This window comes from Lysinibacillus contaminans, from assembly GCF_001278945.1.
GTDB classification, from domain to species: domain Bacteria; phylum Bacillota; class Bacilli; order Bacillales_A; family Planococcaceae; genus Lysinibacillus; species Lysinibacillus contaminans.
Window position 1 is genome coordinate 57672 of sequence record NZ_LGRV01000009.1, and the last position, 41102, is coordinate 98773.

21 protein-coding genes and 1 pseudogene (1 of these 22 only partly in view) are annotated in these 41102 nt (G+C 38.6%); 14 read left to right on the forward strand and 8 right to left on the reverse strand.

Translation table 11 applies throughout. From position 1 onward, the window contains the following. From AEA09_RS19260 to AEA09_RS19270, 3 genes are all read left to right on the forward strand, one after another. A protein-coding gene (locus AEA09_RS19260) for an acetamidase/formamidase family protein (protein ID WP_053585586.1) crosses the window boundary here: on the forward strand, nt 1–804 show its 3' portion. Its footprint begins 558 nt before the window's first position; 804 of the gene's 1362 nt are visible here — the last part of the coding sequence; the start codon falls outside the window, past its left edge; it ends in the stop codon at nt 802–804. A 215-nt stretch (nt 805–1019) separates the two neighbouring features. Further along, the gene (locus AEA09_RS19265) at nt 1020–1574 is read left to right on the forward strand and encodes an HPP family protein (RefSeq protein WP_053585587.1); all 555 of its coding nucleotides are present in this window, start codon (nt 1020–1022) and stop codon (nt 1572–1574) included. Nucleotides 1575–1955: 381 nt separating this feature from the next. Continuing rightward, nucleotides 1956–3431, forward strand: coding sequence for a hypothetical protein (locus AEA09_RS19270; RefSeq protein ID WP_053585588.1), 1476 nt, complete (start codon nt 1956–1958; stop codon nt 3429–3431). 97 nt (nt 3432–3528) lie between these two features. Here the strand turns inward: AEA09_RS19270 and AEA09_RS19275 are convergent, their stop codons facing one another. Then, the gene (locus tag AEA09_RS19275) at nt 3529–4713 is read right to left on the reverse strand and encodes a CaiB/BaiF CoA transferase family protein (protein WP_053585589.1); all 1185 of its coding nucleotides are present in this window, start codon (nt 4711–4713) and stop codon (nt 3529–3531) included. A 411-nt stretch (nt 4714–5124) separates the two neighbouring features. Between AEA09_RS19275 and AEA09_RS19280 the strand changes: the two genes are divergently transcribed. The 3 genes from AEA09_RS19280 to AEA09_RS19290 all read left to right on the forward strand — a co-directional run bounded on the left by AEA09_RS19280 (nt 5125) and on the right by AEA09_RS19290 (nt 12540). Then, entirely contained in the window at nt 5125–6705 is a 1581-nt protein-coding gene (locus AEA09_RS19280; protein ID WP_053585590.1) for a sensor domain-containing diguanylate cyclase, read from the forward strand. A 504-nt stretch (nt 6706–7209) separates the two neighbouring features. Beyond that, nucleotides 7210–11565 (forward strand): S-layer homology domain-containing protein, encoded by a 4356-nt coding sequence (locus AEA09_RS19285; protein ID WP_053585591.1) that lies wholly within the window; start codon nt 7210–7212, stop codon nt 11563–11565. Nucleotides 11566–12267: 702 nt separating this feature from the next. Beyond that, nucleotides 12268–12540: a hypothetical protein gene (locus tag AEA09_RS19290; RefSeq protein ID WP_053585592.1), complete on the forward strand. Its 273-nt coding sequence runs from the start codon at nt 12268–12270 to the stop codon at nt 12538–12540. 161 nt (nt 12541–12701) lie between these two features. On the opposite strand, the gene AEA09_RS19295 is transcribed toward AEA09_RS19290, so the two are convergent. Both AEA09_RS19295 and AEA09_RS19300 read right to left on the reverse strand, forming a co-directional pair. Next, a complete protein-coding gene (locus tag AEA09_RS19295; RefSeq protein WP_053585593.1) occupies nt 12702–14414 on the reverse strand; it encodes an FIVAR domain-containing protein in 1713 nt (570 codons plus the stop codon). Nucleotides 14415–14517: 103 nt separating this feature from the next. Continuing rightward, nucleotides 14518–19803, reverse strand: coding sequence for an S-layer homology domain-containing protein (locus AEA09_RS19300; protein WP_053585594.1), 5286 nt, complete (start codon nt 19801–19803; stop codon nt 14518–14520). A 345-nt stretch (nt 19804–20148) separates the two neighbouring features. On the opposite strand from AEA09_RS19300, the gene AEA09_RS19305 reads away from it, so the two are divergent. Both AEA09_RS19305 and AEA09_RS19310 read left to right on the forward strand, forming a co-directional pair. Next, a complete protein-coding gene (locus tag AEA09_RS19305) occupies nt 20149–21078 on the forward strand; it encodes an AEC family transporter (protein ID WP_053585595.1) in 930 nt (309 codons plus the stop codon). A gap of 296 nt (nt 21079–21374) precedes the next feature. Beyond that, complete coding sequence (locus AEA09_RS19310; RefSeq protein WP_053585596.1) at nt 21375–23477, forward strand: methyl-accepting chemotaxis protein; 2103 nt, start codon at nt 21375–21377, stop codon at nt 23475–23477. Between the two features lie 266 nt (nt 23478–23743). On the opposite strand, the gene AEA09_RS19315 is transcribed toward AEA09_RS19310, so the two are convergent. The 3 genes from AEA09_RS19315 to AEA09_RS19325 form a co-directional block, all read right to left on the reverse strand. Next, nucleotides 23744–24622, reverse strand: coding sequence for an EAL domain-containing protein (locus tag AEA09_RS19315; protein WP_342667641.1), 879 nt, complete (start codon nt 24620–24622; stop codon nt 23744–23746). Between the two features lie 329 nt (nt 24623–24951). Continuing rightward, a complete protein-coding gene (locus AEA09_RS19320) occupies nt 24952–26235 on the reverse strand; it encodes a sensor domain-containing diguanylate cyclase (protein WP_053585598.1) in 1284 nt (427 codons plus the stop codon). Between the two features lie 80 nt (nt 26236–26315). Beyond that, a complete protein-coding gene (locus AEA09_RS19325; RefSeq protein WP_053585599.1) occupies nt 26316–27221 on the reverse strand; it encodes a MerR family transcriptional regulator in 906 nt (301 codons plus the stop codon). Nucleotides 27222–27434: 213 nt separating this feature from the next. Between AEA09_RS19325 and AEA09_RS19330 the strand changes: the two genes are divergently transcribed. Together AEA09_RS19330 and AEA09_RS19335 are read left to right on the forward strand one after the other, a co-directional pair. Next, complete coding sequence (locus AEA09_RS19330) at nt 27435–28742, forward strand: globin-coupled sensor protein (RefSeq protein WP_053585600.1); 1308 nt, start codon at nt 27435–27437, stop codon at nt 28740–28742. A gap of 319 nt (nt 28743–29061) precedes the next feature. Then, a complete protein-coding gene (locus AEA09_RS19335) occupies nt 29062–29775 on the forward strand; it encodes a TspO/MBR family protein (RefSeq protein ID WP_053585601.1) in 714 nt (237 codons plus the stop codon). A gap of 236 nt (nt 29776–30011) precedes the next feature. Here AEA09_RS19335 and AEA09_RS19340 read toward each other — a convergent pair whose 3' ends face one another. Beyond that, a complete protein-coding gene (locus AEA09_RS19340; protein WP_053585602.1) occupies nt 30012–31697 on the reverse strand; it encodes a methyl-accepting chemotaxis protein in 1686 nt (561 codons plus the stop codon). A 391-nt stretch (nt 31698–32088) separates the two neighbouring features. After that, complete coding sequence (locus AEA09_RS19345; RefSeq protein ID WP_053585603.1) at nt 32089–33594, reverse strand: catalase; 1506 nt, start codon at nt 33592–33594, stop codon at nt 32089–32091. Between the two features lie 610 nt (nt 33595–34204). On the opposite strand from AEA09_RS19345, the gene hutH reads away from it, so the two are divergent. The 4 genes and pseudogenes from hutH (at nt 34205) to AEA09_RS19365 (ending at nt 40741) form a co-directional block, all read left to right on the forward strand. Continuing rightward, on the forward strand, nt 34205–35719 hold the full coding sequence (gene hutH, locus AEA09_RS19350) for a histidine ammonia-lyase (RefSeq protein WP_053585604.1): 1515 nt from the start codon (nt 34205–34207) through the stop codon (nt 35717–35719). A 12-nt stretch (nt 35720–35731) separates the two neighbouring features. Further along, nucleotides 35732–37408, forward strand: a complete 1677-nt coding sequence (hutU, locus tag AEA09_RS19355; RefSeq protein ID WP_053585605.1) for a urocanate hydratase — start codon at nt 35732–35734, stop codon at nt 37406–37408. After that, nucleotides 37405–38673 (forward strand): annotated as a pseudogene (gene hutI / locus AEA09_RS19360) (imidazolonepropionase). The gene hutU and the pseudogene hutI overlap by 4 nt, the downstream one beginning before the upstream one ends. Nucleotides 38674–38887: 214 nt before the next feature. Beyond that, the gene (locus AEA09_RS19365) at nt 38888–40741 is read left to right on the forward strand and encodes an SLC13 family permease (protein ID WP_082332737.1); all 1854 of its coding nucleotides are present in this window, start codon (nt 38888–38890) and stop codon (nt 40739–40741) included. The last annotated feature ends 361 nt before the right edge of the window (nt 40742–41102 follow it).

A 41102-nucleotide genomic window follows, 5' to 3' on the forward strand; every position in this document is an offset into this window, starting at 1 on the left:
CGCCGCATTGCCCTCGATGCAAAAAATTATATGCGTACGCCTGAAAACTCCGTGCAAAATCCAGTGGTGGCATTGGCGCCGAGTGATTTAGTTGGTGTGATGGCGAGAATGCGTCCATTCTTAGGGCAGCTGGGTACAACCCCTTCGAAGGCCATGCCAGACTCGCATAATGCCGGTGATTTTGGTTCATTTTTAGTGGGCGCACCGCATGAATATGCATTTACTCAAGCTGAGCTAGATATGCATCGTACAGACGGCCATATGGATATAAGTCGTGTACGCGAAGGTGCGACGATTATTTGTCCAGTGAAGGTGCCAGGAGGCGGTTTGTATATTGGTGATATGCACGCGATGCAAGGCGACGGCGAAATAGCAGGTCATACGACGGATGTAGCGGGCATTGTACAGCTACAAGTGAGTGTCTTGAAGAAAGTTGCTTTAGAAGGGCCAATACTCCTTCCAAATGAAGAGGATTTACCTTATACGGCAAAGCCATTTACCAAAGAAGAAAAACGCCGTGCACGTGAATTAGCAGAAGAATATGGTGTGAAGCAGATTGAGGATGTATTCCCCGTGTCTGTCGTTGGGTCGGGTACGACTTTAAATGAGGCAACGGATAATGCACTTGGACGTGCTGCTCGATTATTTGAAATGACCGTACCAGAAGTCATGAACCGAGCAACAATTACGGGCTCGATTGAAATTGGACGTCATCCGGGTGTTGTGACAGCAACTTTCCAAGTTCCGAAAACAATCCTGAAAAAAGCGCGCATTTATAAGCCAGTGAAAAAACAATATGATTAAGTATCCTAGCCTATTCACATTTGTGGATAGGCTATTTATATGGGATCCGCGTATATTTTCATAGTTTGTGCAGATAAGCATAGATCCTATTTTTGTCAGAAATGTGACAATTTAAAATTGTAATCTACTTAATCATTGGTATAATAAGAAAATGGAAATAACAGTATGGGAAATGTGTAAATAATGCAGAATTTTGAATGTCGGGGGTGGCAATAATGAGAGAAGTTGCACACTTACAGGAAAAAGTGGGGAAGAAAAACCTACTAATCAGTTACATAGCAAAAATGCGTGGAGGTGAACGAGCGCCTTCAAGAACAAATCTCGCAGATGCAGCAACGGGAGCTTTCGGTGGATTAGTTTGTATTTTTTTATTGTTAGGTTTGACAAATTACACAGGCACACCGTGGTTAATGGCGTCATTTGGCGGTAGTTGTGTATTAGTATTTATTGTGTGGAACGCACCACTTTCACAGCCTCGAAATATTATTGGGGGGCATTTTATTTCCGCTTTTATCGGTTTATCAATGTACTCTATGTTTGGGACAAGCACGTTGTCGATCAGTTTAGCAGTATGTTTGACCATTTTTTTTATGGGATTTTTAGGTGTAATTCATCCACCTGCCGGAGCAAATCCAATTATCATTATTCTAGGGGGCTACAGCTGGAGCTATTTAGTGACACCTGTGTTAATTGGCGCCGTATTGATTGTTGTTATGGGGCTACTCATTAATAATTTGCGTGGGACAAGAAAATATCCAGTGTATTGGTGAAGCTACCATTATTTTTAGCCAAATTTTTTTGTAACTTTTTTTTAGTTGGTACGTCTACTTTTTGAGAAGTGGTAATAACTATGATTTATGGTGTGTGAGAAAACGCTAAAATTTGCTAGCGAAGATCCTTAGCCATACTGTATTTGCAGTGTACCTGGGCTACCAACCAAGGGAATAGCTGCTTGCAATATGTGCTTGTTAACCAAAAAATAGTATAATGTAAAAGCCATCTAAGAAAGTGAGTAGACATCATTTTCTTAGATGGCTTTTATGTATGTCTAAATATAAGCATCCCTATACATATCCATTATTTTCTCGCATATGTTGGATAGAATTTGTTATATTGAAGAAAGAGTGTTATTTAAAGGGGGCACTGGTTGTATGTTGCTGCATTGTGATGAGCAATTATTAACTGCGTATCGTCATAATGGTGAAAAGGGTGCTGAAGCGTTACTGTCGAAATGGGCGGAATATTCAGCTAATCCACAGAATAATCCACAATTTTTTGGACAAACTTTATCACCTGATTTGTTTTTAGTTAGTGAGGAAGTGGCAATGAATGTCGCGTTTTCGACTGCCCGTAAATATTGGGGGCGTGTACCTATGGAAGCCCAAGCCCTTTTTAAGAGGCAGGGCTTAGATTCAACGTTTATGAATGAACGGCTCAATTCGTTTTTCTATTCTCAGAAAGGGAAGGAGACGTTTTTTGAGCAGCTCTACGCACAACATACAATGAATGTTGAGCAACTAATATGGATCGTCTTTGGTAAACGTCGGGATGTTCATATACAAACAACAGAATTACAAACAATATTTTTATATAAAATTGAAAATGAATATATTGTGCATATGATCTATGAAGAGGATGCACAATTTTGGCATTGGCTTTTTATGAAAAAAGTGTACTCACTACTTATCCACAAACCATTGGAACAACTAACATTTATCCACGAAATGATGCGTCATTTTGAATATTCGGCACAGAAAAGTTATACACATGTGCATAACTTTTCGTATAATTATAAAAAAAATCTGGATAAGTGTATAACTCATGTGGATAATCAAAATCCTTCGTGTTTAGCAAAGAAGCAATTGCAGCTGTATCAAATTGTTGCGCATTACATGTGGACAGAGAATGATTTCCGGAAGGTAAGAGAACTAATTGCTTCTTTTGAAATAGAGTGGCGTTACTCGATGTATGCGTTGACGGAAAAAGAAAAAGTGTTGATTGCTTATATTTTATTGAATGTCGCACATCAGGAACAACATGAAGAAGATGTTATTCGATATGGCGAATATTTATTAGATGATGAACGGTTGAATAATTATGCAATTGAAATTATGCTGGAATATGAAGAATTATTACCGAATATAAAACCAACACCACAAGCAATCGTGAAAAACTACGCAAATAATTATTTGGAAAATTTATATGCGATACTATTGCAAAATTACGTTCAGACGGGAAGTTATGTTAAGGGTTTACGTTTTATAAAAGAGCATGCACTTGTCTCCAGTAAAAAAATTCATGAAGCATTAGTGCATAAAAAATATAACCAAGAGCAGTTTATTGCGATTGAATCTGCCATTCAAAAGGATATCGCCCTGCAGGTGAATAATTCATTACAACAAATTGGTGCATCACTAGAAGAATGGCGTCGGAACTATCGTGATCCGGAGGCACCTTATTATTTTACAGCGCAAAGTAGTTCGTTGAATATGATGAATATCATGAAAGTATTATTTGTTACGGAGCAGTATGAACTATTCGAAAAATTAATGGAAATGTATAAAAAATATTTGCTCGTCGACGAACATTTTGAAGAAATGCGCCTATTTATCAGTGCTTATGTCTGAACATTGTGACGGAATCAGTGTTTGGTAAAAATCCGCATCAGTAAAAAAGAACAAAAACGGGCTGGCTCAAATTTATATTGAGCCAGCCCGTTTCGTATTACTCCAGTACGCCTTTTTCTTGTAATGTAGCGATTTGTTCGACACTATAGCCAATGGAAGCTAGTACTTCCTCGTTATGTTCGCCGAGTTTAGCACCGACATGCTTATAGACTGGTTGAGCACCATCGAATTTGAAGGCAGAGGCAATTTGCTTTTGCATTGTCCCATCACTTTTTGGTATATCAACGATCATTTCCCTCGCTACAAGCTGAGGATGTTCACATGCCTCTGGGAATGTCAGTACTGGCTCGACACAACCTTCGAAGTCGTCATTAAAAATTTCGAGCCACTCCGCATACGTTTTCGATAAAAATGCATCATGTACTGCCTCTTTAAAGCGTGTTTGTGTATAGAATGAATCATTAAATGTATTGTCGATCAGCTCAGGAATATCAAGCGCTTCGCACAGTAGTCTACGGAATTGTGGCTCTAAGCTCCCTACTGAGAAGAAGCGACCGTCCTTCGTTTTATAGAAATCATAGTAACTACCGCCGTTTAAAATTTCTTGCTCGGGTTGTGGAATACGGCCACCCCCTATATAAGCAGAACCGTACATCGCATTGAGTGAGAAAATAGCGTCTGTCATACTAATGTCCACATATTGACCCTCACCTGTTTTTTCACGGTGCAGTGCTGCTGCAAGAACCCCGATTGCAGCATGCATTGTACCACCTGCAATATCGGCAAGCTGAATTCCCATTGAAACAGGCTTTTTATCCTTGTGACGTGAATAGTCGAGCACGCCAGCAAGTGACAAATAGTTGTTATCATGGCCCGGGCGATTGCTAAAAGGCCCTGTTTGCCCGTAACCCGTAATGGCACAATAAATCAGCTTCGGGTTCACTTCTTTTAACGACTCATAACCAATACCAAGGCGCTGCATCACCCCAGGTCGAAAACCTTCTACAATAATGTCAAACTCTCCCACGAGTGACTTAACAATTTCTACAGCTTCTGGCGATTTTAAGTTCAGTGTTAATGACTTTTTCGAACGATTTAGATGCTGGTGAATATACGCCTCACGATCTTCATCATAGGGCGGCATAATGCGTGTTAAATCCACGCGCTTGGAGGATTCTACATGAATAACCTCCGCCCCTAAATCAGCAAAAATCATAGTTGCCATTGGTCCTGGTAATAATGCAGAAAAATCGAGAATTTTTAACCCCTTTAAAATACCCAAATCTCCTCAACCCCTTTTGTTTAAGCATTCTCGCTACCCCTTTGAGTGTGTATTGGAATGCTTTTTTTATATTTCCAACCGTAAAAACACATTTAACAAGAAAACTGTATTAATACAGAATTTATAAAATTTAACAGTAGTATAACAGAATAACCTTCTAGTTGACTACGTATTTTTCATTATAATGTAAATTATCAGAAAATTATATGTCGGAATAACAATAAAAAAATAAAAAATTCCGAATATAGATATCTTGTCAAATTTCAGACAACAAACACCTGTTATTAGAAAATTTTAACAATATGTATTTAAAAATTCACTCTCAAAATATTTAATAAAATGCCAAAATTTAGTTTTGTCATGCTATGATAGTTTATATGAGTAAATATACTTAGGAGAATGAAATAGAGAATGACAAAATATCAATATTTTAAGCTGAAGCATTTGATTATAGGGGTAGCACTGGCGGCGTTTTTAATTACGCTTGTTAGCAGTTTATGGAGCGGTTATCGCGTAAATGTGAATACGATAAAAGAAAATACACTTGAAACCAATCGTGTCTATTCACAAAAACTTGCAGAGACTGCTAATGCATATTTAGAAGAGTCGTTTCAAATATTAGGATATAGTGCGAAGACGATAGCTGAAAAAATGGATGATGAGCAGGTATTATTTTCGGAAACAGAACGTATAAAATTGCAAAATGATATGTTTAATTCAGTGATTGTAACGAATGCAGATGGGCTTGTGCTATCGGTATCGCCACCTTCAGTTGAGGTGAAGGGCGAGGTGTTAACGTCTGATGGAGCGACTGAGGCGTTAGCACAAAAAGTGCCACTAGTATCTAAGCCATATGAAGGTATTACAGGCCGTTTACTTATTTTTATCTCACACCCAATTTTTAATGATGCGGGACAGTATGTAGGTCTGGTTGCTGGTACTATTTATTTAAAAGAAGAAAATGTGTTTTACAAATTACTTGGCAAGCATTATTACGATGATGGATCATATGTCTTTGTAGTCGACGAGGACGGGCGCATTATTTACCATGAAAACCCTACGCGCATAAATGATGATGCGATAAAAAATAAGGCAGTGCAAGCGGTGATTGCTGGTAATAGTGGTTCACAGCAGGTCGTGAATACGAGAGGTGTGGAGATGCTCGCGGGCTACAGTGCGATTCCGCTAGCAAAGTGGGGTGTGGTGTCACAAAGACCGCTTGAAGTAGCGATGAGTCCGTCGATGGATCATGTAAAAAACATGGCATATGTTGCGATGCCATTACTCGTGTTTTGTTTAGTGTTGGTTTTTTGGGCAGCTTCAAGAATAGCTAGACCACTGCAACAACTCGCTACTTTCACAGAAGAAAGTTTAGATACAAAAAATGTAAAAAGCTTAGAGTCTGTTTCAGGTTGGTACTATGAGGCATCTAGTCTGAAAGGTGCGCTTGTGCGTAGCTTATCATTTTTGCAAGGGCAAGTGTCGTTCTTTATGGATCAGTCTACAATAGATCCATTAACAGGTGTTACCAATCGTCGAACGATGGATGCACTATTAGCAGAATGGACAGATAACAATCTACCACATGCGATTATTTTACTCGATTTAGATCACTTCAAAAGCGTGAATGATACGTATGGACATGCAGTTGGCGATAAAGTCTTGAAGTTTTTAGCAGAAAAAATGGAAGCTGTCGCACGTGATAAAGATGTATGTTGCAGGTACGGTGGTGAGGAATTTATCGTGCTATTGCCCCAGACTACAGTAATAGAAGCAGAGCATATAGCAGAGCAATTGCGTGAAATATTAGCAAATACAGTGAGTCCATGTGGTCGAGCGGTGACATTATCTGCTGGGGTTGCAGAGTATCCGAAAATGGCCGAAACGACGGAGGCATTGATTGAAGCGGCAGACAAAGCCTTGTATCATGCGAAACAAACAGGGCGAAATCGTGTCATAGTTGCAGGACAAGAAAAACTGCAAGAAATTTAATGCCATTAGGATGTCCAAATTTTTTCAAACTATGTGATTATAAGTAAGCTCTACTATCTAATATTTGGGGGACTTGAATAAAGTGATAGTATGATGGGTAAGCTGTTATTAAGTTATCTACTATGTGAAATAAAAGTGATACTTAAAAGACACGTAAATTCGGGACACATCTATCCATCGACATGACAAGATATAAGGTTATCCCCCCTTTCCCTTATGACAGCATAAGTTCGATGCAGATGTATGCCTATATATTGTTGAAGCCAAGAGAGCACCGATGCTCCTTGGCTTTAAATTTTTTTGGAGTAGGATATATGATTGGTTAGATAAACAGTTTGGTACGCAAGGGTAGGTAGCGTCTAAACTGTTTTTTTATTACCCTTACATTGTATTATTTTAGGGTTATCTATGAAGGTAAGCTACTAACCTGTCGATATAGAAGGTATGATGAAAATAGAAAAATAGTATTTACTTGCATCAATTCGATAGGAAAGGAAGAGTGAGATGGATAAAACTAAAATCCAAAAGGTAAACAAGGCACTAATAGCAACTGTGTTTGCTACAAGTGGCATTGCGGTTGTTGTGCCTCCACCACAAAAAGCTTTAGCGGCTACTTCACCGTTTCTAGATATTACGCCATATTCGAGCCATTATGACAACATTCTAAACTTATACAAACAAGGTGCAATAGGTGGGTATCCTGATAAGACTTTTCGACCAAATCAAAATGTAACACGTGGTCAAGCAGCTAAAATGCTAGCAACGGTACTTAACCTTAGCTTGAAAAACCTTGATAATCCATATTTCACAGACGTACCGGCAAGTAATGAATACTATAAATACATTGCTGCCTTAGAAAATGCAGGTATTATGTCGGGCTATTCAAATGGTACATTCATGCCTAACGAAATTATTACGCGTGGGCAATTATCGAAAATGTTAGTGCTTGGTTTTAAATTCGAAGTATCTTCAAGCTACAATCACAACTTCAAAGATGTGAATAGCCAAACGAGTAATGCAGCGTTTATCCAAACATTAGTAGATTTGAAAATTACAGAAGGAACCACGCCTGTCACATTTTCTCCTTATAATGCGGTAACGCGTGGACAAATTGCCTCTTTCATTGTTCGGGCGCAAGATAAGAAAGAAAATGTAACGTCTTACAAAATTACAAGCATTGAAGACGATGTTGTTTACATAAATGCTGTGCCTTATACAGTGCCATCTAGTCTGGCAAATATTTTTAATGAGGATAACGAAGAGGTACTAAAAGGTGCTGTCATTGAAGGGACATTCACAGGTGGAAATTTAAGTTATGTCTCGAAGTTGACGTTGAATGCGAGCGGTACATATACAAATTACCTTGAGTTAAACGGAAGCAATAGTTCCTTCGGTGCCTCCATTGTGGTAAATGGTAATTATATTCGCTTTGCGGATGTGAATTTAACAGGCACTGTCTTTATTAACGAAACAGTGCGCCCGCCGCTAAATCTAAACCAAAATGTATCAGCTGGCAATAGTCTTCGGTCTATAGGACGTATTGCGAGTATCAACTCGGCGTTTATCAATTGGTCAAACCCTGATCAGCCAGCAGATAAACCATCTAAAGAAGACTCTTCAAATGGGCTGCAAAACTGGACAAATGAAAACAAGAACCCAGGTTCTACAGATGTACCGAAAAAAGATGACCCATTCGTGAACTGGTCGAAGGATCGTCTTGTGATGAAAAATGTGGAGAAGTATGTGGAGTTTTACAATAGCTCTACGCCACACTTAATCGTGTCACAAAATGCGACGAGAATCGAAACAAATAGGACATTACCTCGTGTAGATATCCGTGGCGACGTTCGTGAGTTTGAGATTATAGGTAATATCACGATATTAAATTTAAATACAGAAACGAAGCTAACTATATATGGGGAAAGCAATATTTACCGGATTAACAAATATAGCTATACAGACTTAGAGCTATATTTCGATGGTCGTGTAGGTATACTTTACATTGATAATTCATATGGTTGGGTTGATATTGGCGACTATACGTATATTGATAGAGTTATCCTACCAAAAGATGAAGGACCAAATAATATTTTCGATGATTTCCTAGAGGATAAAGATAACATTGGTGGCATTACGGATCCGGATGGCAAGCCAATCGATCCAGATGATCTTGAAAACCAAAAGCCTGCGGATAAAACGAAGCCGCTAGTGAGTATTACAAATCTTGAACTACTAAGTGGCAGTGATATTAGTTTCGATTTCACGTCTACTGAAGTCGGTACGTACTACTATATTATTCGTGAAAAAGATGCAGATCCACCGACAAAATCTGAGATGGTGAATCGCGTATCTTCAGACAATGTTGCAAGTGGTACAGGTTCAGCAGTAGTTGGGAAAAATACAGTTAAAGTCTCAAACTTAGGTGAAAAAAAAGAATACGTTCTTTATGTGATGGTCGTAGATGGTGCGAAAAACGTTTCGGACCTTGCGAACAAATCGTTCCAAATGAAGGATGGTTCACCACCAGCTGTGAAATCATTAACGGTTCTACCTTTACATGGTGGTAAGCGTGCCGAAATGAAATTCGTTGCGAGTGAGCCAGGCGAATACTATTATGTTGTACGCCCAAAAACATCTGCTCCTGATCCAACAACGAAAGATATTATAGCGAATCCTACAGACAAAGGCGAGGCAAAATCAGGTGAATTAGCAATAACAGAAATGTTAAAAGATTTAACAGCTGATACAACATACCAAGTCTATGTTGTGATGAAAGATAAATCGGGTAACTTGTCTATCGATCCACCGATATCAAAAGAATTTACGACAACTGCACCAGACAATGAGCATCCGTATGTAGCAGATGTGAAACTGTCGCCTGCAGGTAAGGAAAACCAATTTTATCTTAACGTTAGTGAAGCTTTAGATCCTGAAACCGCTAGAAATGTGCAAAATTACGATTTATCAGGAACAGTTATTGTCAACACATCTGGCCAACAACGCATTAAGCCATCAGCTGTTGAATATAAAGAGGGCGATAAAAAAGTATTATTAACAATCCCATCTGAAACAGGTTTCGTTTTAGGGGATACATTGCGTGCAACAGTACTTCCTGGTGTCAAAGACTTAGCGGACAATGAGTTCGTAAGTACAGCAACAGTGACAGGGGGATCGCCTGTTCAAAACTATGCGGAGTATACGCATACAAAGCACGATATGCCAGTCATTACAATTGAAAATGTTATCGGCAAGCCGGATGCATCAGATGGCTTTAACAGTGTAGAAGTAGAGTTCAAGCCAAATAAGGCGGGTACTTACTACTACATGGTACTCCCAGATACAGTTGTTGATGATGGTGTGACAAAAACATTCCAAGAATATATAAAAGATAAAGGCATTACAGAGCGCGATTTCGTCAATGAATTTGCAACGGATTCATCGTTACATTCAGGTTACTTCAAAATAGGTGGTAAGGAAATTTACATCGAAAGTGGCTTTGGCCCAGCAGATTTAGAAGATAAAACGAAGAAATTCCCGATAAAGATTCCAAAAGACAAGTTAAATCCATTTTTGAGCTATTCTGTTTACATGGTATTAAAGGACCGTGGTGGAGAAATTTCGAAAATCGTCTCAAAAGAAATTGTTGGCGACATGAAAGCGCCGTTAATTCGTGATTTAGTGCTAAAGCCGATGAAAAACGACGATACAAAAGCGGAAATCAGCTTCCACACGGATGAAACGACGAAACTACATTATTGGTTTGTGCCGAAAACAATTAAAGATGCAAGCGGTAAAGACATTCCAAATCCAGATGCTAATAGATTGATTGATACACCAGCACAGCGTAAGGAATTAGAGGCAAAACTAAAAACGAGTCCTTCTGTCACGAAAAGTGGCAAAGGTGAATTTGCATTAGCGGAAGCTAAAGGAGCTACATTAACACCGCATACAGACTACGTTGTCTATTTAGGAGCAGAGGATACCTACGGCAATATTAGTGTATACAAGGCCAATACAGCAGGGGATAATCACGATGAAACACCAGCTGGTTGGATGAAGCAGGACTTTTACTCAGATGGTACAGCACCACGTGTTGAAGATCCGATTTTCAAACGGATTGATGGTAAAACATTTGAGGTTACATTCTCAGAGGCTGTTGGGGATCCATCTTCACCAGGTAGTATCATTACTAATGGTAAGTTCTTTGACCTTACTAATCTAGATGGTACAACAGCAACATTACCAAGCTACACATGGGCATGGGACTCAGCTGCTGCGACAACCGATACATGGAAGCCACGTAAAATGATTATTACGTTTGCTACAGAAGTGAATAAAAACTTCGCTTTAACTGTAAATGCTAAAGTCACTGATAAAGGTAGCGCAACAATTGCTGGAACAGGCATTTCGTTTGCTGATGGTAAACCAACAGCAACTTATATTTATAGACCTTTAACAACAGCAATTGAAAGTGCTCAACTGAAAGATCCGATTGAAATTAACTCTATGGGTAACCGTAGTAAAAACATCAGAGTTACATTTGACTTTGTATTTAGTGATCCGTCAATTGTGTCCGGAGAAATGGTGGACTACTACTATAAAACATATACTAAGTCGTATGATTTACAGACGCCAAACCCAGTTGATAATGTAACGATTGAAGAGATTGTTGTTCCAGATGTTGGGTATGCATTAACTTCATTAAATCACGGTAATGGAAAAGCGAAATTTAGTGATGGGCGTATCGTTGCTGATATTACTCACAATACAGCCCCATTTATCGTTGGAGACCATATTATTATAGTTATTGTTGATAAATATGGTAATAAGTATAAAGTTCGAGGGAAAGTTAGTCAGTAAATTAAACTTTATTTCTCGGCAAGTTAAGAGGGTAGGGCTACCTTAAAGGTAGCCCTACTTTTTCGTGTACCTGCATGGACATAATTTTGGAGCGAAATCAATGATGAGAATTTAGGCTAGCTATGTTCATCAAGTATACCTAAATAGAAAAGCAGCTAGTAGTAAGAGGCTTTTATTTAGAACTATGATTGAATGAAAGATTATGGGTTTTAAAATAAGTAATTATAAAGTGATGTAATGATAACTTATCTACGTGAAAAAACACATTGGTAAAAACTCTATGAATACTTGCACTTATTTTGGTAGTTCGAATAGTAAGTTGGTTGCAGTAGATTTCACAGAATCAAAACTCATGGATTTTACGGTAAAGTAGCAAATACTTTAGAAGTCTGAGGTTGCGAGTAATCAGGAAATTCACGAAATGGGAATGCATTATATAAGAGAATATTAATCTAATAATCCTGCTATTTGTTATGATAGAAATCCTGAATTTATTCATTTAGGGTAAAGAGCTGATAAAAGCCAGAGACTCATTTTAGTATATCTTTGGCTTTAAAATTTTTTCTGGTACAGGTAGCGCTTAATCATATACTAAAGAGTTTTTGTATGTATTTCCAAAACACCTGCTATTTCATCAAGTCCATAACGGTGCTGAACGACACCTACGATAAAGCCCTCTTCTTGATTTAAGGATGATCGTTGATGCAACAACTTAGCGAGTTTTACATATACAAGCTAAACTACAATTTAGCCATTGGGATAGAGGGAAAGCGCCAGTCGATTCACCCAGAAGAAGAAAGAAGTTGTTTTGCGTTAATGAAGCTTTATGATGTCTTGAATAATGCGGTAGCTATCGAGGAACAGTATTTGCTATTAAAGAACATGCTGCAAGAACAATTTGAGGTAGGGCCAAGTGTAGAAATAGAAGATTGGTATAAAGAATGGGACATGTCACAACTCGAGGTTTTGGGCTGAGATGTGTCTTTATGTGAGATTGGAATGAGGCTGTCCAGAGGTATTTTAGTAAAAAAACGAATAAAAAGTAAAAGGCAGAAACATTGATTTAATAATGTTTCTGCCTTTTCAATTTCATGCGATTCTACTTCAAAAGGGACTTATGAGACAGCCTCTTTTCATTAGTATGGTCGAGAGCCATAGTTTTGGGAGAGTTCATAAGTGTAAATGGCGTTTTGTAAATTACTTGCCGCTGTATTGATTTGCTCTTGGGAAGCGTATTGATCGTTCATAATAGCTCTAGCTGATGTCTCAGCTGATATGAAGTTAGAATATGCATAAGTTGTAGTCCATTTTTCATTATAATAAACGTCCTGACCATTTTCAGAGTAGGAAATAGCAACATATTTTATGGAAGATAGCAATGATGATAGCCGTGATTTATCGCCATAGTATCCAGTATTACCATCATTTCCATATTTATAATTGTTCTTATAAGTCGTGATGGCATTATTTAAATTGTTGATGGCATTAGTAATCTCATACTGTGAAGCGTTGTAATTATTCACGATATTTCGAGCAGATGCAACAGCATTCACTAGCGCATCTTTTTCTACTTGAGTTGTCCAAGCGTTACTGTAATTTTGATTATTGCCATACCAATAAACATCTACATACTGAACGGAATTGATGAGATTAGTCAGTGTATTTTTATCGCCAACATAAGAATTTTGAGCGGCTTTGTAGATATTAATGGCGTTATTTAACTGTGTGATGGCATTTTGCACTTGCTCTTTTGTTGCTCTCGTATCGTTTGCTACGGCTTGAGCGCTGCTAACAGCAGTGTCGAATGCTGTTCTCACAGCTTGTGTCGTCCATTTTTCAGAAGTAAAGGTATTGTATCCATTATAATATCCATTATTGTATCCGTTATAATATCCATTATTGTATTCATTATTGTTTACAGGAACGTACTGGATAGAGGCAATTAATGCAGTTAATGCAGTTTTATCTACCACAGCATAGGTAACTTTTGCATTTTTATCGTCTACTTGCACCTTGCTGATATGATGGGATGAATCTAAAGCGACATTATTGCCACCTTTGACTGTAGCTTGCTCAATTTTACCGTTTCCTTGAAGACTAAAATCATTTTTAACATCAATAACAAGTTTCCCAACATCTGCATCAACTTCTAGTAAAGGAACATCATCAGTTACCTGAATATTAGAAATAAGTTTATCTGAACCTAACATTATCTTATTGCGTTGTACGTTAATATCTGGCGTAAGCATATCTTTAAGTGTAACATTTAGCCAACTTATTTTCTTCAGTCGTAAAGGTTGGAATGTGATCGTATCACCAACTGTGACGCTTTCGATTGTGATCGCTTTCTTTACTCGAGCAGTCACAATTAGTTCTTTTGAAATAGTTAGATTCTGTACTTTATTATAATCGCCAGTAACTGTGAGATTGCCGGAAATCTTAGCATTACCACCATCGAATACCACTGGTTTTTTGCTAGTACCCATTTTACTTAATGTCAGCGCTATGATATCTGTAACTTTCCCATTAACTACATTAACTGTAGCTTTTGCATTGGTAAGTGCCTGACGATTTGCAGTTTTAAAGATAGGCTTTAGAGATTCGCTAATTGTTAATTGCCCTTTTGAAGTTTGGACTGTATTACTTGAAAAACTTGTAATTGTTAGTGACACTTCTCCAGAAGGGATTACTTCTGCGGATGACGCGACTTTTTCAGTTGTTTGTACCGTATTGTAATTTGAATGATTTACAGTTAAATCATTCAAAGCTGCACTTGCAGTTGTTCCTGGTAACACCATGGATGCTGTTATAGCTGTTGCCATTAACGTAGTTAGCGCTTTATTTTTCAATATGACCACCCCTAATTAATGTATTTAATAACTAATATAACATATATTCCTATAATTTAGTAGTTTTTTAAAGGGCTCTACATCAGCAGAGCCCTTTAATTACTTACAACAAATCTGCAGATTGCAGGGCTTTGTATAAAATTTTCGCCAATTGTGAGCGAATTAATTTGCCTAGTGGATCAAATGAGCCGTCAGCTTTTCCTGACACAATGTCAAGACTTTTCATAAGTGCAACTGCATTAATGGCACTGTCTGCGATTAGATGAGCATCTGTAAACTGTGGAGATTCCCATACATTCGTATCAACGTTAACGTAATCTAGCATACGTTCTACCATCATCGCAGCTTGTTGGCGCGTTAAGGTACTATTCGGATTGAAGGTCGTCGAATTAACCCCTTGGATGATACCAGCTTCATATAGTGCCTGAACTTCACTTTCATATGATTTTCCTCTAATATCGTTAAAGTTTGTGTCTGTTGACGGTTGAATATCTAAAGCGCGAGCCATCATCACGGCAAATTCTGCGCGTGTGATGCTTTGATTTGGATTGAATTTACCATTACCATCGTTTTGGATAATGTTACGAGCAGCAAGCTCCTCGATGTATTCCCTATGACTATCATTTTGAATATCTGTAAATGTTGTATTTGAACGTGTAATGATAAATGTATCGGATCCATTCGTTTTAATCGTGTATTGATCGCCGTCTACTGTGTATGTTGCTGGTACACGGTTGCCGAATTGGTCAACACGTAGAATAACTGAATTTTTCGGTACAGACTCTATGATGATGTCTACCTCTGTCGCAAAAGTAACAGGTTTTTTGTCCATTGTAGCTTTAAACGAAACTCGACTCGACGTTGCTTGGATTTCAATTGCCATTGTGCCTGTTTTATCGCCGACAACTGTCACTGTTGGTGGGATAATGGCTGTTACATTGGCTCTAGTTGTCAATACGAATCGTTCTGAGTTACCAACTTCATTAGATACATAGATTTGTGCGGTGTATGTATCACCTTTTGATTTAGTCATAGCGGTTCTTTCTCCTGGGATAGCCGCAAAGTTTGGTAAAGGACTTTTTTCCTCAGTGTTTGTATCTTTGTCCTCGGTATCTACGCCATCTGGAATGCCACTTGTATTGTAGCTTAACTTGCCCGTTTCGAAGTCTATAAGCGTTTGCAAATTTGTCACTAGCGGTCTTTGTAGTGCCGTTAAGTTGTTGTAAACACGGCGTGCTCGCTCTATTTCCTTGAGAATAGAATCACTTGATAGTGAGTTGATGGCGTTTACTACTTTACGTGCAGCAGTCTTGTCCTTTTCTACAAGCGCTTCCGCCTTTTCAAGAGCTTCCTCTAAATAAGCAGCTAAATAGACCCCGTGATTTTTAATGAGCGCATTATAAGCAGCCCTAGCATTCGCTACATCAGCGTGGAACGTTGATTTCGAAGGATTTAGTGCCAAAATCATATTCGTCACGTTCCGTACTGCATCAATACCTGATTGAGCGGCGTTTAAAAGTTTCACTGCATACTCAGGCACAAAGGCTTTTTGTGCGGCATTGAAGGCGTTGTACTGACTTTGCAATGCTGCTAATGCTGCTTGATAGCCTGGACTTGTGTTACTGAGCGCATTAATTTGATCTTCTAATTTCTTCGCTTGCGCTGCGTATGTGTCATAGGTTGCTAGGTGTTCCTTTAATACGTTGTAGTTATTGACAAGTGCTTGTTGTTCTTCTGGTAATTCGGTATATGCGTTTTTTGCTGCTTCGACATCTGTTTTGAATGAGGCACTTGTGTTGTTGATGGCCGCGATTTGAGCAATCATTTTTTGTGCGATATCGCTTGTGCCTGCAAGGTCAGCTACTTTTTTCTCGGCTGCTTCAAGGTCTTTTATATTGGTTACATATGGTTTTTGCTTAGCATTTAGTTTCTCAAAAGCCTCACGTGCTTTTTTTACATCGAGGGCAAATGTTTTCTTTTTTTCATCGAGTTTGGCAATCATGTCGATCACAGCTTCAGCCTCTTCTTTGCCGTTCGCCTTATCAATTAACGATTCTAGCGTCGAATAATTCGTCACGAGCTCCTTCTGGAATGGAGAAAGTGCCCCATATTTTTCTTGCGCGGCTAAAAGAGCTTCTTCTGTAGAGTCTTTCGATAGCGCATTAATATCTGCGTCCATACCTTTTGCAGCCTCGACGTTTTCTTGCGCCGCATCGAGCTTGTCTTTATTTGAAATAAGCAGTTTTTGATCTTCTTTCAATACCGTATAAAGGGCCTGTGCAGTATTATAATTTGCAATGTAGTTTTTCACATCTTCTTCAGAGATGGCTTCAATGGCATTGTACACTTTCGTGAGGTTTTCTGAAGCTTTTTCTAGATCAGTCAGTTTTGTTTTGGCTTCGAGACTAACAAGTTCTTCTTGCGGGTCTGTTAACGCATCGAACCTCTTTCTCGCATCTGTTAATTTAGCAAGGAAATCTTGATCTGTTTGTTTTAATGCCAGAATGAGTGCCGTTACTTCCTTTGCAGCTTCTTGGTCTGTTCGAGTTTCTTGTGCTACTAATTTTGCTAAGGCACCATCAGTCACAAATTTTTTACCGATGTCCGTTAATGCGGTATAGGAAGCACGAGCCGCTGTGACGTCTTCTGGTGTCGATGCACCACTTAGAGCGTTAAGCTGATCATTTGCTTTGTTCCCATCCGTAATGTTTCTCTGTGCAGTATTATAGAGCTCCATAGTTGGAATTGAAATGTGCTTTTCAGCATGGTTTTCCATTATTAAATCTTCAGGAATAAGGTCTGAACCAACAATAGTCTTGCCTTTCAACGCACTAATTTTGTCAGTTACTGACCTCACATCGTTTGTATAAGCCACTGTAAATGTATCTGCCGATGTCGTTGTTGATGGGACAGATGTTGGAATCTTTGTAATAGCTGTAATTATTGTTTTAATGTCTGCAGCCTGATCCACTGCAACAGTTAAACGTGGTTCCACAGCTTCAAGGCTTGCCTTGTCCTCGGGTGACAAAGATGGAAATGCGGCAATAAAAGCCTCATACGCTAATTTGGCGTTGTTAACTTCCGACATGAAGTTGGGATTCTCCGCCTTTAATGTATTAATTAGATTAACAACTGCTTCAACTGTATTTGTTTTTGCAAAATTATCAGCCATCGCAGTGTGTAATGCAAGCAGTGGATTTGGAGTAAGGTCTACAAACATTTTTCTTTTTGCTGGATTAAATGCTAAGTATCGCTTGTAAAGTGCTTCTAGCTGCGCATCTGTTGGATTACTTAAGATTGCTGTTTCAATGTCTGTTTTAAGCTTATTAACTTCAGTTGTATAAGTTGTATGTGTTTCTCTCGCTTTTTCGAAAATGCTTCTATTCCTGATTAATGCTTTTTTACTATCGGAAAAGGGCTTTATGAGTGTATCTAATTGCGTAAATGTTTCTCCAAAATTAGCTGCTTGATCGTTTAGTAAGTTAAGTTGATAAATAATATCTGAGACAGAGTCTTCAGCAACTTTTAATGCATTGACTTCTTTACCTAATTTTCCTCTTACACTGCTATCAGCAATATCAATTACAGCTTGCTGTGCAGGGGTAAGTCCATCGAATGCTTTTTTTGCTGCTTTAATGTCGGCAAAGTAGGTTGCTTTCGTCGAGTTTAATTCACCAATCATTGTCGAAACATCAATAGCTTTTTTAGCAATTGGCCCTAGTTTATCAAACTCTGTTAGAAGCGTAGGAGAGTTGTAAACGATTGCTCGTTCTTCAGGTGTTTTCAATGTCTGGAAATCAATTAGTAAATTTGTAACTGTATTGATAAAGTTAATGTCTGTTTCATCTAACTGCGCAATTCGCAAGGCAATATTTCTAGGATCGTTAGAGTTTGCTTGGATATTTTTAATCTCTTTTTCAAGAAAAGAATAATTGGTAGTGTTTACAATAGCTTTTTGCGAAACTGATAATTCATCATAAGCTATTTTTGCATTGACGATATCTTGCAAAAGCGGTGATGGAGAAGTAACGAATTTGGTGATTAATGAAATTACAGTATCAACTGCACTATTATTGTTTTTTAGCAGGACATCTCCTGGCATATCATCTGCCTTTTTGAATGTCAGTTTTGTACCAGAAATTTGCAAATCGGTAACATAGGCTTTGACGACAGGTGTAAAATCTGTGCCATCTGTTTTAACTTTATAAAGATAGCCTTTTCCATCAGTCAGGTTACTAAAATATAACCAGCCATTATCTTTATCCAACACTAGGTTCTTTGCTAGAATGCTGACAGACGTAGTATCGGGTGATGTGAAAATCACTTCTTTTAAGTATTCCGAATCATTGGCATGACCGACTTTTGGTAATGGCTTTAAGTCTAAGCTTGCTAGTTCTCCTTTGCTTTTTACATAATAAAGCATACTTTCGTCGGTAATCGGGTTAATGACATTTTGTAAATCTTTAAAGCTAGCATCTGCGTCTGAAGCGATGCTAGGCAGTCTGTATGTCGTTGTATGAGGAAATCTATCGCTGCCTCGTAGGAAATATTGATAGCTAATCGCCTTATCATCAGTGATGCTTGCATTGCGAATCGCTGGCTCATCCCATGCTGTGTCAAGATGATAGAAATTTCCGTTATATTTCACAACGTTCCAAGCGTGCGGTGTACCAGCTGCTGTTCCCGTTACGTAATGGGTATCCTCAAAGCCGGCTGCCTTCAATAAATAGTACGTTACGAGTGCATATGCCTGACTGACACCTTTTTTCTCTGTTAATAATGTGTAAGCGGCGTGTGGGCTACCTTGTGAATCCTTCGTAAAGGTTGCGTTTTGTACTACATAATCATGAATGGTTTTGATTTTTTCGAATTCGGACATTCCGGCTGTAATAGTATTCTTTATAATGTCTGCTATTTTCCCTTTGACTTGTTCTTCCTGTGCTTTTGTTGTGTTGTATTTAATGTCAAAGGCAATCGTTACATTATTGACATAGCCTGAATATGTGTAGTCACGAGAAATTGTAGCAGCGGTGTAAAATTGATTTTCTTGGGCTGCATCGAAATCTGTATAAATTTGAGTTAGGGCTGCTTGTAATCCTGCTGTAGGGCCTGTGTATTTCACAGTAAAGGTTGTTTCATAGTTTTTAAATTTTGTACTAATAATTTCGGCTAGTGTCGCTGAATCAGTAGTTGTTATTGATGTTGGTACACTAAATGTACTCAGGTTACTTTGTGATTTGGCGTCGAATATATGCTGTGGATTGACCCATGAGCCTGATGTTGGTGAAACCATTTCTTGTGCGGCTTGTACATCTATACTTGGAGCTATAGTAATCACAGCTGGTATAGCCGCTACTGAGAGTAGGGCAATTTTTTGTTTATGCTTCATATGGATATATCTCCTTTTCTGATAAATACGGTAGTGTATATCCTTATTTTATCATTTATAGGAATGTGATGGATTTTATATTTGTCGAAATTTTCACTAATAATCCGAAAGTAGGGGAAGGTTGTGGAGTTTTTGTGTTTTGCGGAACATAACATAGAAGGAAACTCCTATATACATAAGTGTTATTTATGAGACCAATTTCGCAATATTTGAAAGTTAGAGCTTAAATACATATAAAATTCATAGTAAATAATAATTTCCAGACTATTCAAAGATATATTGACCTGCTATGTAAACAGTTTTACTATTATTACTATAGTAGTTATATAGAAGGGGGCAGTAATTATGGTGTATCTCGGCATGATTTTCTTTCAAATTGTTGTCCCAATTTTAGCCTTGCTCGTGCTAGGTGCTATATTACAGAGGAAGTTTCATTTTAATTTAAAGGCGCTGTCGCAACTTATTACGTATTGCTTTATGCCTGCGGCGGTTTTTGTGAATTTATACGAAACGAGTGTTGAGTTGTCAGTGCTAGGGCAGGTGGCAATGTTCATTACGCTCTTTATCGGCAGTCAGATGATACTTAGTCACTTCTTAGCGAAGGTGCTAGGTCTCGAAAAACCGCAAACCGCGATCTTTAAAAATAGTGTAGTGCTCATTAACTCTGGCAACTACGGTATTCCTGTGGCGCAGATGATTTTCGCGGCTCAACCGATTGGTGTAGCAATTCAAGTAATTCTCGTAATCTTCCAAAACATGACGACGTATACATATGGGCTTTACAACCTAATTTCCTCAACAAAATCAGGTAAAGCTATTATGAAAGATTTCCTCAAAATGCCGATTATTCATGCGCTTATTATTGGTATAGCAATGAATTTCTTCAATATAGGCATTCCGCAATTTATCCGTATTCCAATTGATCACGTAGCAAATGGCTTTATCGCTGTTGCACTTATTACGCTTGGGGCACAACTTTCCCAACTTGAAATAAAATCGATGTTCAATAAAACAGTAGTTGTGAGTTGTTTTACAAGACTGATTATTGGTCCTGCTGTGGCGCTACTTATTATTTTTGCGCTAGGATTAGACGGCGTTGTGGCGCAGTCTCTTTTAATCGCCAGCTCGTTTCCAACATCACGGAATAGCTCGAGTCTTGCCTTAGAATATGATGTGGAGTCCGATACTGCTGCGCAAGCTGTACTTTTCTCTACAATCGTGAGTTGTATCACTGTGACAGTTGTTATTTATATGGCTGATATGCTATTTGCTTAAATATTATGAATATCTTATAAGATATTCGTAATTATGTAAAATCCGAAAGAATTTAAACAAGCTGGTAGTCAGATTTATTAATAAAAAATGAGGCAGTGTCTATGGGGAATTCTTATCATAGACACTGCCTCGTAATTTTTACTATCCTAGACAATTGCTCGTATTTGTGGAAAACGGTCTTACACTCTTGATTTCCCTATAAATTCTTCAAGAATATACAATTTATATAACACTTTCATTGTGATATAAACATTCATACATTATTATTAAATTAATAAAAAATGGAGGTATTTGTAATGAAAAGATCCAAAAGTGTTGCTTTCAAGCTATCTTCTTTAATTATAGGGTTGTTTTTAGTGTTATTTATTGCCTATACAGTTGTAACAAGTTTCATTCTATATAATGAGAGCGAAGAGGATTCAGAAAATGCTACACTTCAAAATGCTCAATTGTCTGCAGCGGAGATGAGCGAACGCTTTAAGAAAGCAAATAATACAGTGCAGATTACTAAGGATATAGTTGAAACGATGCAAAATAATGGAGACCTTTCTGCTCAATTAGTTCTGAATATACTTGAAAAGAATTTAGAGCAAAACGATGATTTGCTTGGAGTTGCAGCGATTTTAGAAAAAGATTCGGCAAAACTTGATCCAACGATTGATGCTAATCTAATAGACACTGATAAACGTTTTATCCCTTATGTGTTCAAAAATGGGGATCAAATAACAACTACTGCTTTAAAGGGATATGAAGACACAGGTAATGCAGACTGGTACTTGGTGCCGAAAAAAGAAGGTAGAGCCGTATTAACTGAACCTTATGAGTATGAAGTTAATGGTCAAAAGATTTCAATGGCAACAATATCAGCACCGCTAGTTAATTCCTCAGGAGAATTCTTTGGTGTGTTAACGGCCACTTTGACCATTGATTTTTTAGAGGGTCTAGTTGATTCTATTAAGCCTGATGGAGGATATGCCGGAATCATTACTGACAAGGGCATGTTGACAGTTAATAGTATTAATGAAAAGTTAAATGGGACAAATATGCAAGATGCTATCGACTGGGCAACTGTTAAAAATTCAATGGAAAATGGTGAGCCAGATAGTGTTTATGTAGATTCGAAACAACTAGGAGAAAAATCATTTAATGCTTTTGCCCCTATGATACTAGATGGAATAGACGATACATGGTCTGTGCAATTAGTATTACCAAAATCTAAAATTCTAGAAACTTATAATAAGGTTCTTATATTAACTATTGTATCAGCAATTGTCATGGTAATTTTGATGGCTGTCGCGAGTACATGGTTTATATTTAGACAATTAAAGCCATTGAAGTTTTTACGAGAATCTATTGAAACAGCAGCGGATGGGGATTTAACTAAAAAAGTAGATGAGAAGTACATTAAATCTGATGAAATTGGTGCTGTTGCAGTAGCGTATAATAATATGCTAGATAAAACGAATAATGCCATACATACTGTGTTTAATTCGGCTACACTGCTCAATCAATCATCAAATCATGTCCATGATGCATTTAATGAAATTGTATCTTCTAGTCAGGAAGTTTCGGCAGCGATTAATGAGATTGCTCAAGGTGCTTCTAAGCAATCAGAAGATACAGAAGAAACCAATGATCGAATGGTTGACCTATCGGATCAAATCGATGCTATTACACTGCTTTCGACTAAAATGGATGAGTTGTCAAATAAAACGAGGGCTACTACAGAAAAAGGTATGATAGAAGTCGAAAGTTTGCGTGAACGTAATGCAGAAACCAATGAAATGAATGCGAGAATACAAAAGCAAATTGAATCATTAGCTTCTAACATTGCAAATATCAATCAAATCATTACATCCATTCAAGGTATTACAGAACAAACTAATTTGCTTGCACTTAATGCAAGTATTGAAGCTGCTCGCGCGGGAGAGCATGGTAAAGGCTTTGCAGTCGTAGCGGAGGAAGTTAGAAAACTTGCGGAGCAGTCAAGAAAAGAAACCGAGGTCATTAAGACAACCGTGGATAGTATTTTAGAGGACTCTAAACAAACGGTATTAGTAATTGCCTCGAATGTAAGTTTGATCCAAGCACAAAATGACTCGGTAAAAAGCACGGAATCCTCCTTTAAGGAAAATAGTGTGCTTTCTAGTTCTATAGCTGCGGCGATTAATGAGTTGCTCTCTAAACTTACTGATATGTTAGAACATAAAAACCAAGCAACAATGGCAATCCAAAATATCTCAGCTATTTCAGAAGAAACGGCTGCCTCTGCGGAGGAGGTAAGTGCTTCCGCAGTCGATCAACAGGCAGCGTTAGAGAAAGTAGTAGAGTCTATCAATAATATGAATGAGATCTCACAAGAGTTACAAGAGGTTGTCAATCGTTTTAAACTTACTTAATCGATTTCAATGCTTTCGATAATCATATAGCGCCCTATAATAAAGGATGCCCCCTAAAGTCAGTTAACCCTGACTTTAGGGGGCAGTTATTTTTATTTCGATGTTTTTTAACTACCTCTTTTTTATCATATATACGCTTTTTAGCAGTCCATCCATTCAACTACTTAACGAGAAAAAGATGAACATTATTCAATGAATTAACACCAACAATAAATACATGCATGCATGTATAATAAAACAGGTGATATTTTTGTTTATTCTTTTACCTACTTTATTTTTCTTTTAGGAACAATACTAGGCTTTCCAAAGAGGTACCCTTGGAAAAGTTGATAGCCACTTTGCTTTAACCATTCAAAATCTTCTCTACTTTCAATGCCTTCTGCTAGTGGGATAGCGTTAATCTCAAAGGCTTTTTCTAAAAATAACTGGGCAACTTTTTGTTTTTCGTAATCGGTACTCACACCTTGCACGTACTTGATGTCCAATTTCATGTATTGAGGCTGTAAATCCGCAAGCATTTCCAATGTGCTATAACCTGCACCCACATCATCTAAAGCGTACTGGAAACCTTTTTCTTTATAATAATTTAAAATTGTTTTTAAATGCTCTATGTCATCTACCTGGTCTGATTCAACCACTTCAAATACGAACTGACTAGGGTCGATTCGCAATTGGTTGGCCAGTTTCACAGTTGACTGTAAGCAAAACTCAGGCGAATAGATAGAAGTAGGGATAAAATTGATAAACGTCTTTTTCTTTAAAATCGCTGAATAGCTAACCGCGGCCATTCGACATAAACGATCCAATGCATATAAACGACCACGACTTCTCGCGGCAGTAAAAATTTCATTTGGAAATATGAGGGAACCGTCCTCTCTTGTGAATCTAGATAATACCTCATATGCGTAAATTTCCTCGTTTGCATTTACAATAGGTTGCGAGTAGCTCACAACAGCTTTCCTACGGATGACCTCATCAATCCACTGCATGTCTAAAATACTTTCGATTTCTATGATGGGCTTCCAGTCTTTGTCCTCAAAGCGAAAATAGATATTCTCTAAGTCCATATAGTGTCTGCTAAAATCAAGAAATTCCCTTACACCAGATTCATGAATGATTAAATGGTCGCCCTCGACCTTTATCATTAAATTTCTTCTCTGAAAATGGTTGACTACAGTAGGTACCATTGATAAATTTTGTGATCCCTTTAACTGGATATCAAACTGCAATTCCAAAACCAAACAGCTTTTACAAGGCATTTTTATTCCCCCCACGATTTTTGTATTCACGATTCATTATGATAGGAAACTATCACTTTTCATAGATGTCTAGTCATTCGCGCTACACGCTTAAGGACACACACAATCCCCCGAGTGATTGTGTAAATGCATACTTTCACTTTAGGATACTGAGTACAGTCGCGTGCATATATTTTTTTGCGCGGAAGCTACAAAAGTATGTAAATCTGTTGCTCTTATTGAGATATTACGTTATTTCTACCACTTTCTTTCGCCTTGTATAATGCTTGATCGGCTTGGTTTATTAATGTTTGAGCGTCAACCGCGGAGGATTTGTTTTTCCCGATGGATGATACCCCTATACTGATTGTGATAATTGGACTTGCAGGAGAAGAAGCATGAAGAATTTTTAGCTGTTCGACTTTTTTACGAAGTCGGTTTGCTAAAGTAATGGCTTTACTTTTATTTGTTTTTGGTAATAGGATGCAAAATTCCTCGCCACCTACTCTACAAACAAAATCACTTTCACGCACATGCTCCTTTAAGGTATTTGCAACTAAAATTAGGCATTTATCTCCCTGTGGGTGTCCGTATGTATCGTTATATTGTTTGAAATAGTCAATATCAATCATTAAGAGAGAAAATCCGTATTTTAACTTTTGATTCTCTTTAAATTGTTCACGCAATAATTTATTGAAGAGTCTACGATTATATACACCTGTCAACTCATCTGTATAAATAGCCTGTTGTAATAATTGTTTTTCTGCTTGAAGTTTCATAAGCTTTAATTGCTGCGCAGTCACATCGCGAGAAATACAAATGATTTCCTCGTAATTTCCATCTGAAGCGAATAAACGTTGGAATTTTGTTTCGAACCAAATATACTTTTTGTTTTTGCAACGGATTCGATAAGTGATTGTTTGAATTTCATGTTGTTTTATAGACAAATCATCAAAATGTTTGATTTTCTTTCTATCTTCAGGATGAAAGAAGTGACAAGCAGACTTCCCGATTAGCTCAGATGGGTGATAGCCTAATAGTAATTGACAAATGGGGGAAGCATATGTATAAACACCACTGACTGTATGGGTTGAAATAAAGTCCGTTGAATTTTCAGTAATCAGCCTATAATGCTCTTCCTTTTGGGCTAGACTTAGTTCGGCGATTTTACGGTCCGTAATATTGACATGAGAAATAACGGCACCGAAGTGACCACTGTCGTCTATTAAAATAGGTGTAGCACGTAATAAAAACCATCTTAATTGTTGATGGTCATGGCAGGGATATTCAAAAGTATATCGTGTTTCTTTCCCTTGTAAAACAAGCGCAATGCCGTCTTTTACTTCTTTTTGGCAAACATTAAGGTAATTAGTTCCTATACAACTGTTGGATAAATCGCCGTTATTATCTTTGGAAAAGTTTATCCACGATTTATTCACGGAAATGATGATTCCTTCGTTGTTTATAACTGCTATATGGTCTGTAAGGGAATCCAAAATAACCTGACTAAAATTCCTCATAGTAGCCTCCCTCTTAATCGTATTTTTTGGGTCTATCTAAAGGTCTAGTACGGATCACGAGCTTGCTTTTGGAGGGGAAATTATATACTACTCATTATTTCTTCTATAGTACTTGCAACTGCTATTGAATGTAATGGATGATTTTTCAGATATTCAACAGAGCCTGCCCCACCTATAAAAAAGCGGATCGATGGATATTTAGAAGCAAACACATCTAATTGCTGAAGAACGGTAGGGTGTAACTCAAAAGGTGTTGTAGTCATGGCAGACAGTAAAACCACTTTCGGCTGAAATTGTGTGACGAGAGATTCTATTGCACCGATAGCGGGGGAGCTACCGACAAGGAAAGATCTCCATCCAACCATCATTGCTTGCAACAGTAAAATATGAAGCGGGACTTCGTGATATTCACCTGGTAAGCATGCCCCCATTATAAGTGGTGCGTCTTCTTTATAATGGTAATTACGTCTTAATTGTACCAAATAATCCCTTACAACCATTGTAGAAACAGCCTCTTGATATTCAGTCCATTCTTTTTTCTCCCAGCGGTTACCAACTTCTTTCAAAAAGGGGATCACCACATGTGATAGAAATTTTGATAAGCCTAATGAGTGATTGGCTTGCTGAAGGAGTCGATTAAGTTCTGTTTCGTCGCAATGTACCCCCTTTTCTAATAAGAGCAAGCAGAAATCATTCATCTCCTCGTTCATAGGTGTAATGCTAGGGATGATTGATCCTTTACTTGTATTCTGTTCATGAGCTATTATGGCAGCTTGTTTAATAGAATAGCCTTGCTCTGAAAGGCCACGTACTTTTAAAAGTAGTTGTAAATCTTTATCACTATAAACCCGGTGTCCATTTTCTAATCGTTCTGGTTGAACTAGTTGATACCGTTCTTCCCATTTTCGAATCACTTGCTTGGATAAGCCTGTGATTTCAGAAACCTGCGTTATATTATAATGCCAGTTAGAAGGAGTTAAACTCATTATTTTCCTGCCTTTCTATAGCTGTTTAAAAATAGTAATAGTTAGTATTGTACACCAATCGCCCAACTTAGACCTAAGTCCTTATCTATTTATCATATAATAGCTATTAAACTTGTACAACTATTGTATAACTTAAAATAGTTAATAATTGACATAGGAGGAAATTGCGTGTTATACAATGGTTAGACATAAAACAGAATTGAGGGGATTAGAATGGTGAAATTATGGAAACGTAAATTACCGCACGCTAAAGTTGATACGCTCGAACAATTACCTAATTTTAAGCCTGTCATAGAACTTACGAGTATGCCTGAACTGGAGAAGCAAATGAAGTTAATTGGCATTCAAGAGGATGACTTACGCAGACTTAAGTCTTTTCAACCATTTGTTGTTGCCGGTATTCAGGAAGTCGCAGAAGTATTTTACCGAAATGTACTTGAGATCCCTTCATTACGGAAGATCATAGAGGAACGTACCCAAATTGACCGACTAAAGAAAACACTCGGTTCATATATCATTGCTATGTTTGATGGTATTTTTAATGAAGAAACGATTGAACGTAAAAGAAAACTGGCACGCATGCACTTTAAAATTGGTTTAGAGCCAAAATGGTATATGGGGACATTCCAGCAATTGCAGGAAGTCATCATTGCACTGATTGTGAAGGATATTACGGATTCTGTATTGCGTGAACAAATCATGCTAACCGTTTCTAAATTAATTAATCTCGAAATGCAAATTGTATTAGAAGAGTATGAGAAAGAAAATATTAAACTAAGAAATGTGCAATATGACATTGTGAAAAATGAACTGAAAAATAAAATGTCTTCGATTAGTCAGGATCTAGCTGATTTAACAGAAGAAACAAGTACATCGATAGAAAGAGTAATTGCTCATACAAGTGGAATTAGTAGCACCATTAAATCCAATGTAGAAATTGTACATCATATCCATACAGATGCCTTAGTTGGAAAAGCAGATATGGAGAAATTAGAGGAAGAGATGCTACAAATTACGACGAGTACGGAAGAAATGGATCAGTTAATTGGACATCTTAAAGTTTCCTCTGAACAAATCATTGATATTGTTTCGTTAGTGAAAAATATTGCTGATCAGACGAATTTACTGGCATTAAATGCCTCTATTGAAGCTGCAAGAGCAGGAGAACATGGAAAAGGCTTTGCAGTAGTAGCGCAAGAAGTACGAAAACTTGCCGAACAATCCAAGCATTCAGTAGAAAACATTACAAATCTAATTAAAACCTCAACCTCTTTAACCATAGAGGCAGTCCACATGATTGATGATGTACAATTACGAGTTGAATCAGGTGTAAAGGTGTCGGTGGGTGTGCAAAAAAAATTCCAACAGATATTGCAGGCAATTGAACAAAATGAGCAACAAATCACTAAAGTATCTACAGATATTTCCGATTTAAACGACGTGATTAGCTCCATTGGGCACGAAACAAAAACGGTGGCTAGCACTGCAGATCAACTTTATCAAACGGCGACGCATTTATAGGCTTGTAACAACAAGTTAGTGTGGTCTTAGGGGCAAATTAATTTTGTAGAGCAACGCATATACAATTGAATTTGTAAATTAAAAAACGAGATAGTACGGTACTAATCACCTCCAGCTAATAATGATCCTTAAGCTTAGATCTTAAATCACAAATTTACTCATAGAGTTAAAAAACTTGTTGCGGGAAATTGCCGAATACAAGTTTTTTTTCATTTTAATTAAGCACAACATTTCATCGGACGATGGACTAGCATAGTTGTTATAAGTTGGTGTGCTTCATGGATATATTGAAGTAAATGATTTTCTGAGGGGGATGTTCATGAAGTGGGTGGCGCTTATAAGTTATTTGGTCATGGTTATGATCAATGTGTTAGCCAGCACAGTAGGTATTAATGGGCAAAAAACCGGTGAAATTTCTAATCAGCTAGACGTGTTATTTGTGCCAGCTGGGTATGTTTTCTCTATTTGGGGTCTCATTTACGTATTGTTGGCTATCTGGCTTATCCAACAGTTCCGTTCCTTGGCATCGAATGAGGGGTCTACTAGACTGGGTCTTTTCATAGCAACTTCACTTTTCAATATAGCGTGGTTATTAAGCTGGCATTATGAATTTTTCACATCATCCATTGTCATCATGATCGGCCTGTTGATTAGTTTAATTTTTCTTTATTTGAGTTATCCAAAAGGCGATTATCGTTTTTCTGGGAGACTACCATTTTCAATTTATTTAGGGTGGATTAGTGTGGCACTGATGGCAAATATCAGTTTTGTCCTTAAATATTATGAGTGGGATGGTTTCGGTATTTCAGAACAAGTATGGGCTCAGCTATTACTTATTCTAGCGACATTATTGGCAACTTTTATCCGTGTTCACAATCGGGATATATTATTTTCACTCGTTGTTATTTGGGCTTTTATCGGTATTGCTGTACAAAATGGCAAAGATGCAGGGAGTTTATTCTATATGCCATTCATATATAGTATCTTCCTCATCATTTGGGTCTTTATTGGAAGGGAAAAAACGCATAACTAAAACTAATTTTTCTAGCAAGTTGAGAAGAGCAAACACTCGTTTCAATATTTAAAAGTTCAACACGATGCAAATTAACATTAAATATTGAAGATTACTGAAGATCCATATTAAATTATCTAGAGGGTAAGAAGTTTACGTACATCAGCTATCATAAAACCTCATCACCTGTTAAAAAGGTGATGAGGTTTCATTGTTAATTGATAAGAATGATAAATTTTTAATCAATGTCCGTTTTTTTAGATTTTAAACTTATTGACTTCCAATTGTACTTTTAACGTACCATCGTTTAGTAATTTTGCAACGGCATTAATCTCTTGTACAATTGCAGATTGCTCTTCAGTAGCAGCTGCAATTTCTTCAGACTCAGAGAATGCTTGACTTGCGAGGTGTGCTATTTTATTTATTGAAGCGGCTACTTCTTCAGTAGAGGCCGAAATTTCCTCGGTTGAAGCTGATACCTCTTGAATCTGGTTAGACATTTCTTGAATAGCTAGCGTTATATTGTTGAAAGAAACTTGTGCATTTTGAATATAGTCCACGCCAACCCGGACATTTTGTGCTGTTGTCAGAACGGCTTGTTCAACTTCTTTCGTATCCTTTTGAATAAGAGAAGTTAGGTCTACAATTTGGTTGGCAGATGCTTTGGATTCCTCAGCTAATTTGCGTACTTCATCAGCGACAACCGCAAAACCTTTGCCGTGTTCACCAGCGCGAGCAGCTTCAATTGCTGCATTTAATGCTAGTAAATTGGTTTGCTCTGTAATATTTGTAATCACTTTAACAATACTTTCAATTTCTAGGGATTGTTTGCTTAACTGTTGAATGAGGTCACTTGTTTCAGCAGAAGATTGTTGAATAACAGTCATTTGCTGTTTGGCAGTTTGTAATGTGTTTTCTCCAATAGATGCTATGTCTTGAGTATCTGTTGCTATAGTACTTAATTCTTGTGTGGCTTCGGCTATTTTTAGTACAACTTGCGCAGTTTCGTCCATGGCTACAGCACTTTCTTGTCCGACAGCTGCAGATTGGCTGGCACCTTCAGCTAAGCCTTCCGTACGCTTCGCAACTTCTACTGAGGCTGTTGCGACTTCTTCTGTTCCCACAGTTAGTTGCTGAGCAGCTGCAGTTGTTTGCTCAACGTTTACTGTGACGCTTTGAATAAGGTCATGTAGATTGGCCTTCATTGCATTAAAGGCAGTCGCCAATTCCTGAATTTCGTCCTTTAACTTCACTTCAACATCCGACTGTGTTAAATCACCTTCAGCGATGTTAGTTGCAGCTGTTACTAAACGCTTTATAGGTTTAGTTATGGTACGTGTGATGAAAACGGCAATGAGTATCGCGAAAATTATTGAGAAAAAGGCAATGGCAATAATGAGTTTTGAGCTAAGGTCGGCTGTCTTTTGTACTCCCGTATTAACACGGTCAACCTCAGACATTTGGTAATCCACAATTGTTTGGGAAGCTTCCTGAATGCCTTCGTTTGCAGGGCGAGCCTTTGTCGCTAATAATTCGATTGCCTTTTGTGTATCGCCACCATCAAACGTCATTAAAATTTCCTGCTCTGCGTCTTCAAATGTTTGCTGATGTTTGAGCAAAAGCTGGAGTTGTTCTTTCATAGCAGGCGCGGAAATGATTTTTTCAAGTTTTTCTACTAGCCTATGAATGGTATTTTGTTGTTCATTTAATTTATCTAAAGTGGCGTTATTGGGTTCAAGTAAGTAGGAACGAATGTAAAGACCTTGTAGTGAAGAAGCATTGATAACTCTATCAACGATAAATGCTTTCTGTACACGATCTTCAATTAAAAATGTGTTTTCCTCGCTCAGCTTGTTAATTTGTGAATAAGAGATGATGGAAGTAATGAGTAAAAATAAAATAATGATACTAAATGCACTGCCTAACCTTTTACCAATGGACATAAATCGTACCTCCAGAAAATTCAGATATTAAAGGGTGAATAAGTATGTATCAATAGTTAATTTACACATCTATCTATATAAAGAGAGATATGTTCGACGTATAATAGCATATTTAACACTACCTTTATAGTGTTAAAGGAGAATTGATGAAATTTACTAATAACTATATGGAGTTTTTGTAAATTCGATTAATATGTTTACCGTGAAAAACAGGTCTTGGAAATAATTATTACTCTCTGCTGAATGGGGGGTATGGGTTGAGCTATCATGTTTGGTATACAGCATCTTGTACGCTGGAGTCATTAATAGGGCATGTAAACATAAAAATACCCATGTGAAATGGTAATTTCACATGGGTAAACTATTGGATTTGGATATCAATAGAAATAAATTAAACGTTTGTTGTTTGTTTAGTGTACGGGTTTGAAAGGTCCATGCCTTCTAAAGAAAGACCCATAGCTTTTGCTACACCTTCACCGTAAGCTGGATCAGCTAAGTAGCAGTGTAAGATATGACGACGTTTGATGAACTCTTCAACTGGTGCCATATCAGCAGCTGTGTTTTCGAATAGACGTTGTTGCTCTTCGGCGCTCATTAAGCGGAATAGCTTACCTGGTTGCTCGAAGTAGTTGTCGTCATCTTCACGGAAGTCGTGGATGCCAGCATTGCCGTCGATGCGTAATTCAGGCTCTTTATAGTCTAAGTTGTGTTCCCACTCACCGTAGCTGTTTGGCTCATAGCTCATTGTTGAGCCTAAGTTGCCATCAAAACGCATTGCACCATCGCGGTGGAATGAACGGAATGGGCATTTTGGTGCGTTTACAGGAAGCATGTAGTGGTTAACGCCTAAACGGTAACGTTGTGCATCAGCATAAGCGAAGAGACGCGCTTGTAACATTCTATCTGGAGAGAAGCTAATACCAGGCACAGTATTAGATGGTGCGAACGCTGCTTGTTCTACTTGTGCAAAGTAGTTGTCCGGGTTTTTGTTTAACTCAAATTCACCAACTGGAATAAGTGGGAAGTCTTTTTTGTACCAAACTTTTGTTAAATCGAATGGGTTGTATGGTAATTCACGAGCTTGTTCCTCAGTCATTACTTGGATGTACATTTTCCATTTCGGGAAATCGCCTTTTTCGATTGATTCGTAAAGGTCACGTTGTGAAGATTCACGGTCGTTAGCAATAATTTTGCCAGCTTCCTCATTTGTTAAGTTTTTAATGCCTTGTTCAGTGCGGAAGTGGAATTTCACCCATACACGCTCGTTTTCAGCATTAATGAAGCTGTATGTGTGAGAACCGAAACCGTGCATATGGCGGTAACCGTCTGGAATACCACGGTCAGACATAACAATTGTTACTTGGTGTAACGCTTCAGGAAGTAAAGTCCAAAAATCCCAATTGCTATTTGGGTTATGCATGTTTGTGCGTGGGTCACGCTTAACAACATGGTTTAAATCTGTAAAGTGTAATGGATCACGGAAGAAGAATACAGGTGTGTTGTTACCAACTAAATCCCAGTTACCTTCCTCAGTGTAGAATTTAAGAGAGAAGCCACGGATATCGCGTTCGGCATCTGCTGCACCACGTTCACCTGCTACAGTAGAGAAACGTGCGAACATTTCTGTTTTCTTACCAACTTCAGAGAAGATTTTTGCTTTTGTATATTTAGTAATATCGTGCGTTACAGTGAAAGTACCAAATGCGCCTGAACCTTTTGCGTGCATACGACGCTCAGGAATTACTTCACGGTTGAAGTTTGCTAATTTTTCAAGCATCCATACGTCTTGAAGTAAAAGTGGGCCACGTGGACCTGCAGACATTGAGTCATGGTTACTAACTACTGGTGCGCCACCTGCTGTTGTAAAGCGACGGCTACGATCATTTGTGTTTGTCATAATGGTTTTCCCCCTAAAAATTTTTCGAGTCAAACTCTTCGTTTATAACTATAACAAATCTAAAATAGAATTGCTAGTACATTGTAATTATTATCGTTAAAGAATTTATATCCATAAACAATTGCTATTGGAAGATGTGTAGTAACAGCAGTTTCTATACGGATTTCTAATAAATACAATTATAGTATCCAAGTGATATATAAACGAATTTTGTTTTTAAACACTGGTATAAAGCAGTTTCTTTTGGATCGTTTTTTTATTTCAAGAGAGTTTTCAATCGTGTGAATTGCATTTAAGTCAAGTGTTAAGTCTTGCTTTTAAAAGAGGGGATTTTCATTTTCACTATGTGCGTGTTGAAAATGGTGGGTTTTAATTGAAAATAGTAAGAGGGTTCAATTATCATCCTCTAACTCAACAGGCATGTTTGTTTTTATCTCCCCGTCACTATATAAGATTCTTCAAACTAACCCTAAATTCCTTTTAATTTATGAAAATCAAATGTCGAAAATAAGTTTTAGCATAGCCCTCCAAATGAATCATATTATTTTAGTAATAACAAATTCAAATTAAAAAGTGAATAGCCAATGACAGAAGAATAGGGTGATGCAGGTTGACGAGTATCATTGAACTAGACGGTCACACATTAACAAGACAGCAGGTAGCGCGAATTGTGAAGAAAGAAGCCTTGGTTGTGCTGTCTCATGATAGTGAAGAGCGAGTAAAGCAAAGCAGAGTGTGGATTGAAAAACGTTTAGCTGAAGGGCAAGCAATTTATGGTGTTAATACGGGATTTGGCAAGCTGAGTCATATACGTATTGAAGAAGCGGATAATGAGTTGCTTCAATTAAATTTACTTCGCTCAGATGCAGCGGGAGTGGGAGAACCATTTCCAATAGAAATTGTGCGCGCGATGATGATTTTACGTGCCAATGCGTTAGCGCGTGGATTTTCGGGGATTCGTCAGGATACGTTGCAGCTCTTACTGGATTGCATTAATAAGGGGGTACACCCTATAGTGCCGTCACAGGGATCGGTCGGAGCAAGTGGTGATTTAGCGCCGCTATCACATTTGGCATTGGTGCTTGTAGGGGAAGGGAAGGCTGAGTTTGAAGGGGTTGTTTTGCCTGGAGCAGTAGCATTACAGAGAGCGGGACTAGCACCTGTTCGACTACAGGCAAAAGAAGGTCTAGCGCTTGTAAACGGAACGCAAGCGATGACGGGCATTGGTGTTGTGACGTTAAACGAAGTAGAGCGAATCGGGTTAGCGGCGGATATGGCAGCAAGTCTCTCGTTAGAAGCATTAAAAGGCATTATTTCAGCATTTGACCCGGCGCTTTTAGCTGTTAGACCTCACCCCGAAATAGAATTTGTCGGCGGACGCATTCGTAAGTGGTTGGCTGGAAGTAAACGTGTGACGAAGCAGGGGGAGGTACGTATGCAGGATGCCTATTCTCTTCGATGTATTCCACAAGTGCACGGTGCATCCTGGCAGTCTTTTTTCTATGCAGAGGGGCGCGTACAAATTGAGATGAATGCTACAACAGACAATCCTATTGTGCTTGAAAGTGGCGAAGTGTTATCTGGAGGGCATTTTCATGGTCAGCCGATTGCGTTTGCGATGGATTTTTTAAAGCTTGGTGTATGTGAATGGGCTAATATTTCAGAGCGTCGTACAGAGCGAATGGTTAATCCGCAGCTCAACGATGGTTTACCCCCGTTTTTAGCCATGAACCCTGGGATAGAGTGTGGGCTGATGATTGCACAGTATACAGCAGCTTCTCTTGTGTCGGAAAATAAAGTACTAGCACATCCCGCAAGTGTGGATTCTATTCCGACGTCAGGAAATCAGGAAGACCATGTCAGTATGGGGACGATAGCGGCTCGTCAGGTGCATCAAATTGTACGCAATACAGCTCGTGTTATTGCGATTGAACTGATTTGTGCATCACAGGCTATCTATTTAGAGAAGGTGGAGGAACAGCTTGCGCCAACGACGAGTGCCTATTTAAAGAAGGTGCGCCAATTTTGTCCCCCGCTGACAACAGATCAGCCGATAGGAGATGAAATTGAAGCGTTAGCAGTTTATCTTTTAGCATCCGATGAGCTAGTCGAATTAGCAAATTAAAGGGGATGGCACATGGAGACAAAACGAACAATTCGTGCACCAAGAGGCACAACGCTTTCTTGTAAGGGATGGACACAGGAAGCGGCGATGCGTATGTTGATGAACAATTTAGATCCAGAGGTTGCAGAAAACCCTGATGAGTTAATCGTCTATGGTGGTATCGGTAAGGCAGCCCGGAATTGGGAAAGTTATGAGCAAATTATTGCTTCATTGAAAGGCTTAGGAGATGACGAAACACTACTCATACAGTCAGGAAAACCAGTTGCGGTATTTCGTACGCATGAAAACGCACCCCGCATTTTAATTGCGAATTCTAATCTAGTACCTGCTTGGTCTAACTGGGAGCATTTTTATGAGTTAGAGGATCGTAATTTAATGATGTACGGTCAAATGACGGCAGGTAGTTGGATTTACATTGGAGCACAGGGGATTTTACAGGGGACGTATTTAACATTTATAGAGGCGGGGAAAAAAGTATTTGGTACAGCAGATTTGCGTGGTAAGTTCATTTTGACTGGTGGTATGGGCGGGATGAGCGGTGCACAACCTCTAGCTGGAAAGATGGCGGGTGCTGTTATTTTAGTCGTTGAGGTAGATCGCACGCGTATCGAGCGTAAAATAAATGAAGGTTACTGTGATTATATTGTTGAAACAGTAGATGAAGCAATTCAGTTAGTAAATGAGCTAAAGGAAAAGAAAGAGCCATCATCCATTGGTGTCGTTGGCAATTGTGTAGATGTCCATCAGGAACTACTTCAACGTGGCATTATTCCTGATTTTGTGACGGATCAAACGTCAGCGCACGATCCTATAAATGGCTATATTCCAAACGGTATGACATTGGAGGATGCGTTAAAATTGCGTAAAAAAGATGTAAAAACGTATGAGCGAAAAGCAAAAGAAACAATTGCACAGCATGTCCGTATAATGTTGGCATTCCAACAGGCGGGGGCAGAGGTGTTTGACTACGGCAATAACATCCGTGCCTATGCAAAAGAAATGGGCGTGACTAATGCCTTTGACTTTCCAGGCTTTGTGCCGGCTTATATTCGTCCGTTATTTTGCGAAGGAAAGGGGCCATTTCGCTGGGTAGCACTTTCAGGGGATCCAGGGGATATTATGAAAACAGATGCACTCGCAAAAGAGATGTTTGCACATGATGAAGGTTTAGTGAATTGGATTGAAATGGCGCAAAAAATGGTGAAGTGGCAAGGGTTGCCGGCTCGGATTTGTTGGTTAGGTTATGGCGATCGACATCGTTTTGCTTTAAAAGTTAACGAAATGGTGGCAAGCGGTGAGTTATCTGCTCCTATCGTTTTTGGGCGTGATCATTTAGATTCAGGCTCTGTTGCTTCGCCAAATCGTGAGACGGAAGGTATGATAGACGGTTCGGATGCTGTGTCAGACTGGCCGATTTTAAATGCCCTGATTAATACAGCGGGTGGTGCGAGTTGGGTAAGTGTACACCATGGTGGTGGCGTAGGAATGGGTTTTTCGCAGCATGCAGGTCAAGTATTAGTAGCGGATGGCTCACAGCTCGCTGCTGATAAAATTAATCGTGTATTAGTGGCAGATCCCGGAATAGGCATCGTACGTCACGCAGATGCGGGGTATGAAATCGCGATTAATACCGCGCGCGAAAAAGGTGTGCACATGCCGATGTTAAAGCACAAGGGGAATGCGAAGTGACGATTTTAATAAAAAATGCAAATGAAGTAATTACATTAAAAAGTGAAGCGCGAGGCCCCCGTATCAAAGACAAGATGCGAGAAATAGGGTTGATTGCGAACGCAAGTGTTTTAATAGATGGAAATCGTATTGCTGCGATTGGTCCTTTAGCTCAACTTGAAGCAGATTTTCCGCAGTTAATATTAGATTCAGAAGTTATTGATGGAACAGGAAAAGTAGTTATGCCTGGTCTCGTCGATTGTCATACGCATTTAGTGCATGGGGGTACACGTGAGCATGAGTTTAAGATGCGGTTAAATGGCGCAATCTATATGGAAATAATGAATGCAGGCGGTGGGATTCATGCAACGACTATGTAAACAAGGAATACTAGTTTCGAGGAGTTATATGTAAAATCGTTTCGCCATTTAGATATATTCTTGAAACATGGTGTGACAACAATTGAAGCAAAATCAGGCTACGGCTTAGATTGGAAAACTGAAAAAAAGCAACTAGAGGTGGCTAAAAAGTTGCAAGAAACACATGTGATAGATGTCGTTAGCACATTTATGGGGGCGCATGCAGTGCCGCATAATTATAAAGGGCGTGAGGATGAATTTGTCGATACGATCATCCATGACATGCTACCAAAAGTGGCAGAGTTCCGTCTTGCTGAATTTAATGATGTGTTTTGTGAAAAGGGCGTTTTTACCCCTGCGCAATCTCGCTCCATTTTAGAGGCAGGGAAATCGCTCGGATTAACGCCGAAAATCCATGCCGATGAAATTGAGCCTTATCAAGGTGCAGAACTAGCTACCGAGGTAGGTGCGATTTCAGCGGAGCATTTACTTGTCGCCTCAGATGAAGGGATTCGGAAAATGGCGGTGGCAGGAACGATTGCTGTATTACTTCCCGGAACAGCATTCTTCTTACGTGCTCCATTTGCTAGAGGACGGTTAATGATTGATGAGGGAGTACCGGTTGCTATTGCGACGGATTTTAATCCTGGTTCGTCACCAACAATGAGCTTGCCATTCATGATGAATTTAGCTTGTATGCATATGGACATGACGCTTGAGGAAGTATTAGTAGCAACGACCATCAATGCAGCTTATGCGGTTAATAGAGGGGACCGGATAGGTTCACTTGAAGTTGGGAAGCAGGCAGATGTACTGATACTAGATGTTGCGAATTATAAACAATTACAGTATTTTTATGGCATGAATCATACACATACAGTTATTAAGAATGGCCGAGTTGTAGTAAATGGTGGCGTTCTTATTTGACGGAACGATTAAAAACCATGAGTTCGCTGTTTTCTTAGTGATGCGATAAATTGGTATGAGAAGCAGCGAAAATTATAAAATTCGGTTATTTATCGGTAATTGTGTCGGGGTTTTTGTATTTACTAACAATGAAAGGGCACAAATAGGGTGTATTTGCATTATTTGTGTTCTTTTTCGTATAGAATGGAACTGTTAATTCATAGGAAAGGAAATTATAGATGTGCAACTTACTTTAACATTTCTTATTTTAGGGGCGACGATTTTTGCATTTATGACGAACCGTGTAAGATCGGATCTCGTAGCCATTGTGTCACTCCTAGCGTTTGTCATTACGGATATTTTGACTCCAGCAGAAGCACTGGCGGGTTTTTCAAACTCTGTTGTCCTTATGATAGCGGGGCTTTTTGTAGTCGGTGCAGGAATATTGCGCACAGGACTTGCTGGGATGGCCGGAAAGCTATTACTAAAATGGTCGGGCGATAGTGAGCTGAAGTTATTTGTGCTACTACTGGTTATTGTTGGTTCGGTAGGTGCTTTTATGAGTAATACGGGTACGGTAGCTCTCATGATGCCGATAGTTGTCAGTATCGCTATTAGTATAAAGGAAAGTCCGTCGAAATTTTTACTGCCACTTTCTTATGTCGCGAGCTTATCAGGGTTGATCACTTTGATAGCGTCGCCGCCGAATCTAATTGTCAGTCAATTACTCGTGGATCGAGGCTATGACAAACTTGGCTTTTTTGAGATAACACCCATTGGTATTGTCGGTATGATTGTCGGGATTACCTATTTAGTGCTCGTTCGTAATATACTTCTGCCAAAAGACAAAAGCCGTACGCAAACAAAAGCCGGCTATAAGTTATCACCGAAAAAAATAATTAAACAATATGATTTAGGTAATCGTCTGTTTAAAATGCATGTGCCGGAGAATTCAGAGATTATTGATATACCTTTAGCTGAACTGAAGTTACCAGCAAAGTATGCCCTCTGTATTATGAAAATTCATCGCAAGTCGCATGAAGGCATAAATTTATTGCCAATGACATTTCAGGAAATGGCTGGGCCGACAAGCGTTATGCATGCGACGGACGAGCTATATGTACAAGGTGAAGAAGCGGACATTAAACGCTTTGTTGCGGATTATGGTCTGAAAATGGAGGAACTAGTGGATGGGGCGGAGGATGAGCTTGTATCGAAGCATCTTGGCATTGCGGAAGTATTGTTGACGCCTAACTCAAGCTTTATCAATGAAACGGTTAGTTCACTAGGATTCCGTGAAAAATACAATCTTAATATTATCGGCATTAACCACAAAGGTGGCTATAAGTTACAGGATATGGCGGATCATAAGCTGAAATTTGGAGATGCCATTTTAGTGCAAGGTGCTTGGGATGAAATTGTATTACTTGCACGTGAGACGCAAGATGTAGTTGTTGTTGGTCAGCCGAAAGAGCACGCAAGTATTGCCGCAGCAACAGGGAAGGCGGGCATTGCAGGTGTGATCATGTTATTCATGATTGGTTTAATGGCCTTCGAAATTTTCCCAGCGGTTATTTCGGTCATGATTGGTGCAGTACTCATGATCTTGACTGGATGTCTGCGCAATATGGATGACGCGTATAGCCATATGAATTTTGAAAGTATCATTTTGGTAGCCGCAATGCTTCCGATGGCGACTGCACTTGAAAAAACAGGTGGTATGGTCATTTTATCGAACGGTATTATTGATACGCTCGGAGGTTACGGACCGTATGGAGTTTTAATCGGAATCTATGTATTAACAGTAATTTTTGGCCAGTTTATTAGTAATACGGCGACGGCTGTTTTATTTGCTCCAATTGCCATGAACGCGGCAATTGCGATGGATGCTTCGCCGACAACATTTATGGTGGGCGTAGCAGTAGCGGCAAGTATGGCGTTTGCAACACCGATTTCTTCGCCGACGAATGCACTTGTCATGACAGCAGGTGGCTATAAATTTATGGACTTCGTTAAAATCGGTGTACCATTGCAAGTTCTGATGTTCATCGTGATGATGCTTGCTGTACCATTCTTCTTCCCGTTCTAAAAAACTCGGCGCCTATGCCGAGTTTTTTTAAAATATAAGCAAGTATAGAAAATAAACATTCCAAACGTTATTCTTAGAAAAGCTCTTGAAGAAGCTATCGTTTTTTTTATTCGATTGGTATGTTAAGTTTGGAATAAGTAAAGTGAGATGGTTTTCAAAAGGAGTCTAGAATAAGAAAATCCCGAAAAGTTGACGGGGTTATTATATAGGAAGTTTTTCTTGAATATAAAAAAAGAATAAAAAACTTTTAAAAAGCTGTTGACCTTTCGTTATTAAGCGTGTAATATAATACAAGTCGCCAAGAGGTGATGCACTAAACGAAAAAATGAACCTTGAAAACTGAACATGCAAAACGTAATCA

Excerpts from the sequence above, each read along its gene's own strand:
- AEA09_RS19265 (WP_053585587.1), top strand. The coding sequence starts at position 1,020 with ATGAGAGAAGTTGCACACTTACAGGAAAAAGTGGGGAAGAAAAACCTA.
- AEA09_RS19270 (WP_053585588.1), top strand. The coding sequence starts at position 1,956 with ATGTTGCTGCATTGTGATGAGCAATTATTAACTGCGTATCGTCATAAT.
- AEA09_RS19280 (WP_053585590.1), top strand. The coding sequence starts at position 5,125 with ATGACAAAATATCAATATTTTAAGCTGAAGCATTTGATTATAGGGGTA.
- AEA09_RS19285 (WP_053585591.1), top strand. The coding sequence starts at position 7,210 with ATGGATAAAACTAAAATCCAAAAGGTAAACAAGGCACTAATAGCAACT.
- AEA09_RS19290 (WP_053585592.1), top strand. The coding sequence starts at position 12,268 with ATGCAACAACTTAGCGAGTTTTACATATACAAGCTAAACTACAATTTA.
- AEA09_RS19300 (WP_053585594.1), bottom strand. The coding sequence starts at position 19,803 with ATGAAGCATAAACAAAAAATTGCCCTACTCTCAGTAGCGGCTATACCA.
- AEA09_RS19305 (WP_053585595.1), top strand. The coding sequence starts at position 20,149 with ATGGTGTATCTCGGCATGATTTTCTTTCAAATTGTTGTCCCAATTTTA.
- AEA09_RS19310 (WP_053585596.1), top strand. The coding sequence starts at position 21,375 with ATGAAAAGATCCAAAAGTGTTGCTTTCAAGCTATCTTCTTTAATTATA.
- AEA09_RS19315 (WP_342667641.1), bottom strand. The coding sequence starts at position 24,622 with ATGATAAAGGTCGAGGGCGACCATTTAATCATTCATGAATCTGGTGTA.
- AEA09_RS19320 (WP_053585598.1), bottom strand. The coding sequence starts at position 26,235 with ATGAGGAATTTTAGTCAGGTTATTTTGGATTCCCTTACAGACCATATA.
- AEA09_RS19325 (WP_053585599.1), bottom strand. The coding sequence starts at position 27,221 with ATGAGTTTAACTCCTTCTAACTGGCATTATAATATAACGCAGGTTTCT.
- AEA09_RS19330 (WP_053585600.1), top strand. The coding sequence starts at position 27,435 with ATGGTGAAATTATGGAAACGTAAATTACCGCACGCTAAAGTTGATACG.
- AEA09_RS19335 (WP_053585601.1), top strand. The coding sequence starts at position 29,062 with ATGAAGTGGGTGGCGCTTATAAGTTATTTGGTCATGGTTATGATCAAT.
- AEA09_RS19340 (WP_053585602.1), bottom strand. The coding sequence starts at position 31,697 with ATGTCCATTGGTAAAAGGTTAGGCAGTGCATTTAGTATCATTATTTTA.
- AEA09_RS19345 (WP_053585603.1), bottom strand. The coding sequence starts at position 33,594 with ATGACAAACACAAATGATCGTAGCCGTCGCTTTACAACAGCAGGTGGC.
- hutU (WP_053585605.1), top strand. The coding sequence starts at position 35,732 with ATGGAGACAAAACGAACAATTCGTGCACCAAGAGGCACAACGCTTTCT.